Source organism: Corallococcus terminator, assembly GCF_049194865.1.
Classification (GTDB): Bacteria; Myxococcota; Myxococcia; order Myxococcales; family Myxococcaceae; genus Myxococcus; species Myxococcus terminator_A.
Map to the genome: position 1 here is coordinate 1 of NZ_JBLZWL010000065.1, position 55,821 is coordinate 55,821.

The window sequence follows — 55,821 nt, forward strand, 5'->3', positions numbered from 1 at the left end:
GCGCCGTGGAGACGCTGCGGGCCCGTCACCCGGGCAACGTGGAGCTGGCCTTCACCCTTGCCTCCTGGCAGTTGGAGGCAGGGCTGACGCGGCGGTCTCGCGAGACGCTCCAGTCGGTGGGTGGCCTCATCTCGGACTACCGCCAGCGGGCGCGGATGTTGTCGATGGAGGCGGACGGCCTGGAGCGCGAGGGACTGCTGTCGCGCGCCGTGGAGCGACGACAGACGGCGGCGCGGTTGGTGCCGAGCGCGGACGCGTACTTCGCGGTGGCGCGGTTGCAGGAGACGCTGCGTCGTTATGACGCCGCGGCGCGCTCGGTGCGCGAGGGCCTGGGGCTGTTGCCGCCCGACTCCCGCGAGTCCGCGCGGGCATGGGTGACGCGCCTGGAGTCCGCCGAGCGCACCCGGGTGGACGCCCGTCGCAAGGAGCTGATGGATGACCCGAGGGCGCAGGAGCTGGAGCACCTGTTGGGAGGCCCGAGAGAGCCGCCCGTGGAGCCCTAGCGCCCGCGAACGGCGGGTCAGGCGGGCATCGGTGCTTCCTGCTCCATCAGCAGCGGAGTGAGGGGAATCACCGACGGGAGGGGCTGCTGCAGTCCCTCGTGGATGAACGAGGCCACCAGCGGCCACTCCAGCGTGGCGAAGTCCTGGAAGCGCATCTCCAGGGCCTCCTCGTGAGAGCCCGCGCGGATGAGCAGGTGCTCCGTCAGGCTGAGCGTCTCGTCCACCGCCACGGGGAGCCCGTACATCTCGCCGAAGGGCGGTTCGGCCCCCAGCTCGCAGTCAGGGAAGTGGTTGGAGAACTCCCGCTCCGTCGCGAGCCTCGCCGTGCGACAGCCCAGGAGTTCTCTCACGCGCGCGAGGTCCACGGTGCCCGCCGCGGGCACGACGAAAATCCATGGCTGTCGGTCCGCCATGACGATGACGGACTTGGCCACGCGCCAACCCGAGACATGGAGTGTCTGGGCCAGCTCCTGTGCAGTGACAGCACGCGGGTGCCAGTAGCGCTCATAGAGGACACGGTTGTGTTGCAGGTAGTGCTGGATGGATGCGGGAATCACGGGGCGTCACCTCCTTGAGGGAAAGGTGCTCACCCCGACGGTTCCGACCACCACACCCCTCGCCCCTCGACATCAGGGCCATCCGCCAGGCGCCCGCCGCCCCGTCAATGGAGCAGGCGGGCGGGCTGCCGCGGCTCACTGCTGGAAGTCGTAGACGCTCCCCAGCTTGAGGATGCGGGTCAGTTCATCCAGCGCGGTCATCGTCTCGCGCGCGAGGTTCGGGTCCTGCAAGTCACGAGGGCGCAGCACCTCGCGGTAGTGACGGCGCACCCACGCGGCCAGGGACTCGTGCAGGGCGGGCGTGTAGAAGACGTCGGCGTCGATGGCCCGGCGCTCGGTGTCCGTGAGCCACACGCGCTGGCGCAGGCACGCGGGGCCTCCGCCGTTGTTCATGGACTGGCGTACGTCCAGGTAGTGCACGGCCTTCACCGGCGTGTCCTCGGCGAGGATGCGCTCCAGGAAGCCGCGCGCGGCGGGCGTCTCGCGGCTCTCCACCGGGGCGACAATCGCCATCGTCCCATCCGGCAGCGTCAGCACCTGCGAGTTGAACGGGTACGCCTTCACCGCGTCCTTGGGCGGAAGCTCCGCGCTGCTGGCCACCACCGCGCGGAAGTCCGGCCCCAGCTTCTCGCGCAGCACCTGGAGCAGGCCTGGGTAATCCACGAAGGCCAGCTCGTGCAGCATGAGGAAGCGCTCGTTGCCCACCGCGAGCACGTCCGTGTGGAAGGCGCCCGCGTCGATGCCCTCCGGGTGTTGCTGCGGGAAGAGCACGCAGCGCGCGTCCAGTTGGTGCAGCCGCGCCAGGGCCTGGCTCGACTCCAGCGTCTGTCGGGCGGGGAAGCGCTTGGGGCCGGGGACGTCCTGCCACGCGCTGCGACCCCAGGCGAGCAGGTGCACGCCCGGGTGGCCCGGGGTGGCCAGCCGTGTGTGGTTGGCCGCGCCCTCGTCCGCGAAGTGGCTGCCGGGCGGCAGCGGCGCGTGCACCGCGAAGTGCTTCTCGTTGGAGAAGATGGAGCGCAGCACGGAGTGCGTCGTGTCCGCCTCCAGCGCGCGGTGGAACATCTGCGACAGGTTCGCGGGCGTCAGGTGCACGCGGCCGTCGGCCGTGTCCGTGCTGGGGGCCACGGTGGCGGCGTTGGCCGTCCACATGGAGGAGGCGCTGGAGGTGAGGCGCAGCAGGTGCTCGCCCTCGCGGGCGGCGCGGGTGATGACCTCCTCGTCCGTGCCGGTGAAGCCCAGGGCCCGCAGGGCGCGCAGCGAGGGGCGCGGCTGGGGAGGCAGCACCGCCTGCCCGACGCCCAGGCTGGAGACGAAGCGCATCTTCTCCAGGCCCTGGAGCGCGGCCTCACGGGGATGGCTCGGCTCTCCGACATGGCTCTGCGACGCCAGGTTACCGGGCGACAGGCCAGCGTAGTTGTGAGTAGGACCGACGAGCCCGTCGAAGTTGTATTCGCGCATGGGGTATGGAGCGACTGTGGAGCATCCCCCCTTAGCAAAGCGCCTGAAACGTTTCCTCCGGTACCTGCTCATCCGGAGCGTCCTGTTGTGCCTTCAACCCCTCCCGCTGGGTTGGGCGCGGGCCCTGGGCTTCCGCCTGGGCGGACTTGCCTACACGCTGGCCGGTGGGGAGCGCCGCAAGGCCTTGAAGTCCCTGGCCGTGGCCTTCCCGGAGAAGTCCGACGCGGAGCGGCAGGCCCTGGGCCTCGCCTCCTTCCGGCACCTGGGCGCCGCGGCGCTGGAGGTGGCCTGCACGGGCGCCCTGGACAGGGGGCTGGAGCAGCTGGTGGCCTGGCCCGCCGAGGACCGGGCCGTGCTGGACGCGGCCCTGGCGCGGGGCAAGGGCGTGGTCTTCATCTCCGGCCACGTGGGCAACTGGGAGCTGCTGGCCCGCCGTGTGTCGCGAGCGGGCTACCCTTGCCAGAGCATCGCGAAGGAGACCACGGACCCCCGGCTCACCGTGCTGGTGGAGCGCTTCCGGGCGCGGGGTGGGGTGCGCAGCATCTGGCGCGGCCAGGAGGGCGCGGCGCGGGCCATGCTGCGCGCGCTGCGCGCCGGGGAGATTCTCGGCCTGCTCATCGACCAGGACACCAAGGTGCAGTCGCTCTTCGTGCCCTTCTTCGGGGAGCTGGCGGCCACGCCTCGCGCGGCGGCGGACCTGGCGGTGCGCACGCGCGCGGCGGTGGTGACGGGCTTCTGTCACCGCGTGGAGGGTGGGGGCTACCGGCTGTCGATGGAGGAGGTGCCCGTGCCCGCTAGCGGGGACCGCGAAGTGGCGGCGCTGGAGCTCACCCAGGCCCTGTCCGCGCGAATCGAGGCGGCCATCCGGCGCACCCCCGAGCAGTGGGTGTGGATGCACCAGCGCTGGAAGACGCGCCCTCCCGTGGCCACCGAACCCGTGCTTGTCGAGGCGGCGCACGCCACCGCCCGGTGATAGAAGGCACCCGTGCCGAGCCCGTCCGTCCGACTCCTCGCCGCCTGCCTGCTCGTCGCGGCGTGCTCCCCGCGCCGCCAGGCGGAGGGGCCCCCTCAGCAGCCCCCGCCCCAGGTGGTGCTCCATGGCGCGCGCCTGATGTCCTACGAGGGCGAGCGCCTCACGCTGTCGGGCGAGGCCGAGCAGCTCACCTACCAGCGCGCGGGGGGCGACGTGCAGGCCACGAACGCCACGCTGCGCATGCCTCCGGGCACCACGGAGGAGGGCATGTCGGTCGGCACCGCCGCGGGCATGGACATCAGCGCTCCGAATATGGAGGGCAGCCTCGCGTCCAAGCAGCTGGTGGCTTCGGGGGGCGTGGTGGTCCGCACGGGCGAGGGGATGGTGGTGAACACGCCCCGGTTGACCTACGACGCCGTCCAGAAGGGCGCGCATGGCAACGAGGGCGTGCAGGTGCGAGGGCCGGCGTACCGACTGCGGGCGGACCGTTTCTCACTGTCCTTCCCGGATGAGACATTCAACTTCGAAGGCTCGGTGGAGACCGTGCTGGGAGCGGCTGAGCGTGATTGAGTTCCTCGTGATGGCGTTCTTCGTGGCGCAGCCCATGCCCGCCGTCGCGGCCACGCCCGGGGATGGCGGGACGACGCCTCCCGTCAGCGCGGACGCGGGCACCTCGGCGGCCAGCCCAAGCCAGGGCGCGCTGGGGCCGGTGGACCTCAAGGAGCCGGTGCAAATCAACGCCGACCTCATCGAGGGCGGCAAGTCGCAGGCGACGCTCACCGGCAACGTGAAGGTGAAGCACCGCACCCTGGATTTGAAGTGCGACCGGATGATTGCCTACTTCGCCTCGACGCGGGTGGTGACGCGGGTGGTGTGCACCGGCGGAGTGCACGCGGTGGACGGAGACCGCATGGCCCGGGGCGAGCGCGCCGAGTACGACGTGGCCAGCGGAGTCCTCGTCGTCACGGGCACGCCCGAGGCGCGCCAGGGGACGACGTACATGCGTGGGACGAAGGTGCGCCTCACGTTGGGCAGCGAGCGACTCGACGTGGAGAACGCCGTCATCATCTTCGAGTCCCCGCCGTCGGCCCCCGCTCCAGGCAAGCGGAAGGGCACGGCCGCGCCCGCTCGCCCGACGCCCGCGCGGCCCCAGGAGGCTGCTCCACGATGAGCGACGGGAAGCTGCACGCCGATGGCCTGAAGAAGGCCTACCGCGGTCGCCAGGTCGTCAACGGCGTCTCCTTCACCGTGGCCCCGGGCGAAGTGGTGGGCCTGCTGGGCCCCAACGGCGCCGGCAAGACGACGAGCTTCAACATGGTGGTGGGCCTGGTGACGCCCGACGCGGGCCGCGTGCGCATCGGTGACGAGGACCTCACGCACCTGCCCATGCACCGCCGCGCTCGCCGGGGCGTGGGCTACCTGCCCCAGGAAGCCTCCGTCTTCCGCAAGCTCACCGTGCGCGACAACTTCCTGTCCGTGCTGGAGCTCCAGAAGGGCATGGACAAGCGCGCCCGCGAGACGCGCGCCACCGCCATCCTGGAGGAGTTCGGCCTCACCCACGTCGCCGAGTCCCTGGGCGGCACCCTCTCCGGGGGCGAGCGCCGCCGCGCGGAGATTGCCCGGAGCCTCTTGCCCGAGCCGCGCTTCATCCTCTTCGACGAGCCCTTCGCCGGCGTGGACCCCATCAACGTCGGCGACTTGCAGCGGCAGATCTTCCTGCTCCGAGAGCGCGGACTGGGCGTCCTCATCACCGACCACAACGTCCAGGACACCCTGGGTATCTGCGATCGTGCCTACATCATCACACAGGGGCAGATTCTCGAAGAGGGCACGCCCTCCGAGATTGCCGCCTCTCCCCGGGCCCGAGCCGTCTACCTGGGAGAGCGGTTTCGTCTCCAGCAGCCCTTGTGAGGACGACTGGCCTTCGGCCAACCGAATGCATAGACTGCGTTGGCCTCGCTTTTGCGTCGACAGGTCAACACGGCCGAGTCACGCTCAGTGCGTGTAAGTTGTTGGATTCCTTGTGGAATTTTGAATATGCAAGCAAGGGACCACGATTGCACCACTAGACGCCGTCAGGGGGCCTTGTTACGTTGGCACGGTCTTTGATTGGTCCCGTGTTGTGTAGGGGCTGAATCACTCGGGGAGACCCTGTCTCATGGCGATGGAACTCAAACAAAGCCTGAAGCTTGCGCAGCAGCTGGTGATGACGCCCCAGCTGCAGCAGGCCATCAAGCTGCTTCAGCTCTCCCGCATGGAGCTGCTGGAGCAGGTCCGCGAGGAGATGGATCAGAATCCACTCCTGGAGCAGCCGGACGAGCAGGCACCGGGCGACGTGGGGGACAAGGAGCCCGGGGAAGCGTCGCTGGAGGCGGACAACGTCGAGATGCCCCGCGACGGGGACATGCCGGCGGCCACGAGCGACACGGCCACGGAGTTCAAGGCGGACGGCGACGGCCCCCCGGAAATCGACTGGGAGGCGTACCTCAACAGCTACCAGTTCAACGAGCAGACCACCGCCTCCAACAAGGGGAACGTGGCCACGGACGACCTTCCGTCGTTCGAGGCCAACCTCGTCAAGAAGGAGGACCTGGTCGACCACCTCCAGGAGCAGCTCGGCACGCTGCGCCTGAACGACGCCGAGCGCCGCGTCGCCATGCTCATCCTCGGCAACCTGGATGACGACGGCTATCTGAAGCTGCCGGACGTGGAGGGCGACCCGCTCATCCGCCTGTGCAACGAGGCGGACGTGCCCATGCACGTGGCCGAGCGCACCCTGCGGCGCATCCAGATGCTGGAGCCCCGGGGCTGCGGCGCGCGCGACCTGCAGGAGTGCCTGCTCATCCAGTTGCAGGGGATGAAGGAGCCGCAGGCGCCTCTCTTGGGCCTCATCATCAAGCGGCACATGAAGTACCTGGAGAGCAAGAACCTGCCCGCCATCGCCAAGGACCTGAAGGTCACCTTGGAAGAGGTGGTGGAGGCGGTGAAGCTGCTCCCCAAGCTGGACCCGAAGCCGGGCCGCAACTTCAGCGGCGACGACGCGCAGTACATCACCGCCGACGTGTTCGTCTACAAGATGGGCGAAGAGTACACGGTGGTGCTCAACGACGACGGCCTGTCCAAGCTGCGCATCTCCGGCACCTACCGGAACGCGCTGAAGACGGGCGCGGTGGGCCCCGGCCAGACGAAGGACTTCATCCAGGACAAGCTGCGCAGCGCGGTGTGGCTCATCCGCTCCATCCACCAGCGGCAGCGGACCATCTACAAAGTCACCGAGAGCATCGTGAAGTTCCAGAAGGACTTCCTGGACAAGGGCATCGCCCACTTGAAGCCGCTCATCCTCCGGGACGTGGCCGAGGACATCGGCATGCACGAGTCCACGGTGAGCCGCGTGACGACGAGCAAGTACGTGCACACGCCGCAGGGCATCTTCGAGCTGAAGTACTTCTTCAACTCGTCCATCTCCCGCGTGTCCGGCGAGGACACCGCGAGCGAAGCGGTGAAGCACCACATCAAGCAGCTCGTGTCGCAGGAAGACGCGCGCAATCCGTACTCGGACCAGAAGATCGTGGAGCTCTTGCGCTCGCAGGGCACCGAAATCGCGCGCCGCACGGTGGCCAAGTACCGCGAGGTGCTGGGCATCCTCCCGAGCAGCAAGCGCAAGCGGTACTACTGAGTCCGTGACAAGTGGCTCTTCCCCTCGGGCTTCCGGGGGATGAGATTCGGGGGCGCCATGAGCGCCCCTTTTTCATTTCCGTCGGATGCCGACGCCCCTCGCCGGGCGCTCGTGCCCCTCGTCGTTCCGCCTGTCGTCCTGGAGGGGCGCACGGTGCGCCTGGAGCCGCTGGGGCTCGAGCACGCCCCGGCGCTGGCCGCGCTGTGCGAGGACGACATCTTCATGAACTTCTCGGTGGTGCTGCGCTCGCTGGAGGACGTGGAGCGCTTCATCACCCGGGCGCTCGGAGCGACGGAGCGGGGAACGGAGCGGCCCTTCGTCATCGTGGAGCGCGAGACGGGGGCTGTCGTGGGCACCACCAGCTACCTGGACATCCAAAGAGAGCACCGGACGCTGGAGATTGGCTGGACGTGGCTGGGCCGTCGGGTGTGGCGCACGCGCGTGAATACCGAGGCCAAATATCTGTTGTTGAGCCACGCCTTCGACACGCTCGGCGTCATGCGCGTGCAGCTCAAGACGGACCGGCGCAACGCGCGCTCTCGCGCGGCGATTGAGCGGATGGGCGCGAAGCTCGAGGGCATCCTCCGCAACCACGTGCTGGTGCGCGGCGGGGTGGTGCGCGACAGCGTGTACTACGGCGTCATCGACACGGAGTGGCCGGAAGTGAAAGCTCGGCTGGAGGGCCTCCTCCAGCAAGCGGGCTAGCGGACAGGCGGACGTGCGCGGGGGTGGGAAAGGTGACGCCCCGGCGCCGTTCTGCTCCCAGTCCCCAGGGGTGGTGGGTATAGGGTGCGACCCGCATGCACTCTTCCTCTCGTTTCCCTGGTGGCGCGGTATCGGGAGTCCTGGTCGCGCTCGGGTTGCTGTCGGGCTGTGGTGATTCCATCACCACGGAGACCGTGGACCTCGCGGCGCTCGCGGACCGCACGCTCACGTACTCACACGCGGACATCGACCTGTTCGAAGTGGAGCAGGCCCCGGGCTCCCACCGCGTCACGGTGACGTTCTCCCAGGCGGGCGGAGACCGCTGCACCCGGCTGAACGATGGCGCCACCGCGACGTTCAACGGCCAGGCCATGCAGCTGGAGCAGGGCGGCGTCGATTCCACGGCGAGCCGCGACGTGTGCCTGCCCACGCGGGCCTTCTTCGACTTCGACCCCGATACCTGGGCGGCGCTGCCTGTCACGGATGCGCGCGTCGTCTTCCAGGACGCGAGCCACACCGTCACCCTCACGATGAAGGAGGGGCAGGCGAAGCGCGCCTTCACCGGGACGGCGACGCGACTGCTGCGGGGGCAGACGTACTCGTTCCAGTGGTCTCCGACGACCGAGTCGCTCGCCGCCGCCGGCGCCACGCTCCTGCCCGAGGGTGGCGCCGTCACCGCGGGGATGACCGTCACGCGCGAGGGCGGGAAAATCACCTTCACTGTTCCCTCGCAGCTGGGCGCGGCCACGCATCTGCTGACCCTGAGCGGCACCGTGCAGGGCGAGGTGACGGAGTGCGTGGGCGTGGCTGCCTGCCGGGGCTCCTACTTCCATTCGCAGGAGCAGGTGGTGGCGGTGCAGTGAGAGGGCTGCTCGCCTGAGCCCGTGTCTCGCGGCACCCAGCGCATGGCGCGGCGCGTGATTCCGACGCGTGATTCCGAGGGGTTGAAGAGTCTGGTGCCCCGCATGGATGCGGGCCAGCGACGCCGGGTTGTCAGCCCCCGGACGCGTGGTGCGCTCGGGAAGAGGCAACGTGGGGGGACGGGTTGCTTTCCCGAGGTCAGAAGTTTCTGATCTGTCACGCAGCTCCCCTCACCCTAGGAGGCAGCCACGCATGCAGTTCAACATCACCTTCCGTCAGTTCGGGGCGTCGGATTCCCTCAAAGAATACGCACGCGAGAAGGTCGAGCGGGTGAACAAGCTGTTGGACAGAGCAGGAGAGGCACACGTCGTCCTGTACCTGGAGCGTTACGTCCACCACGCGGACATCACCATCCAATCCGGCGCCTGGGTGCTGCGCGGGCGGGCGGAGAGCGATGACATGTACGCGTCCATCGACCTGGCGATGGACAAAATCGAGCGCCAGCTGCGCCGCTACCGGGACAAGCTGAAGACGCATCACGGTCGCGATCGCGTCCACCACCGTCAGGACCTGGTGAACAACCTGAGGGTGCGTCACGCCGTCTTCGAGGTGCCGGACGCGGAGGAGCTGGCCGCCATCGCCGCGAAGTCCACGGCGGAGCCGTCCACGACGACGACGGCCGCGGACCCCGTCGACACGGCAGCCAGCGCGGCGACGCGCGTGGTGCGCGCCACCCAGCTCACCGTCAAGCAGCTCTCGGTGGACGAGGCGGTGATGCAGATGAACCTGATGAACAACGACTTCTACGTCTTCCACAACGTGGAGTCGGACGCGCTGGGCATCATCTACCGGCGCAAGGATGGCCAGTACGGCCTCATCGAGCCCCACGAGCCGCCGGCCCTGGCCGTCGCCGCGGGGACCTGAGCCCGACGGAGTCAGTCCGGTAAGGAAGAGCCGCGCTCCGCCACCCCCCTCGAGGAGGCGGAGCGCGAACACCCCCGTCCGGTGTGTGACGGGGGCGTTGCCGTTCCTTCATGGATGCCGCATCCGGCGCCCGTGGTCGGCCACGTGCACCAGTGTCCCCCCAGCCACCCGGAATGGCGGCTGGCGCATCCGTCGCCAAGAACGACGGTGCTCGAAGCGCATATCGGCGCGAAAAAAGACGGCGCGCTCCACCCCTCCCTCGGGGGATGGAGCATGGCCGGGACGCCTGGTGGCGACGAGCGCCCGTCAGTCCGTCATTGGACCTTCTTGCACGAGGTGAAGGCCTGCTCGTTGCGCGCGTCACCCGCCATGCTCGCGACGGTCATCGCGGTCGTGACGAGGGGTGCCCGCGTGTTGACGAGCGCCAGCGTCATCAGCGCGGCCCGCTCTCCCAGGGGGCGCTGGTGGAGCGTCGCGGGGAAGGCCAGGGTGAGGTCCTTCTCCACCGTGCCGCCGCACTCACGGATGCCCGCCAGGGTGTCTCCCACGCGCTTCAGCACGTAGGCGCAGGGACCCACCCGTCCGTGCAGGTACGTGCCGTCCTCGGTGAGGTCCACCGCCAGCCCGCCGAAGGTGCCCCAGACGCGGGTGTCGTCCCCCTCCGCCAGCTCCAGCCGCGCCGCCTTGTTGCCCACGGCACCGGTCAGCCGCTGGTAGTCCCACTGGAGCGAAACGGCGTCCCTGCGGTAGCGGCCGTGCATGGCGTTGTCGGCGATGCTCAGGGTGGAGCTGGGGCCGGTGATGGAGTCGCCTTGCAGGAGCAGGGACTCCTCGGCGGCGTCTCCCAGGGCCACGCCCCTTGGAGACGCGGTGGTGGCGCAGCCGGTGGCCCACACCGAAATCACGACGAGGCTCGAGCACAGCGTTCGCTTCATGGCGGTCGCTCCCTTCCTGCTTTGATTCGAGGATTCACGGCGGGAAACGGCGGCCCTGAGGGCGCATATCGCCCCCTGGGACGACCGGGGAGGGTGGCCTGGGGGTGACCCAAGGCCCCCAGGCCCTGATGCGCAGTGAGCGGCCGTGAGGCCAGGATGGCAGGCGACCCTTGCGCGAATCGAGGGTGAGGAGTAATTGCCGCCATCTCAGGAGCGCCAGCGCGGGAGCGTCAGTGAGAATCGCCGAGTTCCTCAGCCCCCAAGCCGTCATCGCGGACATGCAGTCGCGGACGAAGCCGGAAGTGTTGCGCGAGTTGAGCGCCACGTTGGTGCGGGCCCACCCCCTGCTGACGGAAGACCGGCTGGTGGAGGTGCTGCGCGAGCGCGAGAAGCTGGGCAGCACTGGCATCGGCGAGGGCGTGGCCATTCCCCACGGCAAGCTGCAGGGCATGTCGCAGCTCCAGGCGGCCTTCGGCGTGTCCCGGACGGGCGTGGACTTCGAGGCCATCGACGGCAAGCCCACCAACCTGTTCTTCGCGCTGGTGGCCCCGGAGAACAGCGCGGGCGTGCACCTCAAGGCGCTGGCTCGCATCTCCCGCCTCTTCAAGAACCCCCGCTTCCGGGCCTCCATCCTGGAGGCGACGACAGCCGAAGCCATCCACAAGCTCATCATCGAGGAAGACGCACGGCCCTGAAGGCCGTCCCGAGGGGGGACCCCATGGACGTGGTGTTGCGGCCCATCAACGACCGGTTCTTCCATGAGCAGGTGCTCCCGTTCCTCTCGCGCGCCATGGGTGACGCGACGGGGGCCCTGGAGTCGCTGCTGGAGACGCTGGGAGACGGGCAGGCGCGGATGCTCTGCGAGCGGATGCTGGCCACTGCGGTGCCCGGGGGCCTGGGCTCGGTGGACGCGGACCCCTGGTCGGACCTGGTGGACCGGCTCGCCTTCCTCCCCTGGAAGGAAGGCCCCGCGGGCTGGGAGGTGGGCGCGCAGCACGCCGGCTACGCGGACGCCTGGGACGAGGCGCTGCACCTGGCGCTGATGCTGGAGGAGTCCAACTACCCGTACTGGGACTCGAAGGGCGCCCGCGAGGTGCGCGACGGCTTCCGCTTCAGGCCCCTGGCGGACATGGGGCTGGCCTCGCTGCTGGCGGGGCACTGGGACCCCTTCCCGGAGTTCCCCCCGGACCGCGTCTTCGTCACCCAGGGCCGGGGCGAGTACTTCCCCACCGAGCGCTTCGCCTTCGCCGACTGGGCCTGGCGTCCGGCCCGCGCGGTGGCGCACTGGCAGGTGAACCTGCCGCGCAAGCTGGAGCGGCTCATCGCCCGCGAGCAGGAGCGCATGAAGCTGCCGTCGCTGCCGGAGAAGGACGAGGTGCTCGGCTACTGGCTGGGCAAGCTGGCTCAGCCTCCTCCGCTGACGGTGGCCTTCTCCGGGCTGGGGCCGCGCGCGGCGAGCTGGATTCGGGAGCTGGGCGCGCTCACCACGCACATCCGCCAGGCGGCGCTGGCCAAGCAGGGCCTGGCCGCCCTCGTCACCAAGGGCAGCACCGTCCGCATCTAGGGCTTGGGCGGCGCCGGAGCCGGGCTGTCGAGGAGGAGGGTGACGGGCCCGTCGTTGACGAGCGCCACCTTCATGTCCGCCGCGAAGATGCCGGTGCCCACGGTGAGGCCGCGCTGGCGGAGGCCCTCGCAGGCGCGCTCGTACAGGGCCTTGGCGACGGCGGGCTCCATGGCGTCGATGAAGCTGGGGCGCCGGCCCTTGCGCGCGTCTCCGTAGAGGGTGAACTGGCTGACGACGATGAGCTGTCGGGAGGTGTCCTCCAGGGAGAGGTTCATCTTGCCGGCGGCGTCCTCGAAGATTCGCAAGGTGGCGAGTTTCTCCACCATCCACGCCACGTCCGCTTCCGTATCGCCCTTGCCGACGCCGAGCAGCACCAGCAGGCCGGGGCCCATCTCACTCACCCGTTGCCCGTCCACCGTCACCGATGCCTCCAGCACCCGCTGCACCACCGCTCTCATCGAAGTTTCCTCCACGGCTGTCAGGGGCACCCCTCATGATGCGCCCGGCTGTTATCGGCATCTTGGGCGTTGAGAGGACCGCAGTGAAAAGAAGTCCACATGTGAGGGTCGCCAATTTCCACTTGGCGGTAGAGCGAGCGCCCAACCGTGGACTCCCGCACCCCCGCGCCCTTGCCGTGCTTTCGCGCCCTTCCCCATAATGGCCGCCGACTTCCCCGGAGCGTGCGTGCAGGTTCTTCGAGCCAGACACCTCTTGGCCGCGACGGCCATCGTTTCCCTGCTGCTTCCATACGGTGCCCTCGCGGCGCCGCCCACCTCCGCCGAGAAGCGCGCGGACCGCGAAGCCCTGCGGGCCGCGTTGCTCGAAGTGTTGCAACGCGCGCCGCTCAAGGTGAGCCGCGTGGGCGTCCACATGCAGAGCCTGGACGACGGCGCGGTGGTGTTCACCCACAACGCGGACGAGCTGCTCAACCCGGCGTCGAACGTGAAGCTCGTCACGTCCGCGGCGGCGCTGGCGACGCTCGGGCCGGAGTTCCGCTACGACACGGAGTTCCTCGTCGAGCCGGAGATGCCGACGGACGGCAAGGTGAAGACGCTCTACGTGCGCGGCAAGGGCGACCCGTCCATGACGACCGAGCGCCTGTGGGGCGTGGTGTCGGAGCTGTGGCACTCGGGCCTGCGCGAGGTGGGGGACATCGTCGTGGACGACTCCTGGTTCGACTCCGAGCGCACGCCGCCCGGGTATGACCAGGAGGACTCGGACCGGGCGTACATGGCGCCCACTGGCGCGCTGAGCCTCAACTGGAACGCGGTGGCCATCTTCCTGCGGCCCGGCGCCAGCCCCGGCGCCAAGGGCACCGTGGAGATGGAGCCCCCGAGCGACTACTTCATCGTGGACAACCAGCTGTCCACCGGCGCGAAGCGCGCGCGGCGCGTCTCCGTGACGTCGGACCCGGCGGGCCCGCAGCAGAAAATCGTGGTGCGCGGGCAGGTGCCACCCGAGCGCGGCGGGGCCGTCAGCGTCTGGAAGAAGATCGACAGCCCCCCCATGTACTTCGGCCAGACGCTCAAGCAGCTCTTGAACACGCGCGGCATGAAGGTGAAGGGCCGGGTGAAGACGGGCCTGACGCCGTCCAAGGCGCGCATGGTGCACGTGGCCCAGTCGGACACGTTCGACGTGGTGCTCAAGCGCCTCAACAAGCTCTCCAGCAACTTCGTCGCCGAGCAGCTCCTCAAGACGATGGGCGCGGAGGGGCGTGGCCAGCCGGGCTCCTTCACCAAGGGCGTGGAAGTCGTCGAGCAGTTCCTGGAGCGCGACGTGGGCATCTCCCGCGGCACGTACGTGATGAAGAACGGCAGCGGCCTGAACGACGCGAACCGCTTCTCCGCCGCGCAGCTCAACAAGCTGCTGCGTTACATGTACACGCGCTTCCCCTTCGCGCCGGAGTACCTGTCCTCGGTGCCCATCGCCGGCAAGGACGGCACGCTGAAGTACCGCTTCGAGGGCAGCGACGCGGTGGGCAAGCTGCGCGCGAAGACGGGCACGCTGGAGGGCGTCTCCGCGCTGAGCGGCTACGTGACGAGCGCGGGCGGTGAGCGCTTCTCCTTCTCCATGATGGTGAACGACTTCGCCGGCCGTGCCGGGCCCATCGTCGCGGGCCTGGATGCGCTGGGCGCGGCGGTGGCCGCCACGGGCTCCAGCCTGGGGCCCTCCAGCGCGGTGGCCTCGCTCGCGGACGGGGGCAAGCCGTCGGGCGCCATCGACGACGTGGCGGCCCGCATCAAGACGTACCTGGACCTGGGCCGGCAGAGAGACCAGCGCAACCTGGGCTTCCTGCGCACGGCGTGGCGCAGCGAGAGAGACCCGGCGGTGCGCGCGGTGCTGGCGGAGAGCCTCTACCAGTCCAACCCGCATGACTACCTGGGCGCGCGCACGCTGTTGGACAGCTACTCGGCGGGTAATGACGTGTACGGCCGGCTGAGGGAAGTGGCGCGGATGTTGTCCGTGGAGGTGCCCGGCGTCACCAGCATGGTGGAGCTGGCGGCGGGCGGAAACACGGAGGCGCTGGCCCGGGTGCTGGAGCTGGCGGGCGCCACGGGGGTGGATGCCCAGGCGCAGACGGAGATGTCCGTGGCGCTGGGAGAGGTGGCCCGGACGGCGCCGGAGGAGCTCGTGGTGGCGCTGCGCGCGGCTTCTCCCTCGGACCGCGAGTCGTCCTCGACGCTGCTGGCCCGCGCGCTGGTGCAGGCGGGGCAGGCGGACCACCCCTTCTGGAAGTCGCTGCGCAGGCTGCAGGGCGCGGCGGACCCGCAGGTGGCGACTTTCGCCAAGGGGCTGGACTCCACGCTGTCGCAGAAGGTCGCGGAGGCGAAGGCGCCTCGTCCGGCCGAGGGCGGAGCGCCGGTGCAGGTGGTGGCTCCGGCCGGGGGCTCCTCGTCTCCCGTGCCCCCGCGCTCCACGGGCAGCAGCGCCCCCGATGCGTCGCGCACCGCGGAGACGCGTCCGGGCGGGTAGTACCGCGTGGGCGGGTGCCACCTCTCAGGTGGTGCCCTCCCGCACCTTTCCACCGATGCCTCCTCGCTCGTGGGGCCGCCATCCGGGCGGGCATGGCGCCTGGGGCCCGGGCTCCGCCTTCTGGAAATGTCAGGCCGCACTGCTATACGTCGGAGGCAACCTGCCAGGGCTGATGCCCGGCGGGTCAGTTTCCTCTCCGTGGTGGAGGGGAACTCGGCGGAAAGACAGAGGGAGCAGTCATGGCAGGCGGCGTGAACAAGGTCATCCTCATCGGCAACCTGGGTGCGGACCCCGAAGTGCGGTTCACCCCGGGTGGTCAGGCGGTCGCGAACTTCCGCATCGCCACCAGCGAGAGCTGGCTGGACAAGAGCGGCCAGAAGCAGGAGCGGACCGAGTGGCACCGCATCGTCGTCTGGGGAAAGCTCGCGGAGCTCTGCGGCGAGTACCTCAAGAAGGGACGGCAGTGCTACGTCGAGGGCCGCCTGCAGACGCGCGAGTGGATGGATAAGGAGAACCGGAAGAACTACACCACGGAAGTCGTGGCCAACGCGGTGACGTTCCTGGGCGGTCGTGACGCCGGGGACGGCGCGAGCGGCGGTGGTGGTGGTGGACGCCGGCAGTCCGGTGGTGGCGGGCAGTCGCGCGGCATGGACAACAACGACTACGGCCAGCCGCCTCCCATGGATGACGGCATGGGCGGTCCCCCCTCCGGCGGTGGCGGCAACAACGAGGACGACATCCCGTTCTGAGCGCCCGCGCTTCGCGGCACTCCAGAAACGAACCGGCCGCTCCCCGGAAGTCTCGGGGGCGGCCGGTGTGCTTTCAGGGCTGTGACGCCGGAGGCGGGCGTCCCGGGACTACGAGCCCGAGGGACCGAAGGCGGCGCCCGCGGTGTAGAGCGCGTAGATGACGCTCCAGCTCATCGCCGTCAGGAGCAGGAAGAGGAGGATGGAGACCGGCTCGAAGCGGCGCATGGCGCGCTCGCTGCCCAGGAGGCCCCAGCCCATGGCGAAGCCCTGGAGGCCGTTGGCCAGGTGGTACGCGGTGCCCATCGTGCCCAGCAGGTAGACGATGAGCGTGGGGCCGTGGAAGTGCATCTCCCGGGCGATGTCGGAGAAGGCCTCCGGGTGTCCCGCCACCAGGCGCGGCTGCAGGAAGGCCAGCCAGATGTGGGCGCCGAGGAAGGCGAGCACACCCAGGGCGCTCACGCGCTGGAGGATGAACTTGAAGTTGCCGTAGTTGTTGTAGCGGTTGTTGTTCGGCCGGAAGCTGAAGAGCCGGACGAGGCCCCAGCCGGTGTGGAACAGCAGCGGCAGCATGACGATGATGAACGTCAGGGCCTGGGAGTAGGGGTTGGCGTACGTGGTGACGGACTTCTCCCACGCGGCCGCGCCGTTGAACGCGGAGAGGTTGTCCCAGAGGTGGTTGACGACCCAGAACGTCAGGGGCACCACCGCGAGGAACGAGCCCAGGCGGGACTTGAGGAGCGGAGTCTTCGTTGAAACGGCGTCGGCTGTGGTGGCCTGGGTGCTCATCGGGTCTCCAGCGATGGCGCGCGGGCAAGTGGCCGCGCCCCAAGTCAAAGTCGGGTGACTGTCGGAGGGCGGTTTATAGCCGTTCCGGCCAGGACGCTGGATTTCTTCCGCATCCCCGCATGGCAGCCGTCGCGCACGGAGGCATAAGCCTGGACTTATGCGTCACCCTGGGTGGCCCTGCTGCCGGGCCGGCATGCGACGGGGCGTCCGCCTTCTGACGTTGGCGGGCACGGCCGGCTCGGGCACGCTAAGTCGCTCTGCCATGTCCGATGAGCTCGTCAGTGGATTGCTGAAGACGTCCGGTGTGCGCGTGGTGCTGGCGCTCACCACGGACCTGTCCCGTCAGGCCCGCGCCACCCACCACACCGCCCCCGCCGCCGCCGCGCTGCTGTCCCAGGCGCTCACCGCCGCCGCCCTGCTGGGCGCGCTCCAGAAGGGCGAGTCCCGCGTCAACCTCCAGGTGGAGTGCGACGGGCCGCTGCGAGGCCTCTTCGTGGACGGCGACACGTCCGGCCTCGTGCGGGGCTACGTGAAGAACACCCTCGTGGAGTACGTGGGCAACGAGGACAAATACCTCTGGCGTCCCGTGCTGGGGAACAAGGGCTTCCTGTCCGTGCTGCGGGACCTGGGCGGCGGTGAGCACTACCGCTCGTCGGTGGAGCTGGAGCACTTCGACCTCGCGGAGGACCTGGAGCGCTACTTCCATCAGTCGGATCAGCTCCCCTCGCGTCTGGTGCTCGCGCAGCTCCCCCTCCAGGTCGACGGCAAGCCGGAGCCCCTGGGCGTCGTCGCCGGCCTGCTCATCCAGCCCTTGCCGGACGCGGACCTGGAGGCCTTCCAGGTGCTCGGTGAGCGGTTGCGTCGTGACGCCACGTCGGTGCTCCTGACGCACGCGGCGTCCGGTGGGTCCGCGGTGCTGCGCGCGCTGTTGCCGGAAGCGGACTTCGAGGTGATGTCCCGCTATCCGCTGCGCTTCGGCTGCTCGTGCAGCGAGGACCGCGTGAAGCGCGCGCTGCTCGCGATGGGACGCGAGGAGCTGCAGGACCTCCTGGAGAAAGAAGGACAAGCGGAAGCAACGTGTCAATTCTGCACGACGCGCTATGTCATTCCAGGAGAGGTCATTCGAGGCATGTTGGAGAGCGGCACGGTTTGACTTGGGTGCGTGGCCTCGGTAGAGGCCGCGCGCCATGAGTTACTTCACGCAACTGCTCGAGGGCGGCTACGAAGCCGTCCATCTGCTCAGCGACTCCCGGACGGGCCTGCGGGCCATCGTCGGAATGCACAACACGCGGCTCGGCCCCGGGCTGGGTGGGACGCGCGCGTTGGCGACGTACACCAGCGAGGAGGAGGCCGTCGCGGACGCGCTCCGGCTGGCGCGCGGCATGACGTACAAGGCGGCGCTCGCGAACCTGCCGCATGGGGGTGGCAAGGCCGTCATCATGCTGCCGCGCGGCAACTTCGACCGGGCGAAGCTGTTCGAGTCCTTTGGCCGCGCGGTGGAGTCGCTCGGCGGTCGCTACATCACCACCGAGGACAGCGGCACCAGCACGGACGACATGGAGCACGTGCGCAAGCACACCCAAAATGTCGTCGGCCTGAAGGAGCGCAGCGGAGACCCGTCGCCGGTGACGGCGTACGGCGTGGCGCGCGCGATGGAGGCCACGGCGAAGCACGTCTTCGGCAGCCCGGACCTCAAGGGGCTGCGCGTCACGGTGCTGGGCGTGGGCCACGTGGGCATGTACCTGGTGAAGGAGCTGCACGAGCGCGGCGCCAAGGTCTGGGTGAGCGACATCAACGCCGCCAGCGTGGCGCACGCTGTGAAGGAGTACGGCGCCACGGCGGTGGACGCGGACACGCTGCACCGCATGGAGGCAGACGTCTACGCGCCCTGCGCGCTGGGCGGCGCCATCAACGACGCCACGCTGCCGCTGCTCAAGGTGAAGGCGGTGTGTGGAGCGGCCAACAATCAATTGCTCACCATGCGACACGGTGAGCAGCTCGCCAGCCGAGGCATCCTCTACGTGCCGGACTACGCGGCCAATGCCGGGGGCCTCATCAACGTGGCTCAGGAGTGGGCGGGGTATGACCGGGAGAAGGCCTACGCCCGGGCGGCGAACATCTTCGACACCATCGACACCGTGCTGCGGCGCGCGAAGGAGTCGGGCCAGCGTCCGGAGCAGGTGGCGGACCGCATGGTGGAGGAGAAGCTGGCGGCGTGACGCGCGCGGCTGAGCCGTCACCTCGGCGTGTCTTCGGATGTATCGAGGTGCGGGCTTCAGCGGGAGGTGGCCAGGGCGCGGTCCTCGGGGTATGACGGGGCCGCACCCCAGCCGGAGCTCACCGCCGTGGCCACCAAGCGGGCAGCGCCCGGGCCCAAGGCCCAGGGCAAGCGCAAGCCCACCGCGAAGTCCTCCTCGAAGAAGACTTCTCCCAAGACTCGTGTCGCACCGTCGTCCGCGTCGTTGTCCGCCGCGGAGCGCAATCAGGCGCAGAAGCTCGTCTCCATTCCCGTGGACATGGTGCTGGCGCCGCAGGTCGAAGTCCCGCGTCAGCCCACGGGCAAGGACCAGTCGCGCAAGCGCTCCGCGGGCGTGAAGGAGCTGACGTGGGCGGACTTCGACCGCGCCGTGCACCACCTGGCCGACGCCATCCGCAAGACGTTCAAGCCGGAGGCGGTGGTGGGCGTGGCCCACGGCGGCGTCTTCGTCGGCGGCGCGCTGTCCTCGGCGCTGGGCTGCGCGTTCTTCCCGGTGCGCATCAGCCGTCGCAGTCGCGACCGGGGTGACGAGGGGCGTCCGAAGGGTGGGCCCAAGACGAGCGGAGAGATGCCGCGCGAGCTGAAGGGCAAGCGCGTGCTCATCGTCGACGACGTGGCCTCCAGTGGTGACACGCTGTCCTTGGCCACGGCGCTGGCGCGCGAGGCGGGCGCCACCAAGGTGTCGACGGCGTGCCTCGTCTCGAAGCCGGAGGGCTTCGCCCCGGACTTCGCCGGGCTGACCACCGGCTCGCTCGTGGTCTTCCCATGGGACTACGCGCCCGGCGCGGGTGACGCGCGCTTCGACGAGGACCCGGACAAGGCGGGGGCGTGAGCGGTGCCGTGGTGAGGCGATGATTGTCGGCACCGCGGGACACATCGACCACGGCAAGACGTCGCTGGTGAAGGCCCTCACCGGCATCGACACGGACCGGCTCCAGGAGGAGAAGCGCCGGGGCATCACCCTGGAGCTGGGCTTCGCGCACCTGACGCTGGATGACGGCTCGGTGGCGGGTGTGGTGGATGTGCCCGGCCACGAGCGCTTCGTGAAGGCGATGGCCGCGGGCGCGGGCGGCGTGGACCTGGCCGTGCTGGTGGTGGCCTCGGACGAGGGCGTGATGCCCCAGACTCGCGAGCACCTGGACATCTGCGGGCTGCTGGGTGTGCGCGCTGGCGTCGTCGCCCTCACCAAGTCGGACCTGCTGGCGGAGCCCGGGCCGGAGTGGCGCGTGCTGGTGGAGGCGGACCTCGCCGCGCTCACCGCGGGCTCCTTCCTGGAGAGTGCGCCGGTGGTGCCCTGCTCGACGCGCACGGGCGAGGGCCTGGACGCGCTGCGCACCGCGCTCAGCCGAGCCGCTGGGGCGCTGGCGAAGCGTCCCTCGGAGGGGCCGACCTTCCTGCCGGTGGACCGCGTCTTCACGCTGAAGGGCTTCGGCACGGTGGTGACGGGCACGCTGCTGTCGGGCACGGTGGCGGTGGACGACGCGGTGTCGCTGCTCCCCGGGCAGCCGGGCCCGCTGCGGGTGCGCGGCGTTCAGGTGCATGGGCGCGCGGTGGAGAAGGTGGAGGCCGGCCAGCGCGCGGCGGTGAACCTGCCGGGCGTGGACGCGGAGTCGCTCTCCCGAGGGCAGGTGCTGACGCGCGCCGGTGAGCTGCCCGAGACGCGCATGTTGGATGTGGAGTTGACGCTGCTGCCGACGGCGGAGGCCGCGCTGCCGCGCCGCCGCAAGCTGCTCTTGCACCTGGGTACGTCCCAGGTGGAGGCCACGGTGGCGCTGCTGGACGTGGAGCGGCTGGAGCCCGGTGGGACGACGCTGGCGCAGCTGCGACTGGCGGCTCCGGTGGCGGCGCTCGTGGGCCAGCGCTTCATCCTCCGAGGCTCGCGCGCGCTGCCCGGGCGGGGCGCGACGCTCGCGGGGGGACGGGTGCTGTCGATTGCGCCGCCTCGCCGTCGCAAGGGTGGCTCGGCGGTGGTGGCGCCGCTGCGGGAGGCGGACCCGGCGGGGCAGGTGGCGTGGCTGCTGCGGCAGGCTGGTTATCGCGGGTTGACTCAGGCGGAGCTGTTCGGTCGCTCGGGGCTGGGTCCTCGGGTGCTGACGCGCGCGCTGGAACTGCTGAGCCCTCGGGGCGCGGCGCTGCTGCTGGACCGGGAGCGGCGGCTGTACCTGTCCGGCGAGGTGTTCGAGGGACTGCAGGGGCGGGCGCTCGCACTGCTGGCCGCCTTCCATGAGCGCGAGCCCTTGCGCGAGGGCCTGTCCCGCGAGGAGCTGCGGCAGCGCCTGTCGTCCGAGCTGGACGCTCGCGCCTTTCAGCGGGTGTTGCAGGGACTGGGGGACACCGGGAAGCTGGAGGTGGACCGGGACCTCGTGCGTCTGAAGGGGCGCGGCCGTGCATTGTCGCTGGGGGACGAGGCGGCCCGGGCGCGGCTCGCCGCGGAGCTGTCCGCGGCGGGACTGGCCCCGCCCACGGAGGCCGAGCTGTCCCAGAAGCTCCAGCTCCCGGTGCCCCGCCTGCGAGAGCTGTTGAAGGTGCTGGTGGCCGAGGGGAGGGTGGCGCGGCTCAGCGAGGAGCTGTGCTTCGACGCGGCGGCGCTGGGGGCCCTGCGAGAACGGTTGGTTGCCCACCTGCGCGAGAAGAAGGAAATTAGCACCCAGGCCTTCAAGGAACTGGTGGGACAGAGCCGCAAGTTCGTCATCCCTCTGTCCGAGTACTTCGACCGGGAGAAGGTGACGCTCCGGGTAGGCGAGAAGCGGGTGCTGCGTCGCGGATGAGCACGAGGCATTACAGCGAGGCGTCGCTGCGCGCCTTCATCGAGCCCTTCGCCAACCCCGTGCTCGCGGTGGTGGACGGACGGGTGTTCGCCGCGAATGACGCGTACCTCGCGCTGCTGGGGCTGCCCCGGGAGCGAGTCGAGGGGCGCTCCATCATGGACTTCGTCCAGCCGGAGGACCGCAGCCGGCTGGTCGAGCGCTACCGCCTGCTGGAGTCCGGCGTGCCCATGGAGCCGGCGACGCAGCTCTACCAGGTGCCCTCGGCGGACGGCGTCCCCCGAGAGGTGGCCCTCTACGCGTCCCATCTCCAGCTCGAGGGCGGGGGCCGGGCGCTGCTGCTCAACCTGCTGGTGATGATGGACCGGCCCTCGGAGCTGTCCGTGGCCGAGCGACTGGTGGAGACCTCCGCGGGCCTCGTCTCCGCGCACTCGGAGGACGCGGTGCGCCGCGTCGCGGTCAAGGGCCTGGAGGCCGCGGGCTTCAGGGTGCGGCTGCTCCGGTGGGACGGCATGCGGCTGCACGCGCTCGACGGCGGGCCTCCTCCGGCGGACGTGTATCTGGGACTGGAGGCGCTGTCGGATGGGCGCCCTGTCTTCGGTGGCGCGGAGCGGGCCGCGCCCACGCACGTGTACCTGCCGGTGGGTGGGCCCCAGGTGGAGGTGTTGCGCGTGGAGGGGCCGTGGGTGGCGCCTCGTCATGGCTCGGTGCTGACGCTCTTCGCGAAGGTGGTGGGGGCTGCGCTGACGGACGCGCGTGTGCAGGCGGACGGCACCCGCAGCCGGTGGGAAGTGGGCGCCGTCGCGGAGATGGCGCGCTTCGTGGCGCGGCCGATTCCCCCCACGCCGGAGGACTTCCTGTCGCGCGTGTCGGAGCTGCTGCTGGCGGAGGCCGCCGTGCTGCACCTGATGCAGGGCGAGGAGAAGCCGCTGGAGCTGACCGCCCACTTCGGGCTGGCGGAGAGCGGCGTCTCCGAGGGGAGCGTGGGCCGTCTGAGCGGGGTGATGGGGGCCACGGTGCCGGACGCACTGGATGGAGACCTCACCACGGAGGCCCAGGCGGCGGTGCTGCGTGAAGTCTCGGGTGGGGCGCTGGGCAGCGGCGCGGCGGTGCGGCTGGCGCGCGGTGGAGAGGTCTGCGGCGTGCTCCAAGTTCTTCGCGCGCCGGACCGGCCCTTCGACGCGCGGGACGTGCGGCTGCTCGGGACGTTGTCGGAGCTGCTGGTGACGCTGCTGGAGCAGCGGCGGTTGCGCTCGGAGTCGGCGCGGCAGCTCACCGAGACGCGCCTGCTGTTGGACCTGGCCCGCACCACGTCGGGCGTGCTGGAGACCTCCAGCATCCTCGACGTGGCCTCGGACTTCCTGGTCCACCTGCTGGACGTGTCCAACTGCTACATCATGCTGTACGACGAGAGCGCCAAGGTGCTCCGGGGCGCGGCGGCCTCCGCGGCGCATCGCGACTTCTTCCGCACGGTGGAGCTGTCGCTGAGCAGTGACAGCGTGGCGGCGCGAGCGGCGCGCGAGCGTCGGCCGGTGGCCATCGAGGACGTGGAGGCCTTCGGCGGGGGCTTCAACCCTCAGCTCGTGCAGCGCTTCGGAGAGAAGGCGCTCCTGGCGTTGCCGCTCACCTCGCGCGAGGAGCTCATCGGCGTGGTGCTGGTGGACGACACGCGGCGCACCCGAGGCTTCAGCCCGGAGCTCGTCGAGCTGGCGGAGGCCACGTGTGGCCAGCTCGCGCTCTCCATCGCCAACGCGCGCCTGTACGAGTCGCTGTGGGCCAGCTACGCGGAGCTGGCCGCCACGCGCGCGGAGATGGTGAAGCGCGAGCGTCTGGCCGCGCTGGGAGAGCTGTCCGCGATTGTCGCGCACGAGGTGCGCAACCCGCTGGGCGTCATCTTCAACGCGGTGGCGTCGCTGCGCCGGCTGCTGGAGCCCTCCGGTGACGCGGGCATGCTGCTGGACATCCTGGGCGAGGAGAGCGACCGCCTCAACCGCATTGTTGGAGACCTGCTGGACTACACGCGCCCCAGGAACCCGGTGCTCCAGCACGAGGACCTGGGCCGCGTGCTCCAGGACTCGCTGGAAGCGGCGCGCGTGCAGGGCGGTGGCTCCGAGCGGCCCGTGCAAATCGACGCGGAGGTGGAGCCGGGCCTGCCGCCGGTGCCCATGGACCGCCGGCTCATCCGCCAGGCGCTCGTCAACGTGGCCGTCAACGCGATTCAATCCATGCCGCAGGGTGGACGGGTGCAGGTGCGGGCTCGCCGTGAGGCGCATGGCGGGCGCGAGCAGCTGCGCATCGACGTGGCGGACCAGGGGCTGGGCATTCCCGCCGAGCTGCTCCACCGCGTCTTCGAGCCCTTCTTCACCACCAAGGCGCAGGGCACGGGCCTGGGCCTGGCTGTCGTCAAACGTATCCTCGAGGAACATCGAGGCGAAATCGCCGTGGACAGCATCCCCGGTCGCGGTACCACCTTCACCTTCCGCCTTCCTCTCTCTCAGCCCCCGTCCTTCCCATGACTGACGCGAACACCCCGCCGTCCCGTGGACGCATCCTCGTGGTGGATGACCAGCGCAACATGCGCGCGACCACCGCGCTGCTCCTGCGCGCCGAGCACTACACCGTCTTCGAGGCGGGCACGGGTGAGGAGGCCCTGGCCCACCTGTCCGGCGGCAGCATGGACCTGCTGCTGACGGACTTGAAGATGGAGCCCATGGACGGGCTGACGCTGCTCAGGCGCGCGCTGGAAGTGGCCCCTCGCCTCCAGGTCATCATGATGACGGCCTTCGGCTCCATCGAGAGCGCGGTGGAGGCGATGCGGCTGGGCGCCTATGACTACGTCACCAAGCCCTTCAAGGAGAGCGAGCTGCGCTACCGCGTGGAGCGCGCCCTGGAGCGCGCGCGCCTCCTGCGTGACGTGGACAACCTCGCCACCGACTTCAACCAGCGCCACGGCCTGTCCGCGCTGGTGGGGCGCAGCGCCGCCATGAGGGACCTCACCTCACGGCTGATGCGCGTGGCGCAGAGCGACGCCACCGTGCTCATCCAGGGAGAGAGCGGCACCGGCAAGGAGCTGGTGGCCCGCGCGCTCCACGCGCACAGCCGGCGCAAGAACCGCTCCTTCGTGCCCGTCAACTGCGCCGCCATCAGCGAGTCCCTGCTGGAGAGCGAGCTGTTCGGCCACGCGAAGGGCGCCTTCACGGGCGCGGTGAAGGCGCGCCGCGGCCTCTTCGAAGAGGCCGACGGCGGCACGCTCTTCATCGACGAAGTGACGGAGACGAGCCCCACCTTCCAGTCCAAGCTGCTGCGCGCCCTCCAGGAGGGCGAGGTGCGCCGCGTGGGCGAGTCCACCGCGCTGCGCGTGGACGTGCGCACCGTCGCCGCCACCAACCGCGATATCGAGGTGGAGGTGCGCGAGAAGCGCTTCCGCCAGGACCTCTACTACCGCCTCAACGTGGTGACGCTGCGCGTGCCCCCGCTGCGAGAGCGCCTGGATGACGTGCCCGTCCTCGCCGAGCATTTCCTGGAGCGCGCCAACGCCCGCAGCCCCAACCCCCGGCGCCTGTCCGCCTCCGCCGTGACGCACCTGATGGGCTACGACTTCCCCGGCAACGTGCGCGAGCTGGAGAACCTGGTGGAGCAGGCCGCCGCGCTCGCGGAGAGCGACGAGCTGATGCCCGAGGACTTCCCGCTGCGCCAGGCCCGCATGTCGCCCGCGCACGGCACCTCCAGCCTCAGCGCCCTGGATGGGCAGCTGGGGCTCGGCGCGGGCACGGCCGGAGGCCCCACCCTGGCCCAGGTGGTGGAAGACGCCGAGCGTCGCGCCATCGCCCAGTCCCTGGAGCGCCACGGCGTGGACCTGGCCCGCGTCGCTGACGAGCTGGGCGTCTCCTCCACCACTCTCTGGCGGAAGATGAAGCGCCTCAACCTCCGCCCTCCCACCGAGGCGAGCCGGGAGTAGGGTGGAGTTGGACGTGTAACTTTTGCGCACCCGTGGATTCAGATCCGAAATGAACGAGGTTCATCGGTGAAAAGCACAGGCGCTTGAAATCATTGAGAATTTTCAGTTCTGCAAGTTGATTTCAGGGCTGCAATGCAATCGCCGAGGTTGGCCAATGTCGGGTGGACCTCTAAGTGCCTGAGAAAACTGGAGTTTGTCCCCAGAGCGGCACTTGGCACGACGACTGCTATACCTCCACGCGGGACACATCGAAGCGAGGCTGAAGGCGGTTCCCCCCCACCCCTTCAGCACTTCCGGTGAGTCACCTTCAGAAGACCCGCGGCCCGACCCTCCCCTGTGGAGTGTCGGGCCGCCTTCTTTTGTGCCGTCGGGCGTTGAAATCCGTCCGCGTCGGTGTGCTCCATCCTTCCCGGAGGAGTGCCTGATGGCGGTGGAAGTGGGACGGCAGCCGTGTCCGTGGAGGCTGAGGCCTGGGCGCGAGGACGACTACCCGACGTACGCGAGGCTGTTCACGGAGCTGGGCGTGCCAGAGCCGCCACCCCCCGCCACCGTGTGGGCGCGGGAAGTCGCGCCCCGCACCCTGCTGGTGGACGGGCCGGGTGGGGTGGAGGGGTACACGTCGACAGACGTGCTGGGCGCGCTGGGCTACGTGGGGCAGCTCGTCGTGGCGCCCTCCGCGCGCGGGCAGGGGTTGGGGCGCTGGATGATGCGGCGCGTGGCGGAGCGCTTCCGCGAGCAGGGCTGTCAGAGCTGGGTCCTCAACGTGAAGCGGGACAACGCCGCGGCCCTGGGGCTGTACCTCTCGCTGGGCATGAAGCTCGCGCGCCAGGGCACCAGCTTCATGGTGACGCGTGCCCAGGTGGCCATGCTGCCGCCCGTGCCCTCCGGGCTGGTGGTGGTGCCCCTGGAAGCAGGTGACAGGGAGCCGCTGACGCAGGCCTTCGGGATGATGCCGGGCAAGCTCGCGTGCTACGCGACGCTGCCTTCGCACCGCCTGCTGCGGCTGGCGCGCGAGGACGGCGAGCCCGGGACGCTGGGGATGATGGACTTCCGCTCCGGTGGCGCGGTCCTCTACCCCTTCTTCGCGGCGTCGCTGGCCCACGCGCGAGCGCTGCTGGAGAGCGCCTTCTCGCTGCTGGGAGAGGCCCGTGAGTTGGTCGCCGTGGTGGTGACGGACGACGTGCCCCTGGAGCGACTCCTGCGCGACGCGGGCGCCTCCGTGAGCATGGAGACCTTCGAGCTGCGTGGAGCGCTTCCGGAGTCGGAGCTGCCATAGCGCGGCTTCGCGGCGGGCGCCGGAAAGACGACGCCCGCCCGAGCACGAGGCCGGGGCGGGCGTGGGTGACGACGGGGCGCGGAGGCCCCGAGTCGGGTGCGGCCTACTGACCGAAGATGCTGCTGGCCTGCTCCAGCCACGCGGTGATGGGGCCGGGGAGGATGCCGAACACCAGCACGGCGGCGGTGGAGAGGACCAGCGCCAGCTCCGTGGACCAGCTCCGCTCGAGCGGCTGGGCGCCCTCGGGCACGGGCCGCATGAACATGTAGACCACCACGCGCAGGTAGTAATAGGCGCCCGCCGCGCTGGCGAGCACGCCGACGATGGCCAGGCCGATGAGGCCCGAGTCCACCGCGCTCTGGAAGATGAGCAGCTTGCTCATGAAGCCGATGGTGGGAGGAATCCCGCCCAGCGACAGCATGAAGGTGGCCATGGCCACGGCCCAGCCCGGACGGCGCTGCGCCAGCCCGCTGAAGCGCTCCAAATCCCACGCGGTGCCCTTCTCCTCGTCCTCGCGGCGCTCCAGCACGGACACCAGGGTGAAGGCACCCACGGCGCTGAAGGTGTAGGCGAGCAGGTAGAAGAGGATGCCGCGCAAGGCCTGCGAGCGCGCCAGCTCCACCGGCGAGCCACCCGTCAGCTCGGACGGGCCCAGCAGGCGGAACTGCTCACCCGGCGCGGTGACGAACAGCGCCGCCACGCCCACCAGGAGGTAGCCGGCGTGGGCGATGGACGAGTACGCCAGCATGCGCTTCACGTTGCGCTGCGGAATCGCCAGCAGGTTGCCCACCACCATGGTGAGGAAGGCGAGGGTGGAGAACAGCACCAGCGGCAGGTGCGGGTCGATTCCCTTGCCCAGCGTGAGGAACACGCGAACCATCGCCGCGAAGGCCGCGGCCTTCACGCCCGCGCTCATCAGCGCGGTGACGGGGGTGGGAGCACCCTCGTACACGTCCGGCGTCCACATGTGGAACGGCACCGCGGCGACCTTGAAGGCGAAGCCGGAGCCCAGGAGGATGAGGCCCGCGTAGACCAGCGCCGGCTGGCTGGCGAGCGCGCCGGACAGCGGGCCCACCATGGCCGTCAGCTTCGTGGTGCCGGTGGCGCCGTACAGGAGCGCCGCGCCGTACAGCAGCACCGCGGAGGAGAAGGCGCCGAGGATGAAGTACTTGAAGCCCGCCTCGCTCGGCCGCGTGCCACGGCGCAGGTACGACGTCAGCGCGTAGGTCGCGATGGAGAGGACCTCCAGGTTGACGAAGAGCGTGATGAGCTCGTTGGACAGCGCCAACAGGCTCATGCCCGCCGCGGCGAAGAGCATCAGCGCGTAGAACTCACCGCGCTCCGCCCCGCGCTTGCGCAGGAAGCTCACCGAGCTCAGCGCCGCCAGGCCCAGGCCCACGCACACCACGAAGGTGAGGAAGCTGGAGAAGGGGTCCAGCACGCCGAAGCCGAGGAACACCTCGTGCGCCGGCTCGAACATGTTGGCCACGGCCATGGCGCCCGCGGCGACCGACGCCACCACGGTGAGCACGGCCTGGTAGGAGCGCGACGCGTTGGCGCCGAGGAACACTTCCGACAAGAGCAGGATGCAGGCTCCCACCACCAGGATGATGGCGGGAATCAGCGGGAGGAAGTCTGCCAGGGTGAGATTGGGCAGGATCATGTCGTGGGCTCAGGCGGCTTACGGCCGAGACGAGGGGACGGCTCGGGCAGCGAGCGGGGCGGGGACGCTCGGAGCGGCCGCGGTGGGTTGGGCCGGCAGCCCCATCACCTCCACGCGCACCTGCTCAACATCCACGGTGGCGCCCGGGGTGCCCACGCGAGCGCGGGCGATGAAGCGATTGGTCGACGGCTCGATGCGGTCCAGGAACGGCTGCGGCATCAGCCCCATCACCCCGACGAGGATGATGAAGGGCAGCACCGTCAGCATCTCCCGCAGGTTCATGTCGGTCAGGTGCTGGTTCTCCCGGTGCGTGAGGCCGCCGAAGAACACCTTCTGCACCATCCACAGCATGTACGCGGCGCCCAGGATGACGCCCAGGGTGGCGAACGCGCCGAACACCATCGTCAGGTGCGGGTTGCCAGCGGCGGCGCCCAGGTCACTCTTGAAGGTGCCCAGCAGGACGAGGAACTCACCGATGAAGCCGTTGGTGCCCGGCACCGCCACCGACGAGAAGGTGATGATGACGAAGGCCACGGTGAACACCGGCATGACCTTGGCGATGCCGCCGAAGTCCGCCATCAGTCGCGTGTGGCGCCGCTCGTAGAGGAAGCCGAACAGGAGGAACAGCGCGCCCGTGGAGATGCCGTGGTTGAGCATCTGGTACGCGCTGCCCGTGGCGCCCTCGGCCGTCACCGCCAGCATGCCCAGCATGCAGTAGCCCAGGTGGCTCACGGACGAGTACGCAATCAGCTTCTTGATGTCCCGCTGCGCCAGACACATCAGCGCGCCGTAGACGATGCCGATGACCGCCAGCGTCGCCAGGAAGGGCCGGGCCTGCTGCGCGGCCACCGGGAAGAACGGAATCGCATAGCGCCAGAAGCCGAACGTCCCCATCTTCAGCATCACGCCGGCCAGAATCATGGAGCCGGCCACCGGCGCCTGTACGTGCGCGTCCGGCAACCACGTGTGCACCGGCCACATGGGCACCTTGATGGCGAACGCCAGCGCGAAGGCGCCGAAGAGCCACGGGCCATACGTGCGCAGCGTCGCGGCCAGTCCCGTGAGCGAGTCACATGCTCCGGGAGGGCCTGACGTACAGGCGGACAGCTGCCGGTTCGCGTCCAGCAGGCCGTTGTACATGCTGGAGTAGTCGAACGAGCGCGCGCCCGCGGGCGAGCTGATGAAGTACACCGCGATGAGCGCCACCAGCATCAGGAGCGAGCCGACCAGCGTGTAGAGGAAGAACTTCACCGCCGCCATCTGGCGGTCCTCGGCGCCCCACACCCCCACCAGCAGGTACATGGGGATGAGCATGGCCTCGAAGAAGATGTAGAAGAGCAGCACGTCCAGCGACACCAGCGCGCCCAGCATCGTCGTCTGGAGCACCAGCAGCGCCAGGTGGAACTCCTTGATGCGGTGGCTGATGTACGTGGTGGAGGCCATCACCACCAGCGGGCCCAGGAACACCGTGAGCAGGAGCAGGCTCGCCGCCAGGCCATCCACGCCCAGGTGGTAGCTGAGCCCGAACTCCTTGAACCAGTGCACCCGGTACTCGAGCTGGAACTCCGGGCCGCCCGGCTCGAAGCGCATGTACGCCCACACGCCGAAGACCAGGTCCACCAGCATGGCGATGAGCGTGACGGCGCGAATCTGCCCCGACTCGCCCGCGGGCAGCATCAACACCAGCGCCGCGAAGACGAGGGGCAGGAAGACGACGAGGTTGAGCAGGTGGGTGTCGAAGAAGCTCATTGCAGCACCTGGATGAGGGCGTAGGCCACTCCGCCCAGCAGGGCGAGGGCCATCACTGCGGCGTAGGCCTGGGCGTCGCCCGACTGGACGTAGCGCAGCGCGCTGCCCACTCGCGCCGTCACCCACGCCGTGCCACGGACGGCCACGGTGTCGATGAGGAGCGCGTCCACCACGCGGAAGAGGACAAAGCTCATGAACTTCACCGGCCGGATGATGGCCAGCTCGTACAGCTCATCCACGTAGAACTTGTTCTGCGCCGTGCGGCGAATCGCCCGGGCGAAGGCCGGAGCGGGCTGGCCCGCGCGCGCCGGGAAGAAGCGCAGGTACAGGAAGCCCGCCAGCGCGCCGCCCGAGACAGCGACGAGCCACGCGAAGACGTAGTCGCCCATGGCCGGGACGCTGGTGTCCAGCGCCACCGTCTTGCCCGTCGCGACGATTCGGTTCATCGCGGAGAACACGGGGCTCAGGAAGTTCTCGAACACCGGCTGGGGCCGACCGTCGCCCGGCGCCTTCATCAGCGGCCAGGCGTACACGGCGGACACCACGCTGAGCACCGCCAGCACCACCAGCGGCAGCGTCATCTGCCACGCGCTCTCGTGCGCGTGCTTCAGCTTGGCGTCCTTGGAGCGCGGACCCTCGAAGGTCAGCAGGTACACGCGCGTCATGTAGAACGCGGTGCAGGCGGCGATGAGCAGGCCCAGGTAGTAGACGACGCTGGACACCCAGTGCAGCCCAGCCAGGTGGTTGTGGTGCACGCCGTGGAAGATGGCGTCCTTCGAGAAGAAGCCGGACAGCGGGATGATGCCCGTAATCGCCAGGGTGGCGACGAAGAAGGTGCCCCACGTCCACTTCATCTCGTGGCGCAGGCCGCCCAGCTTCTTGATGTCCGTCTCGTCCCCGTTGCCGTGCATCACGCTGCCGGCGCCCAGGAAGAGGCAGGCCTTGAAGAACGCGTGCGTGACGAGGTGGAGCACCGCCGCCCAGAACACGCCCATGCCCACGCCCATGAACATGATGCCCAGCTGCGACACCGTGGAGTAGGCGAGCACCTTCTTGATGTCGTCCTGCGCGAAGGCGATGAGCGCCGCGAGCAGCGAGGTCAGCGCGCCGATGATGGCCACCGTGGCCATGGCCGTGGGGCTGAGCACCAGCAGCGCGGACATGCGGCTGAACAGGTAGACGCCCGCGGTGACCATCGTCGCCGCGTGGATGAGGGCGGAGACGGGCGTCGGGCCCGCCATCGCGTCCGGCAGCCAGACGTACAGGGGGAGCTGCGCGCTCTTGCCCGCCGCGCCGAGGAGGAACAGCAGCATCGCCGCCGTCATCACCCCGCCGAACGTGTAGCCCTCCAGGGGCCCCGAGGCGATGGGGGTGGACAGCGACACCTTGCCGCCGCCGCCCTCGGGCAGCGCCTCGGCCATCTTCTGCAGGCCCAGGAAGGTGACGGTGCCCTTCTCCTGGAGCGCGGCCGTGTAGCGCTGGCTGCTGCTGCCGGCCATCGTGTAGTCGCGCTCGTCGGCCTGCTGGGTGAAGGCGCTCACCATCAGCACCATCAGGAACGTGGCGATGAGGAACGCGAAGTCACCGATGCGGTTGGTGACGAACGCCTTGCGGCCCGCCCACGCCTTCGCCGGGTCCGTGTACCAGAAGCCGATGAGCAGGTAGCTGGCCATGCCCACGCCCTCCCAGCCCACGAACAGCAGGACGAGGTTGTCGGCCAGCACCAGCACCAGCATCGCCGCGACGAACAGGTTGAGGTACGCGAAGTACCGCCAGTAGGACTCGTCGTGCTCCATGTAGCTGGTGGAGTACAGGTGGATGAGGAACCCGACGCCGGTGATGACCAGCAGCAGGATGCCGGACAGGTGGTCCACCATCAGCCCGAAGTTCACCCGGAAGTCGCCCACGGCGAACCACGTGCCGTAGTCGTACGCCAGGGCGTAGCGCACGAAGTCGCGCTCCTGGCCGAACGGGTTCACGAAGAAGGACAGCAGCCGGCGGCTCTCCGGGTCCGTGTCGCTGGTGGCCCAGAAGGCCAGCACGCTGAGCACGAAGGAGCCGCCCACCGCGGAGCAGGCGACCAGGTTCACGTTGGCCCGGCCCAGCATCTTGCCGAACACGCCGCAGATGAACGCGCCGAGCAACGGCAGAGCGATGATGAGCCACAGCGAGGGCGCCAGCACGTCGGGAGCGACGGGCGCCGTCTGCAGGAATTGCGAGAGGTTCATGACAGGGCTCCTGGCGGGTCCGTCAGTGCTTCATGGTCCGGATGTCTTCCACCAGGACGCTGCCTCGGCTCCGGAAGACGGCGATGACGATGGCGAGGCCAATGGCCGCCTCCGCCGCCGCGACGGCGATGACGAAGAAGGCGGAGACGTGGCCAACGCTGTCTCCGTGCATTCGGGCGAACGCGACGAACGTCAGGTTCGCGGCGTTGAGCATCAGCTCCACGCACATGAAGATGACCAGCGCGTTGCGGCGCACCATCACGCCAAACATGCCCATGCAGAACAGGGCGGCGGCAAGCAGGAGGTAGTAGGAGATGGGGACCATGGGCCGATTCGGAGCCTCGCGGGCGACGACCTGCGCCGCCATCTAACACAGAAAGTTTGAGGGAGTCGGCGGCGATCAGATTCGCGACTTGGCCACCACGACGGCGCCCACCATGGCCACCAGCAGCAGCAGGCTCACCGCTTCGAAGGGCAAGAGCCACTGGGTGAAGATGACCTGACCCAGCTGCGCCATGGTGCCGAAGGTCGCCTGCCCCTCCAGTCCCAGGGACGGCGGCGGCCCGGAGGGCAGCTTCGACAGGGCGATTCCCAGCACCACCAGCAGCCCCAGCGTGGAGGCGCCACCCACGATGCGCGCCAGCGTGGGCCGGCCTCGCGAGGGGGACTCACCCAGGTTGAGCAGCATGATGACGAAGAGGAAGAGCACCATGATGGCGCCCGCGTAGACGAGCACCTGGAGCACCGCCACCGTGTGCGCCCACAGCAGCACGTACAGGCCCGCCAGGAAGAAGAAGGTGGAGACCAGGGCCATGGCGGAGTTGATGGGGCTCCGCGCGAAGATGACCGTCCCGGCCGACAGCAGCGTCAGGAGCGCGAACGCCCCGAAGAGGATGAGCTCGATGTTCAAGACCAGTCTCCGAACGAACCCCAGGGCTTGTCGCCGAACGGGCAGCGGTGCTCGCGGATGTGGGCCTCGAACTCGTCCTTGAACCGCATCAGGAACGAGTGCGTGGGCAGCGCCGCCGCGTCACCCAGCGCGCAGATGGTGTTGCCCAGGCCGATGGGCGGGTAGGGAGCAATCGAGGACGCCACGTTGGACAGCATCTCGATGTCGCCCGGCTCGCCGCGGCCCTCTTCAATCTTGCGCAGCAGCCGCGTCTGCCACGGCGTGCCCTCGCGGCACGGCGTGCACTGGCCGCAGGACTCTTCCGCGTAGAAGCGCGCCACGCGCCACAGGCTGCGCACCATGCAGGTGGAGTCGTCCATGACGATGACTCCGCCGGAGCCCGCCATGGTCTGCTTGACCTTGAGGGCCTCGAACTCCATCGCCACGTCCAGCTCGTCCGCGCCCAGCACCGGCGCCGAGGACCCGCCCGGAATCACGGCCTTCACCTTGCGACCCGCCGGCATGCCCCGGCCGAACTTGTCGTCGTAGATGAGCTCCGCGAGCGTGGTGAACATCGACACTTCGTAGACGCCCGGGCGGTTCACCGCGCCGGACAGGCAGACCAGGCGCGTGCCGCCCGACTTGTCCGTGCCCAGCTTCGCGTACCAGTCCGAGCCACCCGTGAAGACGTGGGGCACGCTGGCGAGCGTCTCCACGTTGTTCACCACCGTGGGGCTGCCGAACAGGCCCACCACCGCGGGGAAGGGGGGCTTCAAGCGCGGCCAGCCCTTCTTGCCTTCCAGGCTCTCCAGGAGGGCCGTCTCCTCGCCGCAGATGTACGCGCCGGCGCCACGGACCAGGTAGCAGTTGAGCTCGAAGTCCTTGCCCAGCATCTTCTTGCCGAAGATGCCCGCCTTGTAGGCCTCGTCGATGGCCGCCTGGCAGCGCTCCGCGGGGAACTTGAACTCGCCGCGCAGGTACACGTAGCAGGTGTGCACGCCCAGCGCGTACGCCGCGATGGCGATGCCCTCCAGCATCATGTGCGGGTCGTCTTCCAGGATGTAGCGGTCCTTGAAGGTGCCCGGCTCGGACTCGTCGCCGTTGACGGCCAGGTACTTGGGCTTGGGGCTGTCCTTGGGGACGAAGCTCCACTTGAGACCGGTGGGGAAGCCGGCGCCGCCGCGCCCTCGGAGGTTGGACTTCTTGACCTCGTCGATGATGGCCGCCGGCTGCATCTCCAGCGCCTTCTTCAGGCCCTCGTAGCCACCGCGCTTCTTGTAGCTGTCCAGGGTCCAGGACTGCGGCTTGCCCCAGGCCGCCGAGATGATCGGGTCGATCGTCTTTGCCGTAGCGGTCATGTGATGACGTCCTACTGGGTGAAAAGGGGTGGGCTCAGCTCAGCTTGGCCAGGATGGCGTCCAGCTTGGCGCGGGTGAGGCTCTCGTGATGATCCTCGTTGATCTGCAGGCACGGCGCCGTGCCGCAGGAGGCCAGGCACTCGGTCTCGCGCAAGGTGAACTTCTCGTTGGCTTCACCTGCCTTGAGGCCGAGCTTCTCCTCCAGGTAGGCCAGCATCTTCTCCGCTCCCCAGAGCGAGCAGGACAGGTTCGTGCAGACGTCGATGACGTACTTGCCCGGCTTCTTCAGGTGGTACATCACGTAGAAGCTGGCGACCTCGTAGGCGCGCTCCGGCGTGACTTCCAGGTTCTTGGCGACCAGCCTCAATCCTTCGGGCGGCAACCAGCCCTTGATCTCCTGGAGCACACGCAGCGCCGGGAGCATGCCCGCGCTTTTGCGATCAGGAGGGTAGTGGGAGATGATCTCCGCGATACCCGCGTCGAACTTCTTCTGCTCTTCAGGAGTGAACAGGGGCTCCGCCATGGCGGGGGGCTACGTATTGCCCCCATGGCCGCGTTGTCAACATAAACCCTCGACGGTACACTGGGCCGCCATCAGCAAATTGCCGAGCGATTTCAACCCCTTGTTATGACCCCGGGCCCAGAGAACAAGCGCCAGCACCCCCGGATCCCGGCCGTGCTGAAGGTGGAGTACGCGGACGGACGCCATGCGCGTGACGTCACGGAGAACCTGTCCCATACGGGGCTCTTCGTGCAGACCGAGCAGGCCTTCACGCTCGGGGAGGATGTCCGGCTCGCACTTTCTTTCCCGGGACTGCTGGATCCGGTAGAAGTCAGCGGCATCGTGGCCTGGGTCAGGCCGGCGAGCTTCGATCAGCCCGGAGGTGTCGGCGTCCGAGTGGAGCGCGCAGAAGACCGGCGGAGACTGGGTGACATCTTGAGTGCGGCAGGTCCAGACAGCCAGGAGTCCACCGGCGAGCACGGGGAGGGGTACCGTGTGCTCATCGTCGAGGACAACCCGCACATCATCGAGATGTACAGCTACGTCCTCAAGAAGCTGGCCAGCGGGGAGCTGCACGGGAAGGTGCCCCTGGAGGTCCACTTCGCGCCGGACGGCCACCACGCGCTCCTGATGCTGCGCGAGGGCCGCTTCAGCCTCGTCATGACGGACCTGTACATGCCGGTGATGGACGGCTTCGCCCTGGTGGAGCGCATCCGCGAGGAAGAAGCGCTCCGGGCCATCCCCGTCATCGCCATCTCCGCGGGCGGCAAGGAGGCGCAGGACCGCGCCCTGCAGCTCGGCGTCGACATCTACCTGCGCAAGCCGGTGAAGTTCGTCGAGGTCCTGGAGACAGTGAAGCAGTTGCTTCGCATCAAGTAGGCGCCCCCCTGGGTTCTGGCAGTCCCACGTTGAGTGGGGGCGGGCGGACGTCGTAGAGTCGCCCACCCATGCCGAAGGCCGCCATCAACCGCGACGCCGTCAGTGGCGAGGCGCTGTTCATCCTCCGAAACCTGAGGGAGAACGGCCGACTTGGACGCTCGAACAAGCTGGCCGATGTGAAGGCCGCTCTCGAACCGTCCGTCTCGCTCGAGTTCGACAACTACTTCTTCTTCCTGCGCAAGTTCCACTACATCGCCATGGACCGCGAGGCCCAGCTCAAGCTCACCGAGCAGGGTGAGCGCGTGGCGGGCGGGGAACTGGGGGACAAGTTCTCCACGGAGGTGGGCGAGTTCTTCGCCGAGCAGCTCTCCTCCGCGGAGGACGAGCCGCCGGTGGCCCAGGGCACCGAGGAGCCCATGCACCTGCCGCCGCCCCCGCCAGAGCTGCTGCTGGACGAGGCGGAGGTGGTGCCCACCGGGGCCACGCAAATCGCGCCGCCGCCCTCGCAGCCGGCCATGGCCCCCATGCGGGCCGCGCGCTCGGCCATGCCCGCGCTGGACCTGACCCCGCCGCCGTCGTCGGCGCAGGCCCCAGCTCCCGCGGCCTCGCCCGTGGCGCTCATCACTCCCGCGGTCCCCGAGCCTCGCCGCGAGACGTCCATCGGCCTGGCTCCCGTCGCCCCCGCGCCGCTGCCCCTCGCTCCTCCCGCGTCTTCCGCCGCCTCCTCCATGCCCCCTCCCGCCGCCACCCCTGTCGCCGCCGCGCCCGCCGCCTCCAAGGGCACCGAGCTGGACCTGCGCTACCAGAAGTTCGACCCCATTGGCACGGGCCCGCTGGGCACCGTCTTCAAGGGCCGCTTCACGGCGCTCGGGCTGGACATCTGCCTGAAGGAGCTGAAGGACATCTTCGGCTACTTCTCCTTCCTGCAGCGTGGGGAGGTGCTCAAGCGGCTGAAGAAGGAGCTGTGCGCGCAGGCCCAGGTGCGCCACCCCGGCATCGTCCAGGTGGTGGACCAGAACGTGGACGCGAGCCGGCCGTACTTCGTGCTGGAGCTGATGAACGGCAGCCTGAAGGAGCGGCTGGAGGCGGGCGGTGGCAGCGGCGTGCCGGTGCCCTTCGCGCTGCGCACCTTCCTGCAGATGGCCTACGGCCTGCGCGCCGCGCACGCCACGGGCCTGACGCACCACAACCTCAAGCCGGAGAACGTCCTCTTCGACGCGTACGGCAACGCCAGGCTGGCCGACTTCGGCCTGGGCCGCGTGGTGGAGGTGGACTCCACCAAGGGCATGCCCCAGGTCTTCGTCGGCACCGGCGGCATGCCGTACATGGCCCCGGAGCTGATGCACCGAGGCGCCAAGGAGCCGGGCCCGGCCGCGGACGTGTACGGGCTGGGCATCCTGCTCTACGAGATGCTCACCGGGCAGATTCCCGGCCGCCGCTCGCCCCTTCCCTCGGAGGTGAACCCCGAGGCGCCCAGCGGCCTGGACCAGCTCTTCGACAAGGCCACCCAGGACAAGCGCGAGCAGCGCTACCCGGACGTGGATGCGATGCTCGAGGACTTCTACAAGGCCTTCCCGGACAAGGAGTTCCTCGTCCGGGGTGACCTCGTCCTCTCCTCGGAAGCGCCGCAGTCGTGATTCACCGGTGGGCGCGGGCCGCATGAGGCCCGCCCCGCCCGCGCGGCCGTCGTGGCATCGTCCGGGGGACATGACTCCCACTTCCTCCGGCTGCGTGCTCGTCACCGTCACGGGCAAGGACCATCCCGGCATCACCGCCCGCCTCACCGGCCTGCTCGCGGACGCGGGCGCCGAGCTGCTCGACGTGGAGCAGGTGGTGGTGCAGGGCCACCTCACGCTCTGCCTGCTGGTGCGCCTGCCGGACGCGCGCGGCATCCCCAGCGAGCTGCTCTTCGCCGCCCGGGAGCTGGGCGTGGCCCTGGACTTCCAGGCGGTGGAGGCGCCGGACTCGAAGGCCACGGCGGCTGCTCGCTACGTCGTCACGGCGGTGGGGCGCGCGCTGGGCGCTCGTGAGCTGCACGCGCTGTCCTCGCACCTGGCGGGGCAGGGGGCGAACCTCGAGCGCATCGTCCGGCTGACGCACACGCACCTGGGCTCGGTGGAGCTGCACGTCACCCTGCCTGCCTCCGTGGAGCCGGAGGCGCTGAAGCGCTCGTTGCTGGCGCTGTCCATGCGCGACAACACCTTCGATGTGGCGCTGCAGCGCGAGAGCCTGTTTCGCCGCAGCAAGCGGATGGTGGTGATGGACATGGACTCCACGCTCATCCGCATCGAGGTCATCGACGAGCTGGCGCGCGCGCACGGCGTGGGCGAGCAGGTGTCGCTCATCACCGAGCGCGCCATGCACGGGGAGATGGACTACGACGAGTCGCTGCGTCAGCGCGTGGCGCTGCTGGCGGGGCTGGACGTGGCCGTGCTGCACCGGCTCGCGGCGAACCTGCCGCTGACGGAGGGCGCGGAGACGCTGGTGCGCGTGCTGCGGCGGCTGGGCTACCGCACCGCCGTCATCAGCGGCGGCTTCTCCGTGGCCGCGGAGGCCCTCAAGGCACGCCTGGGCATCGACCATGCCTTCTCCAACGTGCTGGAGGAGGAGGGCGGCAAGCTCACCGGCCGCACCGTGGGGCCCATCGTCAACGCGCGCCGCAAGGCGGAGCTGCTGGAGCAGTTGGCGAAGCAGGAGGGCATCTTGCTGGAGCAGGTCATCGCCGTAGGCGATGGCGCCAACGACTTGCTGATGCTGGAGCGCGCGGGGCTGGGCATCGCCTTCTGCGCCAAGCCCCGGCTGCGCGAGGCGGCCGATACCTCCATCTCCGCCGGCGGCCTGGACGCCATCCTCTACCTCCTGGGGCTCACCGGTCGCGAGCTCGAGGAAGCGGGCTGACGGCGGACTAGAGGCGCATCTTCGCGGCCAGCTCCCGCTGCTGGAGCTTGCCCTTCTCCAGCAGCAGCTCCAGCAGGGCGCGCAGAATCTTGGAGCTCTTCTCCTGGTTCTGCTGGAGCGTCTGCAGGCGCTGCAGGTCCTCGTCCGTCCACTCGGAGGACGGGGCGCCGCCGGCCAGGATTTCATCCAGGATGTCCGCCGCGCTGGAGGGAGCGACGGGCGGTGCGGGCTTCTCCGGGGCGCGGGGCGCGGGCGCGGTGGCGGGAGAGCCGGGCGGGACGATGTCGGCGATGCGCTTCACCACCGTGTTGCCGCTCATGTCCACGACCTTGAACTCGTCCTCCTCCTGCGGCTCCTCGTCGACGGCGGAGGGCGTGTTGGTGGACTGGCTTCGCGATGGCGCGAAGCGGGTGCTCACCACCGGCTCCTGGTTCCGGTAGTGCCGGAGGATGGCGTGCTCGATTTCGCGCTCGCCCGCCACCATGGGCACCACGCGAGCACGGCTGCGGGCCGCCACCTGGTCCAGCGTGGCCAGGTCCGTGGGGTCCGCCATCGCCAGCACCAGCGTCTTGCCGTTGTCCTTGAGCGACACGGGGAAGACGGCCTTCTGCTCGGCCAGACCCACGTCCACGCGCGCCAGCGCTCCCGCGTCGCGGCTGATGTTCCCCAACTGCACCCGCTGCATCCCCAGGCCCTGGCAGATGGCCTCGGTGACGATGTCCTCGCTGGCGAGCCCCAGGTCCGCCACCACGCGCGACAGCCGCCCGCCCCACTGGTCCAGGTTGGCCATGGCACTGCGCAGCTGGAGGTCGTCGATGACGCGCGCCTTGACGAGGATGTCACCGATACGATTGCGGGAAGGAGAAGCCATGGCTCGGGAGTCTACCGTCTGAATGCGCGGACGATGAGTCCGCGACGCAATCGCCCGCTTCGAGGGCGAGGAGGCACCACCATGCAGCCCTTCGCCGAAACCGCCGTCCAGCAATGCCCCTATTGCGGCGAGCAAGTGGAGGTCGACGTGGACCCCATTGGCGCCAGCGCCGAGAACTACATCGAGGACTGCCCCGTGTGCTGTCGTCCCTGGACGGTGCACGTCGCCCGCGACGAGGAGGCCGTCTCCGTGTCCCTGGGCCGCGAGGACGACTGACCGGGGAGCAGGCGGGCGGGCGTGATGAAAGGGGCGCGGCGGGGCCGGGGGCGTTGCTTGACACGTCCCGGAGCATGGTTCTCTTGAGTCTTGTGAGGCGGCGCTGGAGTGGAGCCCCGATGGGGCCCCCGAGGCGACCGCCGACTACGACAACGTCTGTGATTCACACACCGTGCACCCACCCAGGGTGGCACGCACAGGAGAAGACCATGCAGAACCGAAACCCGTTCAACTCCGCCGTGGTGATGAACCCCCTGATGCGCGACTTCGACGCGCTCTTCCGTGAGCTCGGCCAGCCCGGCCTGTTCCGTCAGTCCACGCGGCGCACCGAGCGCACCCCGGCGGCCGACATCCTCGAGTCCGAGGCGGGCGTGACGCTGCACCTCGACATCCCCGGCGTGGACGCGAAGGACGTCCAGGTGACGGTGGAGAACGACGTGCTCACCGTGAAGGCCGAGCGCAAGGCGCAGCCGCTCGCCGAAGGCGTCAGCGTGCGTCGCCAGGAGCGCGGCCAGGGCAGCTTCACTCGCTCGTTCTCCCTGCCGGAGACCGTGGACGCCACCCAGGTGGAGGCGCGCTACGAGCAAGGCGTGCTGACGCTGACGCTGCCTCGGCGCGAGGAATCCAAGCCTCGGGTCATCGAGGTCAAGGTCCAGGGCTGAACCGCGCGCACACCCCTCCTGGGAGGCCGCTGTCCGCCGAAAACGGCGCGGCTTCCTGCTGACTTCACCCCTGTCGAGGGCTTCCGCGAGGGGGTGGCGGAAGCCCTCTACGCTTCAGCGCTTCGCGCTGAGCGAGATGGGCACGCGGAACAGCTCCAGCACCTGCTGTACATCCAGCGGCTTGGCGAGGCACGCGAGCGCGCCGGCCTGCTTCGACTGCTCCACCACGTCGGCGGTGTGCACGGACGTCATCGTGATGAGACGCACGCCCTCCATCTGCTTGCGCTGACGGATGCGACGGCACACTTCCAGACCGTCGATGTCCGGCATGTTGAGGTCGATGATCATGCCGTGCGGCTTCTGCTCGGACACCAGCAGCAGCGCCTCCACGCCACTGGTCGTCGTCTGCAACTCCACCTGCGCCGCGAACGGCTTGAACGCGCGCTTGATGGCGTCCAGCACCGCGCGCTCATCGTCCACCACCAGCAGGCGAACCGTGCCGCTGCCCAGCTCCTCCGGAACCGGCATCTGGTGGGTGATGAGGAACGTGCGCAGGTCCGCCGACCGCACCCGGCGGTGACCGCCCGGCGTCCTGAAGGCCATCAGGATGCCCCGGTCAATCCACTTGCTCACCGTGGACGGATCCACCTGAAGCAAACGACTGATGTCGTGCGTCGTGTAGAGCTGGTCCGTCATCGCCGTACTCCCCTCTTGCTGCATCATTCCGCTGCCCATGGAATCAACCACCTACCTTGAATACGGGGTTTCCTTCAACCTCTCTGCGCACTGCGTCCATCAGTCCCCCTCATCAGACCCACGGCGTTCTCCCACCGTCCACTGGCCTTGAGGCACAGCTCGACGAGTTCTCGGGCGGCGCCACGGCCGCCAGGGCTCTGGGTGATGAAGTGAACCTCTTGACGCACCTCGGGAACAGCATCCGCAGGACACGCGGACAAGCCCACCCTCGAAAGAGGGGCCAGGTCGTTGTGGTCGTCCCCCATGTAGGCACATGCCTCCAGGGGAACGGCCAGTTGCTGGAGCAGCTCGTCCAGTGCGGCACCCTTGTCGCGGCGGCCTTGAAACACAGCCGCCAGCCCGAGTTCCCGCCCGCGAACCTCCACGATGCTTGAGGTGCGGGCGGTGAGGATGGCGGCGGGCAGACCCGACAACCGGGCCATGACCAGGGCGTGGCCATCCTTCACATCGAAGCGCTTCATCAGCTCCCCGCCGTCGCCGTAATACATGCCGCCGTCGGTGAGCACCCCGTCCACGTCGAAGACAAGCAGCCGCACGCGTGCCGCGCGAGACGTCAGCTCTTCCTTTCCAGGCTTGGAAGGTGCGTCCGTGGGCATGACTCGCTCGGCTCCTCCCCTCGTCGTGTCCATCAACCGGGCTCGTGTCCCAACACCCGGCGGATGTTCAGCACATTTCGTACCACGTCCTCGAACATCTGTGGATTGAGGGAGCACGGACCGTCACACAGGGCACGGTCAGGGTCCTCATGGACTTCCGTGAACAATGCATCAATTCCGGCCGCCGCGGCGGCATGGGCGAGCAATGAGACGAACTTGCGCTCGCCTCCTGTCACTCCGTCGCCAGAGCTGGGCTGCTGGACGGAGTGCGTGGCGTCGAAGCACACGGCCAGGCCGGCCTCACGCATGTGGGCGAGCCCTCGCATGTCCACCACCAGGTTGTTGTAGCCGAACGTGGACCCCCGCTCCGTGACGAGCACGTTGGGGTTGCCCGACTCGAACGCCTTGCGCGCCGAGTGGACGATGTCCTTGGGGGCTACGAACTGTCCCTTCTTCAAGTTCACGCCCTTTCCCGTGCGAGCCACGGCCTCCACCAAGTCTGTCTGCCGGCAAAGGAAGGCCGGTATCTGGATGATATCCACAACTTCCGAGGCAGGACCTACGTGGCTGGTTTCATGGACGTCCGTGAGGACCGGGACGCCCACTTCATCCCTGATACGCGCTAGGATACGCAGCCCTTCCCGGAGGCCAGGACCTCGGAAGGACTTCCCGCTTGTCCGGTTGGCCTTGTCGTAGGAGCACTTGAAGGCGTAGGGCACGCCCAGTCGGCTGGTGATGCCCTTGAGCAAGTGAGCATGTCTCAGCGCCATCTCCTCGGACTCGATGCTGTCCGGGCCGGCGATGACGAAGAGCTTCTGGCCCGGGCCGACCTTGTAGCCACAGAGGTTGATAGGGAGGCTGCTGGCGCTCATGCGCGCACCTGGCCGGCCGTGGCGTCACGCTGCTCGAGCGCCGCCTTGATGAAACCGGAGAAAAGGGGGTGGGGAGCAAAGGGCTTGCTCTTGAACTCGGGATGGAACTGGCAGCCGACGAAGTACGGGTGGTCCGACAATTCGATCATCTCCACGAGGTTCAGCTCCGGATTATGCCCGGAGATGACGAGTCCCGCCTCCTGAAGCCGGCCCCGGTAGGCGTTGTTCACCTCGAAGCGGTGGCGATGACGCTCCTGGATGGTGTCCTGCCCGTACAGCTGGTGTGCCCGTGAGCCGGGCTGGAGCGCGCAGGCGTAGCTGCCCAGGCGCATGGTTCCACCCTTGTCCTGCACCGTGACCTGGCTCTCCATGAGCGTCACGACGGGGTGCGGGGTGTGCTCGTTGAACTCCAGGCTGTTGGCCGCGGGGAGGCCCAGCACGCTCCGGCTGAACTCCACGACGGCCATCTGCAGGCCCAGGCAGATGCCGAAGAAGGGGATGTTCTTCTCTCGCGCGTAGCGGACCGCGGCGATCTTGCCCTCGGTGCCTCGCACGCCGAAGCCGCCGGGGACGAGGATGGCGTCCACGCCGGCCAGGAGCTTCTCCGGCCCCTGGGCCTCCACGTCCTGGCTGTCCACGAAGTGCAGGTTCACCTTCACGTCGTTGGCGATGCCGCCGTGCAGCAGCGCCTCGTTGAGGCTCTTGTAGCTCTCCGTGAGGTTCACGTACTTGCCGACAATGGCGACCTGGACCTGGCCGCGCGCGGGCTCGTACACCTTGCGGATGATGTTCTCCCAGCGCTCCAGGTGCGGCGCGCGGCTCCAGATGTTGAGCACCTCCGCGAGCCGGTCATCCAGGCCCTGCCGGTGCAGCTCCAGCGGCAGCTCGTAGATGCTGCGCACGTCCGGCGAGGTGAACACGTTGCCCGTGTCCACGTTGCAGAACATGGCGATCTTGTCCTTTATCTCTCGCGACACCTCGCGGTCCGTGCGGCACACGAGGAAGTCGGGCTGGATGCCAATCTCCCGCAGCTTCATCACCGAGTGCTGCGTGGGCTTGGTCTTCACCTCGCCGGCCGCGCCGATGTACGGCAGGAGCGTCAGGTGCACGTAGACGGCGTTCTGGCTGCCCACGTCGTAGCGCATCTGCCGGATGGCCTCGAGGAACGGCAGCGACTCGATGTCGCCCACCGTGCCACCCACCTCGACAATCACCACATCCGCGTCCTGGGCCGCCTGACGGATGCTCGCCTTGATTTCGTCGGTGATGTGCGGAATCACCTGCACCGTCTTGCCCAGGTACTCGCCGCGGCGCTCCTTCATGATGACCGCGTGGTAGATGCGGCCCGTCGTGAAGTTGTTGAGCCGGCTCATCCGAGCGTTGGTGAATCGCTCGTAGTGGCCCAGGTCCATGTCCGTCTCGCCACCATCCTCCGTGACGAAGACTTCGCCGTGCTGGAACGGGCTCATCGTGCCCGGGTCCACGTTGATGTACGGGTCCAGCTTGAGCAGCGTGACGGCGAGCCCACGGTTCTCGAGCAGGGCGCCGATGGAAGCCGAGGCGAGGCCCTTGCCGAGGGAGCTGACCACTCCGCCCGTCACGAAAATGAACTTGGTTTTCTTGGAGCGCATATCCCGTTCTGCCAAGTAGGGCAGGGATGCGTCAATTATTCTGAGGAGAACGTGCGGCCAGCCAGAGCCCCGGCCGACACCTGCTCAGTTGCCGTCCCAACCACCAGGGCGAGACACGGCGAACTCCCGGACGTCGGGTTGTCCGACCCGGAAGGCGCGCAAGTCACAATTGCGGCAGCTCCACCCCTCCCAGCCGCGCTTGACGACCATGTGCAGGCAGGCGTCGTAGTTGGGGCAGTAGAGGTTGCGCTGCGTCTCGACGGCCTCTTCGTCGCGCAGGGCGGTGGGCAGAGGGCTGGGGCACGGGGTGATGGACACGGCGAATCTCCCGGATTTGGACGAAAAGGGTCGGCCACTCCCCCCGGCGGGTCGGAACAGGTCGTCCAGGACTCCATTCCCGGCGGAAAGTAAAAGACCCGTCCCCGCGCGAACGCGGAAACGGGCCCTTGAAACCTTCAGCGTCTGCCACCGCCGCGGTGACCCTCTTCAGGCCGCCGTGGCGGAGGTGGACGCCTGATTCTTGCTGTCGATCAAGGCATCACCTCCTCTCTTGAGGATGGAAGAGCTAATCACCGGCCTGTTTCCGCGCCACTTTCCGGAGCGATAAGCGCGGGCATGGGTGCCGGGCGGCCGTTCAGGCGGCGACGAACTGGCGCTCCACCAGCCGGCGATAGAGGCCCTCCTGGCTCATGAGGCTCGAGTGGGTGCCGCTCTGGACGATGCGGCCGCCCTCCAGCACCAGCACCCGGTCCACGTTGGCCACGGTGGACAGGCGGTGGGCGATGATGAGCGTGGTGCGGCCCTTCATCAGCCGCTCCAGCGCGTCCTTCACCAGGTGCTCGCTCTCCGCGTCCAGGGCGCTCGTCGCCTCGTCGAGGATGAGCAGGCGAGGGTCCTTGAGCACCGCGCGGGCGATGGCCACGCGCTGCTTCTGGCCTCCGGAGAGCTGCACGCCGCGCTCGCCCACCGGCGTGCGGTAGGCCTCCGGGAAGCGCTGGATGAACTCGTGAGCGTTGGCGGCGCGCGCGGCCTCCTCCACCTGCGCGTCGGTGGCGTCCGGCTTCGCGTAGCGGATGTTGTCCGCGATGGAGCAGGAGAACAGCTGCGGCTCCTGCGCCACCATGCCGATGTTGCGGCGCAGCCACTCCGGCTCCAGCGTGGTGAGCGGGTGTCCGTCCAGGACGACGGCGCCGCCCTGTGGATCATAAAAACGCGACAGCAGCGACGCGAGCGTGGACTTGCCCGCGCCGGACGGGCCCACCACGGCGACGACCTCTCCGGGCCGCAGCTCCAAATCCAGGCCCTGGAGCACCGGCACGTCGGAGCGCGTGGGGTAGGCGAAGCGCACGGCGCGGAACTCCACGTGGCCCTTCACGGAGGGCAGCCGCTCGCCGCCGGCGGGGATGGCGGGCTGGCGGTCCACCAGCTCGAAGACGCGCTCGGCGGCGCCGCTGGCGCGCATGACGTCCGCCCACACCTCCGTCACCGCGCTCAGCGAGAGCGCCACCAGCGAGGTGTAGATGAGGAACGAGGTGAGGTCGCCCGCGCTCAGCTCTCCGTCCACCACCATCCGGCCGCCGTACCAGAGCATCGCCGCCGTGGAGCCGTACATGGCGATGGAGGCGACACCCATGAAGATGGCGCCCTGCCGCGCGCGCTCCTTCGCCAGTCCGAGCGCCCGGTCCACCGCCGCGCTGTAGCGCTCCACTTCATGGCTCTCCGCGGCGAAGGAGCGCACGGTGCGGATGCCGGAGAGGTCCTCCTCGGCCACCTCGCTGGCGGCGGCGAGCGCGTCTTGCGCCTCTCGGGCGAGCACCCGCACGCGACGGCCGTACACCACCGCGCCAATGGCCACCGCGGGGATGAGGGCGAGCATCACCATCGTCAGTCGCGGGGACGTGTAGAACAGCAGCACCACTCCGCCGACTCCCTGACAGAGGTAGCGCAGCGTCATGGAGACGTTGGTGGTGACGGTGCTCTGCAGGACCGTCGTGTCCGAGGCGAGCCGGCTGGTGAGCTCTCCCGTGCGACGCTCGTCGAAGAAGGCCACCTCCTGGGAGAGCAGGCTCTGGAACAGGCGCTTGCGCAGCCGCGTCACCACGCGCTCTCCCGCCGTGGCGAAGAGGTAGGCGCGCAGCGCCATGGCCAGCGACTGCACGACGAAGACACCGAGCATCACCAGGGCGATGGTGTCCAGCCGCGCGCGATTGCGAGCGCCGAGCGCCTCGTCCACCAGGTCTCCGATGGCGCGGGGAAACACCAGCGTGGCGGCGCTGCTGATGAGCAGGAAGAGCGTGCCCACGACGAGCGTGGGAATCTCCGGCCTCGCGAGGGTGAGCAGGCGGCCCAGCGTCAACCGTGAGGGGAGCTGGGGCTTGGAAGCGGGAGGGGTGGCAGACACCGGCGGAGACTAGCGCGGAGCCCCTCGCTTCGCACGGTCATGGGCTGTCGGAGTGGGTGGGAGGTGCTAATCCTTCCGGGCACGGAGGTAGGCCATGGAGCAGCGCGTCTTCGGCGGCACCGGGAAGCAGGTCCCCGTCCTCGGTCAGGGTACGTGGCAGATGGAGGAGGATGACCGCGACGAGGCCATCCGCTCCCTGCGCGCGGGGTTGGACCTGGGGCTCACCCACGTCGACACCGCGGAGTTGTACGGCCACGGCCGCGTCGAGGAGTCCATCGTCTCGGAGGCCATCGCCGGACGACGCAAGGAGGTCTTCCTCGTGTCGAAGGTCATGCCCTCCAATGCGACCTACGCGGGCACGCTGACCGCGTGCGAGCGGAGCCTGAAGCGACTGCGCACCGACTGGCTCGACTGCTACCTGCTGCACTGGCCCGGCTCGCACCCGCTGGCGGAGACGGTGCGCGCCTTCGAGAAGCTGGTGGCGGACGGGAAGATTCGCTCCTGGGGCGTGAGCAACTTCGCGGTGTCGGATTTGGACGAGCTGCTGACGCTCACCAAGCCCCAGCACATCGCCTGCAACCAAGTCCTCTACCACCTGGAGGAGCGCGCCATCGAACACGCCGTGCTTCCATGGTGCGAGGAGCGCGGTGTGGCGGTGGTGGGCTACAGCCCCTTCGGCAACGGCCGCTTCCCCAAGCCTGGCAGTCCGGGAGGGCGCGTGCTGGAGGCCATCGCTCGGGCCCATGACGCCACGCCCCGACAGGTGGCGCTCCAGTTCCTCGTGCGGCGGCCCTCGCTGTTCGCCATTCCCAAGGCGAGCCGCGTGGCCCACCTGCGCGACAACGCCGCCGCCGTGTCGCTGAAGCTCACCTCGGAGGAGCTGGCGCGCATCGACGCCGCGTTCCCCAACGGCGCCTACAGCGACGAGCTGCCCGTCATTTGAGGCCGGAGGCGAAGGCCTTGCGGAAGGTGGACACGGTGGGCTCTCCCTCGCCCACCGTCACCGTCCCCGTCTCGCCCTCCAGCGCGGCGCGCATGGCCTTGCCCCGGACGAAGCGCACGGTGGCGATGCGGCGCATCACCTCGCGGCCCTGCTCCTGCGCGAGCGCGCGCAGCGCGTGGTTCGTGACATTCAGGGCGGCCTCCAGCGCGCGGCGACCGGGCTCGTCATCCAGCCCCATCCAGTCCACCTCGAAGCGCAGCGGCCTGCCGCCCAGCGCCGTCTCGCCCGGCCAGAACTGCTCGGTGAGGGCGTGCGGCAGCTTCTCCACCAGCGTCAACAAGTCCTGCCTCGTGGGCGTGGTACGGACCAACTGCGTCAGCTCGAGCAGCTTGCTGGCCTGACCCACCGTCACCGCGACCACCGTCGCCAGGTCCACGTACGTCACCGACTCCGAGCCGAGCAGGCCTTCCTTGCCGAGCGACAGCAGCACCGAGTCTCGCGGCGCGTAGTCCACCACCGTCCCCGTCACGGTGTGCCCGTGCGCCAGGTGCAGCGTGACGGTGACGTTGGGGACCTCCTCACCCGTGCGGGCACGCACCGCGAGGGTTCCGAGCTGCTCCAGCACCCGCTCCACCTTGCGCGACACCAGCCGCTGCACGCCCTCCATCTGGTGCTCCTCGTCGTCCGCCCACTTGCGTCGGCGTGGGTCGTTCTTCGCGGGGGGCAATGCGGGCGAGGGTGTCGGTGCGGGCGAGGGCGCCGGTATCGGTGCGGGCGAGGGCGTCGGAGCCGCCACCGCGACGTGGGGATTCGCGGGGACCTCCTTCGCGGGCTCGGGGGACGTGGCGGCGGGGGCTTCCGTCGTCTCGTCCTTCGCCTTGGTGTCGTTTCCGCCGAACAGGTCCTGGAAGATGCCCATGGCTACGGTCCTTTCTCGCGCATGACGGCTTCGACCTTCGCGACGTCTCCGGGAACGTCCACGGCCACCGTGCGCCAGGAGACGCGGGCGCAGCGGATGGAGATGCCGTGCTCCAGCGCGCGGAGTTGCTCCAGCTTCTCCGTCTCCTCGAGCGGCGTGGGCGCCAGCTCCGCGAGCCGCAACAAGACCTCACGCCGGTAACCATACAACCCGATGTGGCCCCAGCGGGGGACAGGAGTCCCTGTCTCTCGCGCGTAGGGGACGAGGCTGCGGCTGAAGTAGAGCGCGTCGCCGTTGAGCGCGAGCACCGCCTTCACCACATGCGGACTGTCCGCCTCGTCCGCCTCCAGGGGCCTGACGAGTGTGCCCATGCGCACGGTGGTGTCGGTGAAGAGTCCGGCCAACGACTTGAGCGCCTCCGGGTCCACCAGGGGCTCGTCACCCTGGACGTTCACCCACACGTCCACGTCGGGCCGCTCGCGCGCCACCTCCGCCACCCGGTCGGTCCCCGTGGCGCAGGCGGGGCTGGTCATCACCGCGCGGCCTCCGAAGCCCTCCACGGTGGCGCGGATGCGCTCGTCGTCCGTGGCCACCCAGACCTCGTCGAAGACGCCCGCCTCCTGACATCGGAGCCACACGTGCTCCACCATGGGCTTGCCGGCGATGAGCACGAGCGGCTTGCCAGGGAAGCGGGTGCTGGCGTGCCGGGCGGGGATGACGGCGATGGTGCGTGAGGAGGGCATGGCACACTCGGTCTATCAGATTCAGGACGGACGCTGGCTCCCCGGAGGCGAGTCGCCCCGTGGCCACTAGGCATCCGACTCGCCGTGCCTAGCTTGGCTGGCGACATGAAGAAGGTCATCCATATCGTCGGTGCGCGCCCCAATTTCATGAAGGTCGCGCCCATCCACCGGGCCATCGCCGCGCGGACCCCGCTCCAGCAGGTCCTCATCCACACGGGGCAGCACTACGACGTCAAGATGAGCGACGTCTTCTTCTCCGACCTGGGGTTGCCCGCGCCGGACGTGCACCTGGGCATCGGCTCCGGCAGCCACGCGCAGCAGACCGCCAAGACGATGATTGAGCTGGAGCGGGTCTTCCTGGAGCACAAGCCGGACCTCGTCTCCGTCGTGGGTGACGTCAACAGCACCGTCGCCGCCGCGCTCGTGTCGTCGAAGCTGGCGATTCCCCTGGCCCACGTCGAGGCGGGCCTGCGCAGCAACTCCCGGCACCAGCCGGAAGAAATCAACCGCGTCGTCACCGACCGGCTGGCCGACCTGCTCCTCACGCCCTCGCGCGACGCGGACGTGAACCTGCTCAAGGAAGGCGTGGACCCGGACCGCATCCACTTCGTGGGCAACGTGATGATTGACTCGCTGCTCGCCTCGAAGGAGCGGGCCGAGCAGCTGCCCGTGCTGAAGAGCCTGGGCCTCACGCCCCATGGCTACGCGGTGTGCACGCTCCACCGGCCGTCCAACGTGGATGACCCGCGCATCCTGGGGGGGCTGTTGTCCGCGATTGCTCACGTGGCTTCGCGAATCCCCGTCGTGTTCCCGGTGCACCCGCGCACGCGGAAGATGATCTCCGAGCAGGGGCTGAACTCCGCGTTCGAGCGCAACCCGAACCTGCGTCCCGTGGACCCCATGGGCTACCTGGAGTTCCTCGCGCTGACGTCGCAGGCCCGGCTCATCCTCACCGACTCGGGCGGCCTCCAGGAGGAGACCACGGCGCTGGGCGTGCCGTGCCTCACCCTTCGCGAGCAGACCGAGCGGCCCATCACCGTCGAGGAAGGCACCAACGAGGTGGTGGGCACCGACCCGGACCGCATCCGCGAGGCCGCTGACCGCGCCCTCAACGGACAGGGTAAGAAGGGCCGCGTGCCGGAGTACTGGGATGGTCGCTCGGGTGAGCGCATCGCGGACCTGTTCGCGCGCTTCCTCGGTGTCGAGCAGGGCTCGTTTCAAGCCGCCTCCGCTTGATGGACGGTGGCTGAGGGGCCGCTCGGTTCTCGCCGACGTGGCTCCTCGTCATCAGGAGGCGCTGCTCGTTCCGCCTGTGTGGGCTTTCGCTCCGTGTTAGAGCGTGGAGGTCATGCGCGGCGAGACGGACTCACCGGCGGAGGGCTCCGCCTCCGAGAAGGACCTGGCTCCCGAGGGCTTCGTCGACATCTCGTTCGTCGTGGAGCCCAACTATGCGGGCTGGCGCCTGGAGGACTACCTGGGCCAGAAGCTGCGCCGCATGCCGCGTGAGCGCCTGGCCGGAATCATCCTGCGCGGTGTTCGCTGCGATGAGCGGCGGCTGAAGCCCTCCACGCCCGTGTACCCCGGCATGACCTTCCGGCTGCGCCGTCCCGGCAGCGAGGAGCCCGAGACGCCCACGGCGCTCCCCGTCGTGTTCCAGGATGACTGGCTGCTCGTGCTCGACAAGCCCGCGGGCCTGCCCATCCATCCCACCGCGCGCTACCACAAGGGCACCCTCGTCTCCCTCCTGCGCGAGCGCTTCGGTGAGCGCTTCGCCGAGCCCGCGCATCGGCTGGACCGCGAAACCAGCGGGCTCGTCGTCTGCGGACGCACCACCGAGTCCTGCCGCGTGCTGGGCCGACTCTTCGTCTCGCGCGACGTGCACAAGGAGTATCTCGCCGTCTGCGAGGGCCATCCTTCCGAGGACTCCTTCGTCGTCGACGCGCCCATCGCGGAGGGCACCGAGCTCATCCGCATCGCGGTGCGCATCGACCCCGTGGCGGGCAAGCCCAGCCGCACCCGCTTCCAGGTGCTCCAGCGCTTCGCTCGCGACGGCGCGCCCTTCGCGCTGCTGCGCTGCTTCCCGGAGACAGGTCGCCAGCATCAGATTCGCATCCACCTGCGCGTCGCGGGCTTCCCGCTGGTGGGCGACAAGATGTACGGCCCGGACCCGGGCTACTTCGACCGCTTCAGCAAGCACAGCCTGGAGCCCGAGGCGTGGGCCCGGCTGCGCCTGCCACGACATGCGCTGCACGCCGCGCGCATCGTCTTCCCGCATCCCGGCACCGGGGTGGAAGCCGCCTTCGACGCGCCGCTTCCCTCCGACCTCACGGACTTCATCGCGGGCGTGTGACGAAACGACCAAGGCCCCCGACCCGATGAGAGGGCAGGGGGCCTTGCTTGTGCGTCTCGCCGAAGCCCGAGGTCAGGCGGTGAGCTTGTTCACTTCCGGCGCGGAGGGCGACAGCTCTCCGATGAGGTACTCGCCCGAGAAGCACGCGGTGCAGAAGCTGCCGCGGCTGGGGTCTCCCACCGCCGTGCCCAGCCCCTCCAACGAGATGTAGCCCAGCGTGTCCGCCGTGACGTACTTCGCGATTTCGTCCGTGCTGTGGGTCGCGGCGATCAGCTCCTGACGGCTCGGCGTGTCGATGCCGTAGAAGCAGGGCCACTTCGTCGGCGGTGAGGAGATGCGCAGGTGCACCTCCAGCGCTCCCGCCGCTTTGATCATCTTCACGATTTTACGGCTCGTGGTGCCTCGGACGATGGAGTCGTCCACCACCACCACGCGCTTGCCCTTGAGCACGTGCCGCACCGCCGACAGCTTCAGCTTCACGCCGAAGTGACGGATGGACTGCTGCGGCTCGATGAACGTGCGGCCCACGTAGTGGCTGCGGATGAGGCCCACGTCATACGGAATCCCGCTCTGCTGCGAGAAGCCGATGGCCGCCGCCACACCCGAGTCCGGCACCGCGATGACCAGGTCCGCTTCCGCGGGCTGCTCGCGTGCCAGCTGCATGCCCATCTTCTTGCGCACCTCGTACACGCTGCTGCCGAACAGCACCGAGTCCGGCCGCGCGAAGTACACCTGCTCGAAGATGCAGCGCCCCAGGCGCGGAGGCTCCGCGAAGGGCTTGCTGGTGCGCAGCACGCCGTTCTCGATGACGAGCAGCTCGCCCGGCTCCAGCTCGCGCACGATGTCCGCTTCGATGAGGTCCAGCGCGGTCGTCTCGCTGGCGACCACGTACGCGCCTTCCTTCATCCGCCCCAACACCAGCGGCCGGATGCCCAGCGGGTCCCTCACCGCGACCATCTTGTTCTGCGTGAGCACCAGCAGGCTGTAGGCGCCTTCCACCTTGCGCAGCGCCTCCACGAGCTTCTGCTCGAAGCTCACCTGCTTGGAGCGCGCCAGGAGGTGCATGATGACCTCCGTGTCCGCGTCCGACTGGAAGATGGCTCCGTCGGCCTCCAGCTTCTCCTTCAGTGCACCCGCGTTCACCAGGTTGCCATTGTGCGCGACGGCGACCTGCCCGCCCGCGTACGCCACGAACAGCGGCTGAGCGTTCTTGAGCTGGCTGCCACCGGCCGTCGAGTACCGCACGTGTCCGATGGCCGACTGGCCAGGCAGGCCGGCGAGCACCGGCGCGTCGAAGATATCCGCCACCAACCCCATCTGACGGTGCGCCCGAAGCCCGTGGCCGTCGGAAGCGACGATGCCAGCGGACTCCTGACCGCGGTGCTGCAGGGCGTGCAGCCCCAGGTACGTCAGGTTAGAGGCCTCGGCGTGTCCCGTGATTCCGAAGATGCCGCACATGGCGCGGTGCCTTACTCCTTTCGGGCGATGAGCGGAACAGGAACGCATGCCCCTCCGGTGGGTATTCCACCTGCCACCGGAGTCGGCTCATGTGGGCACACGAGCCTCGCGGTACGAGCACCGTCCCGTTAGTCTGGTCACCGCATGGCTTCTCTGCGACGAGCCTCCTGGCGTTCCCTGTTTCCCCTGGTCCTGCTCACCGTGGGCGCCGCTTATTCATTGGGTTCGTGGAACTGGTGTGGCACCTGGGCGCAGCGCGCACCCGTGCTGCTGTCTCACGTGAGCGGGGAAGGCGCGCTGCGCGCGGGCGCGGCGAAGGTGGCGCTGGTGCCACCGTTCCCCGTGGTGGTGGCGGGCTACTCGCCGCCGCGTCCGGATGCGAGCCAGTCCGACCCGCCGCTCCATGCTCGCGCGGTGGTGCTGGAGTCGGGGGGCACGCGGGTGGGGCTGGTGTCGCTGGAGCTGCTGCTTGTCACGGACGCCGTGACGGCCAAGGTGCGTGAGCGAGCGCTCGCTTCCGGGCTCCAGGACGTGTTGGTGCTCGCCACGCACACGCATTCCTCGCTGGGTGGCTATGACGACAGGCTGGTGTCCCAGCTCGTCGGGACGGGGCGCTACCGCGAGGACTCACTGGAGGCCGTCGCCGCCGCCGCGAGCGCCGCGCTGCAGCAGGCGGGCGCCGCGCTCACCGACGTGACGCTGGAGCTGGGTGAGGCGAAGGAGCAGTCCTTCGTCTACACGCGCAGCGGTGGCACCGCGCCGGATGGAACGATGACTCGCGCGGTGCTGCGCGGCGCGGCGGCGCCCGTGGCGGAGCTGCTCTTCTTCGCCGCGCACCCGACGATGGTGCCCCGGCAGCGCGCGTACGTGGACCCCGACTACCCGGGGCGGCTCAGCTCGCTGCGTGAAGCAGAGGGCAGCGGCGTGACGATGCTGTTGCAGGGCACGGTGGGCAATGCCTCGGTGGCGTTCTCCGAGGGACAGGGGCTGGAGCGCGTGTCCGCCTTCGCGCGGGCCTTGTCGGAGCTCGCGGGCAAGGCGCCGCTGTCCTCCGTGGGGCCTTCGGTCCGGCTGTCACTGGCGCGCACGGAGGCGGTGATGCCTCGGCCGGATGCGTCGCGGCTGGTGCCTTCGTTCACTCGCGCCGCGGGCGACAACCTGCTGTGTGGCTCCTCGGCGCGTGTGGCGGAAGTCGCGGCGCTGGTGCTGGGGCCGCTGGAGCTGGTGACGGTGCCGGGTGAGCCCACCGTCGACGCGGGCGCGGAGTTGGTGCGACGCACCGGGGCCTCGGGCGTGCTGGGGCTCGCCGGTGGGTACGTGGGTTATGTGGAGACGCCGGAGCTGGTGAACCAGAGCGGCGGTGAGTCGCGGCGGCAGTACTTCGGCCCCGCGCTGCTGGAGCGGCTGGGCGATGCGGCGGAGCTGGCGGCGAGCACGGCGGGCTTCACGCGCTGATACGTCCGCTGCCTGGTGGGCTCGCTCTGCCTCCGTCGAGAATCGATGCATCCGTGGGCCGCTGCCCGGGCGAGCCGCGCGGGAGGTTTCCGTGACGGGCGCCACGGCCGATGTGTCGTGTCGTCCTGGGGCGCCCTGGACCTCGGATTGACAGTCATTGTGTGGGTGGCCTGAAGTTTCGTCGCAGGGAGCGCGCCATCACCATGAAGACTTGCTGTTGGGTTGCCTTGTTCGCCGTGGGCTTTTTGGGAATGCCGGCGTCGGGTCAGCACCTCCCCGAGTCGGAGCAGCGTGAAGTGGAGGCTCCTTCCGTGCCGCCTCCGCTCGTCTCCGCCCCGGACAGCGCGGACGAGACTCCCGCCTGGGCTCCGTCTCCTGTCACCCCGCCGCGCACTCCGCGATATCGACGCGGCGCGCACATCCCGCTGGGAATCCTCCTGGGCGGTGGAGGGATGCTCGCGGGCGGGATGGCGGGATACTACCTGGCCAGCTCGGTGACGGGCTGTGACACGTCTTCCTGCGAGCGCGACACGGAGCGCACGGTGTCCGTGGGCGTGGGCGTCGCGGTGGGCGCGGCCACGGGGGTCTACCTCACGGGCCGGTGGCTCCGGGGGCAGGGCGGCTTCGGCTACACCCTGCTGGGCGCCGCGCTGGGGGCGGTGCCGTCGGCGCTGATGCTGACCAGCGACAGTGATGACGTCGCCGTGTTGGGGGGCGTGAGCCTGATTGTGACGCCCATCGTCGGGTCGCTCTTCGGCTTCGGCCTCTCCCACTCCGCCACCGTGCGCGCCTCCGAGCAGGG

General features: G+C 69.3%; 51 protein-coding genes and 1 pseudogene (1 of these 52 only partly in view). 30 read left to right on the forward strand and 22 right to left on the reverse strand.

Annotation, left to right across the window (positions count from 1 at the left end; all coding sequences use genetic code 11):
- A pseudogene (locus tag ACN469_RS20940) lies at positions 1-503 on the forward strand (O-antigen ligase family protein); the annotation flags it as partial.
- Positions 504-520: 17 nt separating this feature from the next.
- Here ACN469_RS20940 and ACN469_RS20945 read toward each other — a convergent pair.
- Together ACN469_RS20945 and astB are read right to left on the reverse strand one after the other, a co-directional pair.
- Positions 521-1,060, reverse strand: coding sequence for an aminoacyl-tRNA deacylase (locus tag ACN469_RS20945; RefSeq protein ID WP_498770506.1), 540 nt, complete (start codon positions 1,058-1,060; stop codon positions 521-523).
- A 135-nt stretch (positions 1,061-1,195) separates the two neighbouring features.
- On the reverse strand, positions 1,196-2,518 hold the full coding sequence (astB, locus tag ACN469_RS20950; RefSeq protein WP_498770507.1) for an N-succinylarginine dihydrolase: 1,323 nt from the start codon (positions 2,516-2,518) through the stop codon (positions 1,196-1,198).
- A 16-nt stretch (positions 2,519-2,534) separates the two neighbouring features.
- On the opposite strand from astB, the gene ACN469_RS20955 reads away from it, so the two are divergent.
- The 8 genes from ACN469_RS20955 (at position 2,535) to hpf (ending at position 9,657) form a co-directional block, all read left to right on the forward strand.
- The gene (locus ACN469_RS20955) at positions 2,535-3,491 is read left to right on the forward strand and encodes a lysophospholipid acyltransferase family protein (RefSeq protein WP_498770508.1); all 957 of its coding nucleotides are present in this window, start codon (positions 2,535-2,537) and stop codon (positions 3,489-3,491) included.
- Between the two features lie 12 nt (positions 3,492-3,503).
- Complete coding sequence (locus tag ACN469_RS20960; protein WP_498770509.1) at positions 3,504-4,061, forward strand: hypothetical protein; 558 nt, start codon at positions 3,504-3,506, stop codon at positions 4,059-4,061.
- Positions 4,054-4,662 (forward strand): LptA/OstA family protein, encoded by a 609-nt coding sequence (locus ACN469_RS20965; protein WP_498770510.1) that lies wholly within the window; start codon positions 4,054-4,056, stop codon positions 4,660-4,662. Before ACN469_RS20960 ends, ACN469_RS20965 begins: the two co-directional genes overlap by 8 nt.
- Positions 4,659-5,402, forward strand: coding sequence for an LPS export ABC transporter ATP-binding protein (gene lptB, locus ACN469_RS20970; RefSeq protein WP_498770511.1), 744 nt, complete (start codon positions 4,659-4,661; stop codon positions 5,400-5,402). The genes ACN469_RS20965 and lptB overlap by 4 nt, the downstream gene beginning before the upstream one ends.
- A gap of 247 nt (positions 5,403-5,649) precedes the next feature.
- Entirely contained in the window at positions 5,650-7,167 is a 1,518-nt protein-coding gene (gene rpoN / locus ACN469_RS20975) for an RNA polymerase factor sigma-54 (RefSeq protein ID WP_498770512.1), read from the forward strand.
- A gap of 57 nt (positions 7,168-7,224) precedes the next feature.
- Entirely contained in the window at positions 7,225-7,872 is a 648-nt protein-coding gene (locus ACN469_RS20980; RefSeq protein WP_498770513.1) for a GNAT family N-acetyltransferase, read from the forward strand.
- Positions 7,873-7,967: 95 nt separating this feature from the next.
- Positions 7,968-8,735 (forward strand): hypothetical protein, encoded by a 768-nt coding sequence (locus ACN469_RS20985; RefSeq protein ID WP_498770514.1) that lies wholly within the window; start codon positions 7,968-7,970, stop codon positions 8,733-8,735.
- A 250-nt stretch (positions 8,736-8,985) separates the two neighbouring features.
- Positions 8,986-9,657, forward strand: a complete 672-nt coding sequence (gene hpf / locus ACN469_RS20990) for a ribosome hibernation-promoting factor, HPF/YfiA family (RefSeq protein ID WP_498770515.1) — start codon at positions 8,986-8,988, stop codon at positions 9,655-9,657.
- Positions 9,658-9,971: 314 nt separating this feature from the next.
- Here hpf and ACN469_RS20995 read toward each other — a convergent pair whose 3' ends face one another.
- Entirely contained in the window at positions 9,972-10,592 is a 621-nt protein-coding gene (locus ACN469_RS20995; RefSeq protein WP_498770516.1) for a hypothetical protein, read from the reverse strand.
- Positions 10,593-10,825: 233 nt separating this feature from the next.
- Between ACN469_RS20995 and ACN469_RS21000 the strand changes: the two genes are divergently transcribed.
- On the forward strand, positions 10,826-11,287 hold the full coding sequence (locus ACN469_RS21000; protein WP_498770517.1) for a PTS sugar transporter subunit IIA: 462 nt from the start codon (positions 10,826-10,828) through the stop codon (positions 11,285-11,287).
- Positions 11,288-11,310: 23 nt separating this feature from the next.
- On the forward strand, positions 11,311-12,156 hold the full coding sequence (locus tag ACN469_RS21005; protein WP_498770518.1) for a hypothetical protein: 846 nt from the start codon (positions 11,311-11,313) through the stop codon (positions 12,154-12,156).
- On the opposite strand, the gene dtd is transcribed toward ACN469_RS21005, so the two are convergent.
- Positions 12,153-12,614, reverse strand: a complete 462-nt coding sequence (dtd, locus tag ACN469_RS21010; RefSeq protein ID WP_498770519.1) for a D-aminoacyl-tRNA deacylase — start codon at positions 12,612-12,614, stop codon at positions 12,153-12,155. The two genes, ACN469_RS21005 and dtd, sit on opposite strands and share 4 nt — an antisense overlap.
- A gap of 226 nt (positions 12,615-12,840) precedes the next feature.
- Here dtd and dacB point away from each other — a divergent pair, with 226 nt between their 5' ends.
- Both dacB and ACN469_RS21020 read left to right on the forward strand, forming a co-directional pair.
- Positions 12,841-15,129 carry a D-alanyl-D-alanine carboxypeptidase/D-alanyl-D-alanine endopeptidase gene (gene dacB, locus ACN469_RS21015; protein ID WP_498770520.1) on the forward strand — a complete coding sequence of 763 codons (2,289 nt, stop codon included), beginning with the start codon at positions 12,841-12,843 and terminating at the stop codon, positions 15,127-15,129.
- A gap of 239 nt (positions 15,130-15,368) precedes the next feature.
- Positions 15,369-15,878, forward strand: a complete 510-nt coding sequence (locus ACN469_RS21020; protein WP_498770521.1) for a single-stranded DNA-binding protein — start codon at positions 15,369-15,371, stop codon at positions 15,876-15,878.
- A gap of 108 nt (positions 15,879-15,986) precedes the next feature.
- Here ACN469_RS21020 and ACN469_RS21025 read toward each other — a convergent pair whose 3' ends face one another.
- Complete coding sequence (locus ACN469_RS21025) at positions 15,987-16,664, reverse strand: succinate dehydrogenase/fumarate reductase transmembrane subunit (RefSeq protein WP_498770522.1); 678 nt, start codon at positions 16,662-16,664, stop codon at positions 15,987-15,989.
- A 262-nt stretch (positions 16,665-16,926) separates the two neighbouring features.
- Here ACN469_RS21025 and ACN469_RS21030 point away from each other — a divergent pair, with 262 nt between their 5' ends.
- From ACN469_RS21030 to ACN469_RS21060, 7 genes are all read left to right on the forward strand, one after another.
- Positions 16,927-17,817, forward strand: a complete 891-nt coding sequence (locus ACN469_RS21030; protein WP_498770523.1) for an Hsp33 family molecular chaperone HslO — start codon at positions 16,927-16,929, stop codon at positions 17,815-17,817.
- A 34-nt stretch (positions 17,818-17,851) separates the two neighbouring features.
- On the forward strand, positions 17,852-18,883 hold the full coding sequence (locus tag ACN469_RS21035; RefSeq protein WP_498770524.1) for a Glu/Leu/Phe/Val dehydrogenase family protein: 1,032 nt from the start codon (positions 17,852-17,854) through the stop codon (positions 18,881-18,883).
- A gap of 126 nt (positions 18,884-19,009) precedes the next feature.
- Positions 19,010-19,753, forward strand: coding sequence for a phosphoribosyltransferase (locus tag ACN469_RS21040; protein ID WP_498770525.1), 744 nt, complete (start codon positions 19,010-19,012; stop codon positions 19,751-19,753).
- Positions 19,754-19,772: 19 nt separating this feature from the next.
- Complete coding sequence (selB, locus tag ACN469_RS21045; RefSeq protein ID WP_498770526.1) at positions 19,773-21,689, forward strand: selenocysteine-specific translation elongation factor; 1,917 nt, start codon at positions 19,773-19,775, stop codon at positions 21,687-21,689.
- The gene (locus ACN469_RS21050) at positions 21,686-24,202 is read left to right on the forward strand and encodes an ATP-binding protein (protein WP_498770527.1); all 2,517 of its coding nucleotides are present in this window, start codon (positions 21,686-21,688) and stop codon (positions 24,200-24,202) included. The genes selB and ACN469_RS21050 overlap by 4 nt, the downstream gene beginning before the upstream one ends.
- Positions 24,199-25,644, forward strand: a complete 1,446-nt coding sequence (locus tag ACN469_RS21055; RefSeq protein WP_498770528.1) for a sigma-54-dependent transcriptional regulator — start codon at positions 24,199-24,201, stop codon at positions 25,642-25,644. Before ACN469_RS21050 ends, ACN469_RS21055 begins: the two co-directional genes overlap by 4 nt.
- A 424-nt stretch (positions 25,645-26,068) precedes the next feature.
- Positions 26,069-26,920 carry a GNAT family N-acetyltransferase gene (locus tag ACN469_RS21060; protein WP_498770529.1) on the forward strand — a complete coding sequence of 284 codons (852 nt, stop codon included), beginning with the start codon at positions 26,069-26,071 and terminating at the stop codon, positions 26,918-26,920.
- A 103-nt stretch (positions 26,921-27,023) separates the two neighbouring features.
- On the opposite strand, the gene ACN469_RS21065 is transcribed toward ACN469_RS21060, so the two are convergent.
- The 7 genes from ACN469_RS21065 to ACN469_RS21095 form a co-directional block, all read right to left on the reverse strand.
- Positions 27,024-28,583 carry an NADH-quinone oxidoreductase subunit N gene (locus ACN469_RS21065; protein WP_498770530.1) on the reverse strand — a complete coding sequence of 520 codons (1,560 nt, stop codon included), beginning with the start codon at positions 28,581-28,583 and terminating at the stop codon, positions 27,024-27,026.
- Between the two features lie 18 nt (positions 28,584-28,601).
- Positions 28,602-30,332 carry a complex I subunit 4 family protein gene (locus tag ACN469_RS21070; RefSeq protein WP_498770531.1) on the reverse strand — a complete coding sequence of 577 codons (1,731 nt, stop codon included), beginning with the start codon at positions 30,330-30,332 and terminating at the stop codon, positions 28,602-28,604.
- On the reverse strand, positions 30,329-32,560 hold the full coding sequence (gene nuoL / locus ACN469_RS21075; protein ID WP_498770532.1) for an NADH-quinone oxidoreductase subunit L: 2,232 nt from the start codon (positions 32,558-32,560) through the stop codon (positions 30,329-30,331). The genes ACN469_RS21070 and nuoL overlap by 4 nt, the downstream gene beginning before the upstream one ends.
- A gap of 22 nt (positions 32,561-32,582) precedes the next feature.
- Positions 32,583-32,885: an NADH-quinone oxidoreductase subunit NuoK gene (gene nuoK, locus ACN469_RS21080; protein ID WP_498770533.1), complete on the reverse strand. Its 303-nt coding sequence runs from the start codon at positions 32,883-32,885 to the stop codon at positions 32,583-32,585.
- Positions 32,886-32,960: 75 nt separating this feature from the next.
- Positions 32,961-33,470 (reverse strand): NADH-quinone oxidoreductase subunit J family protein, encoded by a 510-nt coding sequence (locus ACN469_RS21085; RefSeq protein ID WP_498770534.1) that lies wholly within the window; start codon positions 33,468-33,470, stop codon positions 32,961-32,963.
- Positions 33,467-34,807 carry an NADH-quinone oxidoreductase subunit NuoF gene (nuoF, locus tag ACN469_RS21090; RefSeq protein ID WP_498770535.1) on the reverse strand — a complete coding sequence of 447 codons (1,341 nt, stop codon included), beginning with the start codon at positions 34,805-34,807 and terminating at the stop codon, positions 33,467-33,469. Before nuoF ends, ACN469_RS21085 begins: the two co-directional genes overlap by 4 nt.
- A gap of 34 nt (positions 34,808-34,841) precedes the next feature.
- Complete coding sequence (locus tag ACN469_RS21095; RefSeq protein WP_498770536.1) at positions 34,842-35,330, reverse strand: NADH-quinone oxidoreductase subunit NuoE family protein; 489 nt, start codon at positions 35,328-35,330, stop codon at positions 34,842-34,844.
- A 105-nt stretch (positions 35,331-35,435) separates the two neighbouring features.
- Here ACN469_RS21095 and ACN469_RS21100 point away from each other — a divergent pair, with 105 nt between their 5' ends.
- From ACN469_RS21100 to serB, 3 genes are all read left to right on the forward strand, one after another.
- Entirely contained in the window at positions 35,436-36,188 is a 753-nt protein-coding gene (locus ACN469_RS21100) for a TIGR02266 family protein (protein ID WP_498770537.1), read from the forward strand.
- A 68-nt stretch (positions 36,189-36,256) separates the two neighbouring features.
- On the forward strand, positions 36,257-37,825 hold the full coding sequence (locus ACN469_RS21105; protein ID WP_498770538.1) for a serine/threonine-protein kinase: 1,569 nt from the start codon (positions 36,257-36,259) through the stop codon (positions 37,823-37,825).
- A 70-nt stretch (positions 37,826-37,895) separates the two neighbouring features.
- The gene (gene serB / locus ACN469_RS21110) at positions 37,896-39,086 is read left to right on the forward strand and encodes a phosphoserine phosphatase SerB (protein ID WP_498770539.1); all 1,191 of its coding nucleotides are present in this window, start codon (positions 37,896-37,898) and stop codon (positions 39,084-39,086) included.
- A 7-nt stretch (positions 39,087-39,093) separates the two neighbouring features.
- Here serB and ACN469_RS21115 read toward each other — a convergent pair whose 3' ends face one another.
- The gene (locus ACN469_RS21115) at positions 39,094-39,957 is read right to left on the reverse strand and encodes a GspE/PulE/PilB domain-containing protein (RefSeq protein WP_498770540.1); all 864 of its coding nucleotides are present in this window, start codon (positions 39,955-39,957) and stop codon (positions 39,094-39,096) included.
- A gap of 81 nt (positions 39,958-40,038) precedes the next feature.
- Between ACN469_RS21115 and ACN469_RS21120 the strand changes: the two genes are divergently transcribed.
- The gene (locus ACN469_RS21120) at positions 40,039-40,233 is read left to right on the forward strand and encodes a CPXCG motif-containing cysteine-rich protein (protein ID WP_498770541.1); all 195 of its coding nucleotides are present in this window, start codon (positions 40,039-40,041) and stop codon (positions 40,231-40,233) included.
- A gap of 209 nt (positions 40,234-40,442) precedes the next feature.
- On the forward strand, positions 40,443-40,895 hold the full coding sequence (locus tag ACN469_RS21125) for an Hsp20/alpha crystallin family protein (protein ID WP_498770542.1): 453 nt from the start codon (positions 40,443-40,445) through the stop codon (positions 40,893-40,895).
- Between the two features lie 114 nt (positions 40,896-41,009).
- Here the strand turns inward: ACN469_RS21125 and ACN469_RS21130 are convergent, their stop codons facing one another.
- From ACN469_RS21130 to ACN469_RS21155, 6 genes are all read right to left on the reverse strand, one after another.
- Positions 41,010-41,630, reverse strand: coding sequence for a response regulator (locus ACN469_RS21130; RefSeq protein WP_015346747.1), 621 nt, complete (start codon positions 41,628-41,630; stop codon positions 41,010-41,012).
- Between the two features lie 35 nt (positions 41,631-41,665).
- Positions 41,666-42,247, reverse strand: a complete 582-nt coding sequence (locus tag ACN469_RS21135) for a KdsC family phosphatase (protein ID WP_498770543.1) — start codon at positions 42,245-42,247, stop codon at positions 41,666-41,668.
- A 32-nt stretch (positions 42,248-42,279) separates the two neighbouring features.
- Positions 42,280-43,119, reverse strand: a complete 840-nt coding sequence (gene kdsA / locus ACN469_RS21140; protein ID WP_498770544.1) for a 3-deoxy-8-phosphooctulonate synthase — start codon at positions 43,117-43,119, stop codon at positions 42,280-42,282.
- The gene (gene pyrG, locus ACN469_RS21145) at positions 43,116-44,750 is read right to left on the reverse strand and encodes a CTP synthase (RefSeq protein ID WP_498770545.1); all 1,635 of its coding nucleotides are present in this window, start codon (positions 44,748-44,750) and stop codon (positions 43,116-43,118) included. Before pyrG ends, kdsA begins: the two co-directional genes overlap by 4 nt.
- Before the next feature lie 84 nt (positions 44,751-44,834).
- On the reverse strand, positions 44,835-45,068 hold the full coding sequence (locus ACN469_RS21150; protein WP_174488371.1) for a hypothetical protein: 234 nt from the start codon (positions 45,066-45,068) through the stop codon (positions 44,835-44,837).
- Between the two features lie 316 nt (positions 45,069-45,384).
- A complete protein-coding gene (locus ACN469_RS21155; RefSeq protein WP_498770546.1) occupies positions 45,385-47,151 on the reverse strand; it encodes an ABC transporter ATP-binding protein in 1,767 nt (588 codons plus the stop codon).
- A gap of 94 nt (positions 47,152-47,245) precedes the next feature.
- On the opposite strand from ACN469_RS21155, the gene ACN469_RS21160 reads away from it, so the two are divergent.
- Positions 47,246-48,094: an aldo/keto reductase gene (locus tag ACN469_RS21160; protein ID WP_498770547.1), complete on the forward strand. Its 849-nt coding sequence runs from the start codon at positions 47,246-47,248 to the stop codon at positions 48,092-48,094.
- On the opposite strand, the gene ACN469_RS21165 is transcribed toward ACN469_RS21160, so the two are convergent.
- Together ACN469_RS21165 and kdsB are read right to left on the reverse strand one after the other, a co-directional pair.
- Positions 48,087-49,013 (reverse strand): hypothetical protein, encoded by a 927-nt coding sequence (locus tag ACN469_RS21165; protein ID WP_498770548.1) that lies wholly within the window; start codon positions 49,011-49,013, stop codon positions 48,087-48,089. The genes ACN469_RS21160 and ACN469_RS21165 overlap by 8 nt on opposite strands.
- A 2-nt stretch (positions 49,014-49,015) precedes the next feature.
- On the reverse strand, positions 49,016-49,756 hold the full coding sequence (gene kdsB / locus ACN469_RS21170) for a 3-deoxy-manno-octulosonate cytidylyltransferase (RefSeq protein WP_498770549.1): 741 nt from the start codon (positions 49,754-49,756) through the stop codon (positions 49,016-49,018).
- A gap of 105 nt (positions 49,757-49,861) precedes the next feature.
- Between kdsB and wecB the strand changes: the two genes are divergently transcribed.
- Both wecB and ACN469_RS21180 read left to right on the forward strand, forming a co-directional pair.
- Complete coding sequence (gene wecB / locus ACN469_RS21175) at positions 49,862-50,992, forward strand: non-hydrolyzing UDP-N-acetylglucosamine 2-epimerase (RefSeq protein WP_498770550.1); 1,131 nt, start codon at positions 49,862-49,864, stop codon at positions 50,990-50,992.
- A gap of 112 nt (positions 50,993-51,104) precedes the next feature.
- The gene (locus tag ACN469_RS21180; protein ID WP_498770551.1) at positions 51,105-52,106 is read left to right on the forward strand and encodes an RluA family pseudouridine synthase; all 1,002 of its coding nucleotides are present in this window, start codon (positions 51,105-51,107) and stop codon (positions 52,104-52,106) included.
- A 72-nt stretch (positions 52,107-52,178) separates the two neighbouring features.
- Here ACN469_RS21180 and purF read toward each other — a convergent pair whose 3' ends face one another.
- Positions 52,179-53,564: an amidophosphoribosyltransferase gene (purF, locus tag ACN469_RS21185; protein ID WP_498770552.1), complete on the reverse strand. Its 1,386-nt coding sequence runs from the start codon at positions 53,562-53,564 to the stop codon at positions 52,179-52,181.
- Positions 53,565-53,708: 144 nt separating this feature from the next.
- Between purF and ACN469_RS21190 the strand changes: the two genes are divergently transcribed.
- Both ACN469_RS21190 and ACN469_RS21195 read left to right on the forward strand, forming a co-directional pair.
- Positions 53,709-55,019: a neutral/alkaline non-lysosomal ceramidase N-terminal domain-containing protein gene (locus ACN469_RS21190; protein ID WP_498770553.1), complete on the forward strand. Its 1,311-nt coding sequence runs from the start codon at positions 53,709-53,711 to the stop codon at positions 55,017-55,019.
- Between the two features lie 203 nt (positions 55,020-55,222).
- Positions 55,223-55,821, forward strand: partial view of a hypothetical protein gene (locus tag ACN469_RS21195; RefSeq protein WP_498770554.1) — the 5' portion only. It continues 85 nt past the right edge of the window; 599 of the gene's 684 nt are visible here — the first part of the coding sequence; its start codon is at positions 55,223-55,225; its stop codon lies off the right edge, out of view.

Excerpts from the sequence above, each read along its gene's own strand:
- ACN469_RS21005 (WP_498770518.1), top strand. The coding sequence starts at position 11,311 with ATGGACGTGGTGTTGCGGCCCATCAACGACCGGTTCTTCCATGAGCAG.
- purF (WP_498770552.1), bottom strand. The coding sequence starts at position 53,564 with ATGTGCGGCATCTTCGGAATCACGGGACACGCCGAGGCCTCTAACCTG.
- ACN469_RS21125 (WP_498770542.1), top strand. The coding sequence starts at position 40,443 with ATGCAGAACCGAAACCCGTTCAACTCCGCCGTGGTGATGAACCCCCTG.
- ACN469_RS21025 (WP_498770522.1), bottom strand. The coding sequence starts at position 16,664 with ATGAGCACCCAGGCCACCACAGCCGACGCCGTTTCAACGAAGACTCCG.
- astB (WP_498770507.1), bottom strand. The coding sequence starts at position 2,518 with ATGCGCGAATACAACTTCGACGGGCTCGTCGGTCCTACTCACAACTAC.
- ACN469_RS21020 (WP_498770521.1), top strand. The coding sequence starts at position 15,369 with ATGGCAGGCGGCGTGAACAAGGTCATCCTCATCGGCAACCTGGGTGCG.
- serB (WP_498770539.1), top strand. The coding sequence starts at position 37,896 with ATGACTCCCACTTCCTCCGGCTGCGTGCTCGTCACCGTCACGGGCAAG.
- ACN469_RS20980 (WP_498770513.1), top strand. The coding sequence starts at position 7,225 with ATGAGCGCCCCTTTTTCATTTCCGTCGGATGCCGACGCCCCTCGCCGG.
- ACN469_RS21070 (WP_498770531.1), bottom strand. The coding sequence starts at position 30,332 with ATGAGCTTCTTCGACACCCACCTGCTCAACCTCGTCGTCTTCCTGCCC.
- nuoF (WP_498770535.1), bottom strand. The coding sequence starts at position 34,807 with ATGACCGCTACGGCAAAGACGATCGACCCGATCATCTCGGCGGCCTGG.
- nuoK (WP_498770533.1), bottom strand. The coding sequence starts at position 32,885 with ATGGTCCCCATCTCCTACTACCTCCTGCTTGCCGCCGCCCTGTTCTGC.
- ACN469_RS21065 (WP_498770530.1), bottom strand. The coding sequence starts at position 28,583 with ATGATCCTGCCCAATCTCACCCTGGCAGACTTCCTCCCGCTGATTCCC.
- dtd (WP_498770519.1), bottom strand. The coding sequence starts at position 12,614 with ATGAGAGCGGTGGTGCAGCGGGTGCTGGAGGCATCGGTGACGGTGGAC.
- ACN469_RS20995 (WP_498770516.1), bottom strand. The coding sequence starts at position 10,592 with ATGAAGCGAACGCTGTGCTCGAGCCTCGTCGTGATTTCGGTGTGGGCC.
- nuoL (WP_498770532.1), bottom strand. The coding sequence starts at position 32,560 with ATGAACCTCTCGCAATTCCTGCAGACGGCGCCCGTCGCTCCCGACGTG.
- ACN469_RS21055 (WP_498770528.1), top strand. The coding sequence starts at position 24,199 with ATGACTGACGCGAACACCCCGCCGTCCCGTGGACGCATCCTCGTGGTG.
- selB (WP_498770526.1), top strand. The coding sequence starts at position 19,773 with ATGATTGTCGGCACCGCGGGACACATCGACCACGGCAAGACGTCGCTG.
- ACN469_RS21120 (WP_498770541.1), top strand. The coding sequence starts at position 40,039 with ATGCAGCCCTTCGCCGAAACCGCCGTCCAGCAATGCCCCTATTGCGGC.
- ACN469_RS21050 (WP_498770527.1), top strand. The coding sequence starts at position 21,686 with ATGAGCACGAGGCATTACAGCGAGGCGTCGCTGCGCGCCTTCATCGAG.
- lptB (WP_498770511.1), top strand. The coding sequence starts at position 4,659 with ATGAGCGACGGGAAGCTGCACGCCGATGGCCTGAAGAAGGCCTACCGC.
- ACN469_RS21130 (WP_015346747.1), bottom strand. The coding sequence starts at position 41,630 with ATGGGCAGCGGAATGATGCAGCAAGAGGGGAGTACGGCGATGACGGAC.
- hpf (WP_498770515.1), top strand. The coding sequence starts at position 8,986 with ATGCAGTTCAACATCACCTTCCGTCAGTTCGGGGCGTCGGATTCCCTC.
- ACN469_RS21035 (WP_498770524.1), top strand. The coding sequence starts at position 17,852 with ATGAGTTACTTCACGCAACTGCTCGAGGGCGGCTACGAAGCCGTCCAT.
- ACN469_RS21115 (WP_498770540.1), bottom strand. The coding sequence starts at position 39,957 with ATGGCTTCTCCTTCCCGCAATCGTATCGGTGACATCCTCGTCAAGGCG.
- kdsB (WP_498770549.1), bottom strand. The coding sequence starts at position 49,756 with ATGCCCTCCTCACGCACCATCGCCGTCATCCCCGCCCGGCACGCCAGC.
- ACN469_RS21060 (WP_498770529.1), top strand. The coding sequence starts at position 26,069 with ATGGCGGTGGAAGTGGGACGGCAGCCGTGTCCGTGGAGGCTGAGGCCT.
- ACN469_RS20985 (WP_498770514.1), top strand. The coding sequence starts at position 7,968 with ATGCACTCTTCCTCTCGTTTCCCTGGTGGCGCGGTATCGGGAGTCCTG.
- ACN469_RS21190 (WP_498770553.1), top strand. The coding sequence starts at position 53,709 with ATGGCTTCTCTGCGACGAGCCTCCTGGCGTTCCCTGTTTCCCCTGGTC.
- kdsA (WP_498770544.1), bottom strand. The coding sequence starts at position 43,119 with ATGAGCGCCAGCAGCCTCCCTATCAACCTCTGTGGCTACAAGGTCGGC.
- ACN469_RS21165 (WP_498770548.1), bottom strand. The coding sequence starts at position 49,013 with ATGGGCATCTTCCAGGACCTGTTCGGCGGAAACGACACCAAGGCGAAG.
- ACN469_RS21030 (WP_498770523.1), top strand. The coding sequence starts at position 16,927 with ATGTCCGATGAGCTCGTCAGTGGATTGCTGAAGACGTCCGGTGTGCGC.
- ACN469_RS21095 (WP_498770536.1), bottom strand. The coding sequence starts at position 35,330 with ATGGCGGAGCCCCTGTTCACTCCTGAAGAGCAGAAGAAGTTCGACGCG.
- ACN469_RS21135 (WP_498770543.1), bottom strand. The coding sequence starts at position 42,247 with ATGCCCACGGACGCACCTTCCAAGCCTGGAAAGGAAGAGCTGACGTCT.
- ACN469_RS21105 (WP_498770538.1), top strand. The coding sequence starts at position 36,257 with ATGCCGAAGGCCGCCATCAACCGCGACGCCGTCAGTGGCGAGGCGCTG.
- wecB (WP_498770550.1), top strand. The coding sequence starts at position 49,862 with ATGAAGAAGGTCATCCATATCGTCGGTGCGCGCCCCAATTTCATGAAG.
- ACN469_RS21180 (WP_498770551.1), top strand. The coding sequence starts at position 51,105 with ATGCGCGGCGAGACGGACTCACCGGCGGAGGGCTCCGCCTCCGAGAAG.
- ACN469_RS21160 (WP_498770547.1), top strand. The coding sequence starts at position 47,246 with ATGGAGCAGCGCGTCTTCGGCGGCACCGGGAAGCAGGTCCCCGTCCTC.
- pyrG (WP_498770545.1), bottom strand. The coding sequence starts at position 44,750 with ATGCGCTCCAAGAAAACCAAGTTCATTTTCGTGACGGGCGGAGTGGTC.
- ACN469_RS21100 (WP_498770537.1), top strand. The coding sequence starts at position 35,436 with ATGACCCCGGGCCCAGAGAACAAGCGCCAGCACCCCCGGATCCCGGCC.
- rpoN (WP_498770512.1), top strand. The coding sequence starts at position 5,650 with ATGGCGATGGAACTCAAACAAAGCCTGAAGCTTGCGCAGCAGCTGGTG.